Annotated in this window: 49 protein-coding genes (1 of these 49 running past the window's edge); 33 read left to right on the forward strand and 16 right to left on the reverse strand. The window is 52.8% G+C overall.

All coding sequences use genetic code 11. The features are described from left to right. Nucleotides 1–141: 141 nt before the first annotated feature. From ACMHXE_RS12850 to hutI, 3 genes are all read right to left on the reverse strand, one after another. Nucleotides 142–759: a hypothetical protein gene (locus tag ACMHXE_RS12850; RefSeq protein WP_413732431.1), complete on the reverse strand. Its 618-nt coding sequence runs from the start codon at nucleotides 757–759 to the stop codon at nucleotides 142–144. Continuing rightward, entirely contained in the window at nucleotides 759–2,156 is a 1,398-nt protein-coding gene (locus ACMHXE_RS12855; RefSeq protein WP_413732433.1) for an AAA family ATPase, read from the reverse strand. The genes ACMHXE_RS12850 and ACMHXE_RS12855 overlap by 1 nt, the downstream gene beginning before the upstream one ends. A gap of 342 nt (nucleotides 2,157–2,498) precedes the next feature. Then, entirely contained in the window at nucleotides 2,499–3,725 is a 1,227-nt protein-coding gene (hutI, locus tag ACMHXE_RS12860) for an imidazolonepropionase (protein WP_413732435.1), read from the reverse strand. Nucleotides 3,726–3,871: 146 nt separating this feature from the next. On the opposite strand from hutI, the gene hutC reads away from it, so the two are divergent. Genes hutC through hutH form a run of 3 tightly spaced genes read left to right on the forward strand, consistent with a single transcriptional unit; the run spans nucleotide 3,872 to nucleotide 7,853 of the window. Continuing rightward, nucleotides 3,872–4,594 (forward strand): histidine utilization repressor, encoded by a 723-nt coding sequence (hutC, locus tag ACMHXE_RS12865; RefSeq protein WP_413732437.1) that lies wholly within the window; start codon nucleotides 3,872–3,874, stop codon nucleotides 4,592–4,594. Between the two features lie 47 nt (nucleotides 4,595–4,641). Next, nucleotides 4,642–6,312 carry a urocanate hydratase gene (gene hutU / locus ACMHXE_RS12870; protein WP_144438547.1) on the forward strand — a complete coding sequence of 557 codons (1,671 nt, stop codon included), beginning with the start codon at nucleotides 4,642–4,644 and terminating at the stop codon, nucleotides 6,310–6,312. Then, nucleotides 6,312–7,853 (forward strand): histidine ammonia-lyase, encoded by a 1,542-nt coding sequence (hutH, locus tag ACMHXE_RS12875; protein WP_412501333.1) that lies wholly within the window; start codon nucleotides 6,312–6,314, stop codon nucleotides 7,851–7,853. The genes hutU and hutH overlap by 1 nt, the downstream gene beginning before the upstream one ends. Nucleotides 7,854–7,974: 121 nt before the next feature. Here hutH and ACMHXE_RS12880 read toward each other — a convergent pair whose 3' ends face one another. Continuing rightward, complete coding sequence (locus ACMHXE_RS12880; protein WP_165565903.1) at nucleotides 7,975–8,649, reverse strand: DUF3157 family protein; 675 nt, start codon at nucleotides 8,647–8,649, stop codon at nucleotides 7,975–7,977. Between the two features lie 387 nt (nucleotides 8,650–9,036). Here ACMHXE_RS12880 and ACMHXE_RS12885 point away from each other — a divergent pair, with 387 nt between their 5' ends. Both ACMHXE_RS12885 and ACMHXE_RS12890 read left to right on the forward strand, forming a co-directional pair. Further along, complete coding sequence (locus tag ACMHXE_RS12885) at nucleotides 9,037–9,471, forward strand: hypothetical protein (protein ID WP_413732439.1); 435 nt, start codon at nucleotides 9,037–9,039, stop codon at nucleotides 9,469–9,471. Nucleotides 9,472–9,600: 129 nt separating this feature from the next. After that, a complete protein-coding gene (locus ACMHXE_RS12890; RefSeq protein ID WP_224867258.1) occupies nucleotides 9,601–10,881 on the forward strand; it encodes a mechanosensitive ion channel family protein in 1,281 nt (426 codons plus the stop codon). Nucleotides 10,882–10,911: 30 nt separating this feature from the next. Here the strand turns inward: ACMHXE_RS12890 and ACMHXE_RS12895 are convergent, their stop codons facing one another. Both ACMHXE_RS12895 and ACMHXE_RS12900 read right to left on the reverse strand, forming a co-directional pair. After that, nucleotides 10,912–11,532 (reverse strand): LysE family translocator, encoded by a 621-nt coding sequence (locus ACMHXE_RS12895; RefSeq protein WP_101057359.1) that lies wholly within the window; start codon nucleotides 11,530–11,532, stop codon nucleotides 10,912–10,914. Nucleotides 11,533–11,596: 64 nt separating this feature from the next. Next, nucleotides 11,597–12,154 (reverse strand): lysophospholipid acyltransferase family protein, encoded by a 558-nt coding sequence (locus ACMHXE_RS12900; protein WP_287590677.1) that lies wholly within the window; start codon nucleotides 12,152–12,154, stop codon nucleotides 11,597–11,599. A gap of 384 nt (nucleotides 12,155–12,538) precedes the next feature. On the opposite strand from ACMHXE_RS12900, the gene ACMHXE_RS12905 reads away from it, so the two are divergent. Together ACMHXE_RS12905 and ACMHXE_RS12910 are read left to right on the forward strand one after the other, a co-directional pair. Continuing rightward, nucleotides 12,539–12,964, forward strand: coding sequence for a YybH family protein (locus ACMHXE_RS12905; RefSeq protein WP_101057357.1), 426 nt, complete (start codon nucleotides 12,539–12,541; stop codon nucleotides 12,962–12,964). A 62-nt stretch (nucleotides 12,965–13,026) separates the two neighbouring features. Next, nucleotides 13,027–13,596 carry a DUF3365 domain-containing protein gene (locus ACMHXE_RS12910; protein WP_287590674.1) on the forward strand — a complete coding sequence of 190 codons (570 nt, stop codon included), beginning with the start codon at nucleotides 13,027–13,029 and terminating at the stop codon, nucleotides 13,594–13,596. Here the strand turns inward: ACMHXE_RS12910 and ACMHXE_RS12915 are convergent. Then, the gene (locus ACMHXE_RS12915; RefSeq protein WP_413732442.1) at nucleotides 13,559–14,338 is read right to left on the reverse strand and encodes an NRDE family protein; all 780 of its coding nucleotides are present in this window, start codon (nucleotides 14,336–14,338) and stop codon (nucleotides 13,559–13,561) included. The two genes, ACMHXE_RS12910 and ACMHXE_RS12915, sit on opposite strands and share 38 nt — an antisense overlap. A 78-nt stretch (nucleotides 14,339–14,416) precedes the next feature. Beyond that, nucleotides 14,417–16,051, reverse strand: a complete 1,635-nt coding sequence (locus tag ACMHXE_RS12920) for a metal transporter (protein ID WP_412486390.1) — start codon at nucleotides 16,049–16,051, stop codon at nucleotides 14,417–14,419. Between the two features lie 187 nt (nucleotides 16,052–16,238). Here ACMHXE_RS12920 and ACMHXE_RS12925 point away from each other — a divergent pair, with 187 nt between their 5' ends. From ACMHXE_RS12925 to ACMHXE_RS12940, 4 genes are read left to right on the forward strand one after another with little or no spacing between them, the layout of a single operon-like run. Further along, nucleotides 16,239–16,826: a YhgN family NAAT transporter gene (locus ACMHXE_RS12925; protein ID WP_165565899.1), complete on the forward strand. Its 588-nt coding sequence runs from the start codon at nucleotides 16,239–16,241 to the stop codon at nucleotides 16,824–16,826. A 32-nt stretch (nucleotides 16,827–16,858) separates the two neighbouring features. Continuing rightward, on the forward strand, nucleotides 16,859–18,988 hold the full coding sequence (locus ACMHXE_RS12930) for an MGH1-like glycoside hydrolase domain-containing protein (protein WP_413732445.1): 2,130 nt from the start codon (nucleotides 16,859–16,861) through the stop codon (nucleotides 18,986–18,988). Between the two features lie 48 nt (nucleotides 18,989–19,036). Continuing rightward, on the forward strand, nucleotides 19,037–19,375 hold the full coding sequence (locus ACMHXE_RS12935) for a hypothetical protein (RefSeq protein WP_224867207.1): 339 nt from the start codon (nucleotides 19,037–19,039) through the stop codon (nucleotides 19,373–19,375). Beyond that, the gene (locus ACMHXE_RS12940; RefSeq protein ID WP_413732447.1) at nucleotides 19,372–22,185 is read left to right on the forward strand and encodes an immune inhibitor A domain-containing protein; all 2,814 of its coding nucleotides are present in this window, start codon (nucleotides 19,372–19,374) and stop codon (nucleotides 22,183–22,185) included. Before ACMHXE_RS12935 ends, ACMHXE_RS12940 begins: the two co-directional genes overlap by 4 nt. A 70-nt stretch (nucleotides 22,186–22,255) precedes the next feature. Here the strand turns inward: ACMHXE_RS12940 and ACMHXE_RS12945 are convergent, their stop codons facing one another. Further along, on the reverse strand, nucleotides 22,256–22,834 hold the full coding sequence (locus tag ACMHXE_RS12945) for a chorismate--pyruvate lyase family protein (protein ID WP_413732449.1): 579 nt from the start codon (nucleotides 22,832–22,834) through the stop codon (nucleotides 22,256–22,258). Nucleotides 22,835–22,939: 105 nt separating this feature from the next. Between ACMHXE_RS12945 and ACMHXE_RS12950 the strand changes: the two genes are divergently transcribed. After that, nucleotides 22,940–23,347: a flagellar basal body-associated protein FliL gene (locus ACMHXE_RS12950; protein ID WP_100143257.1), complete on the forward strand. Its 408-nt coding sequence runs from the start codon at nucleotides 22,940–22,942 to the stop codon at nucleotides 23,345–23,347. Next, on the forward strand, nucleotides 23,340–24,407 hold the full coding sequence (rlmF, locus tag ACMHXE_RS12955; RefSeq protein WP_165565895.1) for a 23S rRNA (adenine(1618)-N(6))-methyltransferase RlmF: 1,068 nt from the start codon (nucleotides 23,340–23,342) through the stop codon (nucleotides 24,405–24,407). Before ACMHXE_RS12950 ends, rlmF begins: the two co-directional genes overlap by 8 nt. Nucleotides 24,408–24,449: 42 nt before the next feature. Here the strand turns inward: rlmF and ACMHXE_RS12960 are convergent, their stop codons facing one another. Together ACMHXE_RS12960 and ACMHXE_RS12965 are read right to left on the reverse strand one after the other, a co-directional pair. Continuing rightward, nucleotides 24,450–25,355: a helix-turn-helix transcriptional regulator gene (locus ACMHXE_RS12960; RefSeq protein ID WP_039035141.1), complete on the reverse strand. Its 906-nt coding sequence runs from the start codon at nucleotides 25,353–25,355 to the stop codon at nucleotides 24,450–24,452. Nucleotides 25,356–25,379: 24 nt separating this feature from the next. Beyond that, complete coding sequence (locus ACMHXE_RS12965) at nucleotides 25,380–26,210, reverse strand: formate dehydrogenase accessory sulfurtransferase FdhD (RefSeq protein ID WP_224867213.1); 831 nt, start codon at nucleotides 26,208–26,210, stop codon at nucleotides 25,380–25,382. A 278-nt stretch (nucleotides 26,211–26,488) separates the two neighbouring features. Here ACMHXE_RS12965 and ACMHXE_RS12970 point away from each other — a divergent pair, with 278 nt between their 5' ends. The 14 genes from ACMHXE_RS12970 (at nucleotide 26,489) to ACMHXE_RS13035 (ending at nucleotide 43,549) form a co-directional block, all read left to right on the forward strand. Then, the gene (locus tag ACMHXE_RS12970) at nucleotides 26,489–26,947 is read left to right on the forward strand and encodes a DUF3305 domain-containing protein (RefSeq protein ID WP_101054266.1); all 459 of its coding nucleotides are present in this window, start codon (nucleotides 26,489–26,491) and stop codon (nucleotides 26,945–26,947) included. Continuing rightward, nucleotides 26,947–27,573, forward strand: a complete 627-nt coding sequence (locus ACMHXE_RS12975) for a DUF3306 domain-containing protein (protein WP_101054264.1) — start codon at nucleotides 26,947–26,949, stop codon at nucleotides 27,571–27,573. Before ACMHXE_RS12970 ends, ACMHXE_RS12975 begins: the two co-directional genes overlap by 1 nt. Before the next feature lie 150 nt (nucleotides 27,574–27,723). Beyond that, on the forward strand, nucleotides 27,724–29,388 hold the full coding sequence (locus ACMHXE_RS12980) for a 4Fe-4S binding protein (protein ID WP_165566094.1): 1,665 nt from the start codon (nucleotides 27,724–27,726) through the stop codon (nucleotides 29,386–29,388). 10 nt (nucleotides 29,389–29,398) lie between these two features. Continuing rightward, on the forward strand, nucleotides 29,399–30,055 hold the full coding sequence (locus ACMHXE_RS12985) for a molecular chaperone (protein ID WP_146508592.1): 657 nt from the start codon (nucleotides 29,399–29,401) through the stop codon (nucleotides 30,053–30,055). 75 nt (nucleotides 30,056–30,130) lie between these two features. Further along, on the forward strand, nucleotides 30,131–30,328 hold the full coding sequence (locus tag ACMHXE_RS12990) for a twin-arginine translocation signal domain-containing protein (RefSeq protein WP_025010612.1): 198 nt from the start codon (nucleotides 30,131–30,133) through the stop codon (nucleotides 30,326–30,328). 18 nt (nucleotides 30,329–30,346) lie between these two features. After that, on the forward strand, nucleotides 30,347–33,196 hold the full coding sequence (locus tag ACMHXE_RS12995) for a molybdopterin-dependent oxidoreductase (protein WP_101054261.1): 2,850 nt from the start codon (nucleotides 30,347–30,349) through the stop codon (nucleotides 33,194–33,196). Between the two features lie 27 nt (nucleotides 33,197–33,223). Further along, the gene (fdh3B, locus tag ACMHXE_RS13000; RefSeq protein WP_039035146.1) at nucleotides 33,224–33,820 is read left to right on the forward strand and encodes a formate dehydrogenase FDH3 subunit beta; all 597 of its coding nucleotides are present in this window, start codon (nucleotides 33,224–33,226) and stop codon (nucleotides 33,818–33,820) included. Nucleotides 33,821–33,865: 45 nt separating this feature from the next. Beyond that, on the forward strand, nucleotides 33,866–34,864 hold the full coding sequence (locus ACMHXE_RS13005; RefSeq protein WP_039035147.1) for a formate dehydrogenase subunit gamma: 999 nt from the start codon (nucleotides 33,866–33,868) through the stop codon (nucleotides 34,862–34,864). A 372-nt stretch (nucleotides 34,865–35,236) separates the two neighbouring features. Further along, on the forward strand, nucleotides 35,237–35,434 hold the full coding sequence (locus tag ACMHXE_RS13010; RefSeq protein WP_101054258.1) for a twin-arginine translocation signal domain-containing protein: 198 nt from the start codon (nucleotides 35,237–35,239) through the stop codon (nucleotides 35,432–35,434). An 18-nt stretch (nucleotides 35,435–35,452) separates the two neighbouring features. Then, a complete protein-coding gene (locus ACMHXE_RS13015) occupies nucleotides 35,453–38,305 on the forward strand; it encodes a molybdopterin-dependent oxidoreductase (RefSeq protein ID WP_101054255.1) in 2,853 nt (950 codons plus the stop codon). Between the two features lie 29 nt (nucleotides 38,306–38,334). Further along, nucleotides 38,335–38,904 (forward strand): formate dehydrogenase FDH3 subunit beta, encoded by a 570-nt coding sequence (fdh3B, locus tag ACMHXE_RS13020; protein WP_025010615.1) that lies wholly within the window; start codon nucleotides 38,335–38,337, stop codon nucleotides 38,902–38,904. Between the two features lie 53 nt (nucleotides 38,905–38,957). Beyond that, nucleotides 38,958–39,938 (forward strand): formate dehydrogenase subunit gamma, encoded by a 981-nt coding sequence (locus tag ACMHXE_RS13025; RefSeq protein ID WP_101054252.1) that lies wholly within the window; start codon nucleotides 38,958–38,960, stop codon nucleotides 39,936–39,938. Between the two features lie 429 nt (nucleotides 39,939–40,367). Next, nucleotides 40,368–41,954, forward strand: coding sequence for a methyl-accepting chemotaxis protein (locus tag ACMHXE_RS13030; protein ID WP_165565893.1), 1,587 nt, complete (start codon nucleotides 40,368–40,370; stop codon nucleotides 41,952–41,954). A gap of 257 nt (nucleotides 41,955–42,211) precedes the next feature. Then, the gene (locus ACMHXE_RS13035) at nucleotides 42,212–43,549 is read left to right on the forward strand and encodes a coproporphyrinogen III oxidase family protein (RefSeq protein ID WP_144362056.1); all 1,338 of its coding nucleotides are present in this window, start codon (nucleotides 42,212–42,214) and stop codon (nucleotides 43,547–43,549) included. Between the two features lie 75 nt (nucleotides 43,550–43,624). Here the strand turns inward: ACMHXE_RS13035 and ACMHXE_RS13040 are convergent, their stop codons facing one another. Both ACMHXE_RS13040 and ACMHXE_RS13045 read right to left on the reverse strand, forming a co-directional pair. Beyond that, nucleotides 43,625–44,041 (reverse strand): GFA family protein, encoded by a 417-nt coding sequence (locus tag ACMHXE_RS13040; RefSeq protein ID WP_101054244.1) that lies wholly within the window; start codon nucleotides 44,039–44,041, stop codon nucleotides 43,625–43,627. A gap of 32 nt (nucleotides 44,042–44,073) precedes the next feature. Further along, entirely contained in the window at nucleotides 44,074–45,894 is a 1,821-nt protein-coding gene (locus tag ACMHXE_RS13045) for a M14 family metallopeptidase (RefSeq protein WP_413732454.1), read from the reverse strand. Between the two features lie 443 nt (nucleotides 45,895–46,337). Between ACMHXE_RS13045 and ACMHXE_RS13050 the strand changes: the two genes are divergently transcribed. The 6 genes from ACMHXE_RS13050 to urdA all read left to right on the forward strand — a co-directional run bounded on the left by ACMHXE_RS13050 (nucleotide 46,338) and on the right by urdA (nucleotide 53,881). Next, entirely contained in the window at nucleotides 46,338–47,990 is a 1,653-nt protein-coding gene (locus tag ACMHXE_RS13050) for an HAL/PAL/TAL family ammonia-lyase (RefSeq protein WP_224867260.1), read from the forward strand. A gap of 432 nt (nucleotides 47,991–48,422) precedes the next feature. After that, nucleotides 48,423–49,163 carry a helix-turn-helix transcriptional regulator gene (locus ACMHXE_RS13055; protein ID WP_101054234.1) on the forward strand — a complete coding sequence of 247 codons (741 nt, stop codon included), beginning with the start codon at nucleotides 48,423–48,425 and terminating at the stop codon, nucleotides 49,161–49,163. Between the two features lies 1 nt (nucleotide 49,164). Then, nucleotides 49,165–49,827, forward strand: coding sequence for a response regulator transcription factor (locus ACMHXE_RS13060; protein ID WP_025010621.1), 663 nt, complete (start codon nucleotides 49,165–49,167; stop codon nucleotides 49,825–49,827). 2 nt (nucleotides 49,828–49,829) lie between these two features. Continuing rightward, on the forward strand, nucleotides 49,830–51,041 hold the full coding sequence (locus tag ACMHXE_RS13065; protein WP_101054231.1) for a sensor histidine kinase: 1,212 nt from the start codon (nucleotides 49,830–49,832) through the stop codon (nucleotides 51,039–51,041). A 278-nt stretch (nucleotides 51,042–51,319) separates the two neighbouring features. Next, the gene (locus ACMHXE_RS13070; RefSeq protein ID WP_039035159.1) at nucleotides 51,320–52,084 is read left to right on the forward strand and encodes an outer membrane protein OmpK; all 765 of its coding nucleotides are present in this window, start codon (nucleotides 51,320–51,322) and stop codon (nucleotides 52,082–52,084) included. Between the two features lie 42 nt (nucleotides 52,085–52,126). Next, on the forward strand, nucleotides 52,127–53,881 hold the full coding sequence (urdA, locus tag ACMHXE_RS13075; RefSeq protein WP_101054228.1) for a urocanate reductase: 1,755 nt from the start codon (nucleotides 52,127–52,129) through the stop codon (nucleotides 53,879–53,881). Nucleotides 53,882–54,000: 119 nt separating this feature from the next. Here urdA and ACMHXE_RS13080 read toward each other — a convergent pair whose 3' ends face one another. The 3 genes from ACMHXE_RS13080 to hslO all read right to left on the reverse strand — a co-directional run. After that, complete coding sequence (locus ACMHXE_RS13080) at nucleotides 54,001–55,740, reverse strand: hypothetical protein (RefSeq protein ID WP_165565891.1); 1,740 nt, start codon at nucleotides 55,738–55,740, stop codon at nucleotides 54,001–54,003. Nucleotides 55,741–55,927: 187 nt separating this feature from the next. After that, nucleotides 55,928–57,469: a phosphoenolpyruvate carboxykinase gene (locus ACMHXE_RS13085; protein WP_101054222.1), complete on the reverse strand. Its 1,542-nt coding sequence runs from the start codon at nucleotides 57,467–57,469 to the stop codon at nucleotides 55,928–55,930. Between the two features lie 164 nt (nucleotides 57,470–57,633). Then, a protein-coding gene (gene hslO / locus ACMHXE_RS13090; RefSeq protein ID WP_101054220.1) for an Hsp33 family molecular chaperone HslO crosses the window boundary here: on the reverse strand, nucleotides 57,634–57,671 show its 3' portion. The gene runs 826 nt beyond the window's last position; only the last 38 of its 864 coding nucleotides appear in the window; its start codon lies beyond the right edge, outside the window; its stop codon occupies nucleotides 57,634–57,636.

The raw sequence follows: 57,671 nt of genomic DNA on the forward strand, positions 1-57,671 counted from the left end.
GCGTCTCATCCAAAAATACGTCGTTATTTATCAGAGACTGCCCCCTGCAACGAGCTTCCTTGCAGCTCAGAAAGTGTTTAGGATGTCCTGTATGTTTATGGACAACAATAGTGATATATAGGGTTTTTAAACTTTCATTTACTATAAAAACAGTTTGTTTACAGAGTTTAGGAAATCTTTGTGTGAACCAAGATTTTTAATCTCGCCATTAAAGTCAATATTTTGAACTAGGTAATGCCGTGCTTTTTCAAAACTAAATTTTTTAAGTCTCTTTCCTGTTAATCCAGATGCTTCGGTTAAGACTTTTTTTAAATAACCTTTAGGATCTGAAAGTCTTTCAATATTACTAGGTTTTGGTAAGTTTAATTTCATATTTCCGTTTCTATTTTCTGCAGCTATTCGAATGCTTCTTTCACTAACTAACAACCAAGACTCTAACATTTTTATTGGAATGATAGGAACTACCTTGATATTTTTGTTAATATGCTTTGTTGCATTAAGTATTTCTTCTTTCCTAACATCAACACCAGCATTATCTGCATCCCTATGAATGAATATGCAATTTGCGCCAGGCCTGTATTTTAAAGCTGCATCGACTTTAATCTTGACATCTCTCCCAACAGGTTTTGGAAATATTGAGAAGTCGGGGCACTCTCCATCGGCCTCGTCAGCACCACATTCAATTAATGTACTTTTAATATGATCTATTAGTGATGAATCTGAAGAGCCTTCACATATGTATAGAAAGTTAATCTTCATTATTCTTCACCCCAGAATATATCCATACTAATCTGAGCACCTTCAGGAACCTTTAGATATGTCATTATGCTAGATATACTGACAGTGCTGCATCCAGCATCTAGCTTGTTAGATCTCCAGCTCTTGAATATTGGTTTACACCTTATTGTATTTGCAGGCCTGCCAAATGGACCTTTTACTTTTACTACATCAGCTAAAACTAAGTCATTTATGTCTTGGAGTTGTACCATTATTGGTGAATGTGTAGCTATTACCATTTGCCTTAATGGGTTTACTTCTGATACTTCATCATCGCTGTCAACAGAGATCTCTCTTAGTAATTCTAACATTGCGCTAAGTTTGGCTGGGTGAATACCATTTTCTGGTTCTTCAAAGCATAATAGTCCAGTAAATTCAGCATCCTCTGAAATAATACTTAAGGTAAGAAATCGTAATGTTCCATCAGATAACCCTCTTGCAGGGATAAATGCTCCTGATTGCTCTTTAACCTGTAGAGTAAATATATCCCTCTTTAAATCTTCATCAATTTTAATATCACTAACTTTTGTTATGTTATTCATCTTTCTGATGATTCGATCTAAAGCAGAACTATCTTTCTTGAAAATTTTGTGGAGTGTAGAAGCTAAATAGTCACCATTAGAACTGATCTTTCTAGGATCCCTGAATGAGTTGGATCGTCGCATGGATGAAGGTTCTAATGCAATAAACATCCAAGATTCCATTTCTCTCTTTGCAGCCAGAATGGTTGGTAACTCAATAGAGTTAGTATTGGCTATTACACTTCTTGGTGCTAGTCTAGCAGGAATTTTTTTCGTTTGACCACTAGATCCCCCATCCTGGTGGATATGAATTTCAACTATACCATCATCTGCAGTATTAGTACTTATAAATGCTGTTCCTTTTCGTCTATTAACCACCACCTTATCTCTGAATTTACTAGCAGATAGTGGGAACTTCAATTTTTCAGTAGCATCATTTTTTAGAATATGTTTTAAATATTCATGAATTATTTCAATTTTGTTGTTTCCATACTCGTCAATACCAAGCCTTAATTCTATTTCGTATCTTAAATATGTTGATTTAACACTTGCCTTTCTTCCAAAGTCATCAGTGACATCTTCAGGGACAATCATCTCTGCGGCAATTTTTATGCGGTCATGCCGATCTTCACCATCTGTAAAAAAAATATCATTAATATCTCCAAACTCTTGGTTTTCTCTAACTAAAGATGCAGCACTATGTATATCATTGTTAGTAAGTAGTGATAGGAGTTTAATTGCATCAAATATATTGGATTTACCTACACCATTCAGTCCGGCGATACAGGTAACCGGTCCAAAATCTAAAGTAAAGTTTAGTAAGTTCTTAAATCCATCGACTTCTAGTCTAGTTAACATGTTCTGCATCCAAGAGAAAGTAAGCGTTAAACACATAGTATCTACATTGTTGATACTATTCAAATTTTAAGTTGAAAATAAGTAATGATTTAGAAAAGAGTACTGCTAGTGAGAATGGCTGCATACTTAGACGAAAAGGATAGGCGCGATCACCACCTTTATCTAGTAAGTAACACTTAGCTATTCAAAATCAGTAGAATACAGTAGTGATATAATTTACAAGTAATAACTTGGATTTAGATAGACTATCTAACAGGAGTCATAGTTTATTCTGGGATTTTATTCGGGTGAGGATAAAATCCCAGAGTTTAGCTTGGCCCAAAAGCCAAGCATTGAAATTCTTTATTGATGAATAAGTTTGCCCCCCTTGATGACATCCACCAACGGATTCACGCCGTAGCTGTAGGCGAGTTCCGCTGGGGTTGAGATCCGCCACAGGCAGAAGTCGGCATCCATTCCCTGGCGCAGCATGCCTATGCGCTGTTCACGACCCAGAGCGCGGGCGGCGTTGCGGGTGACACCGGCCAAGGCCTCTTCCGGCGTCAGGCGGAATAGGGTGCAGCCCAGGTTGAGCATCAACAGGGTTGAGCAGATGGGGGAAGTCCCCGGGTTGAAGTCGCTGGCCAGCACCATGGGCACCTGATATTGACGCAGCAAGGCTATCGGTGGCATCCGGGTTTCCCGCAGGAAGTAAAAGGCGCCGGGCAACAGGGTGGCGCAGGTGCCGCTCTCGGCCAGGGCCTTGACCCCGGCTTCATCCAGATACTCGATATGATCCACAGACTTGGCCCCCAGACGGGCGGCCAGTATTGAGCCGCCCATGTTGGAGAGCTGCTCGGCATGCAGCTTGATATCCAGCCCTTTGGCCTTGGCGGCGCTGAGAATGGCTTCTGTCTGCTGCAGGTCGAAGGCGATATTTTCACAAAACACATCGACGGCATCGGCGAGATCTTCCGCCAATATCTGAGGCAGCATCTCCTCGATTACCAGTTGCACATATTCCTGCTCCCGGCCTTGATATTCGGCCGGGAAGGCGTGGGCGCCCAGGAAGGTGGTGATCACATCCACATGGTGGTGTTTGCCCAGCTCGCGGGCGACCCTGAGCAACTTGAGTTCGGTGGCGGTTTCCAGCCCGTAGCCCGACTTTATCTCCACCGTAGTAACCCCTTCTTTGGCCAGGGCGTTGAGGCGGCGACGAGCCTCGTCGAACAGTTCGGCCTCGCTGGCCTCACGGCAGGCCTTGACCGTGCTGATAATGCCGCCACCGGCACGGGCGATTTCTTCATAGCTGGCGCCCTTGAGACGCAGCTCGAACTCGTTGGCGCGGTTACCGGCAAACACCAGATGGGTATGGGCATCTATCAACCCGGGGGTCAGCCAGCCGCCTTTGCCTTTGTAAACCGGAGTTGCCAGCACGTCGAAGGCAGGCAGGTCGCTGCGCTTGCCAATCCAGGCTATTTTGCCATCTTTTACTGCCAGGGCTGCGTCGGTGATGGCGCCATAAGCCTCTGATAAAGAAGGGTCCATAGTGGCAATATTGATATCTATCCAAACCTGATCCCAGGACATGCTTGCTCCTTGTTGTTTGCCTTAAAGCTGGTCGCGGTGGCGGCAACCGCCGTGATTTTGTGAGCTAACTTGTATTTACTTGTATATACAAGCTAGGATTATAGCCGAGTTTTTCAGCAGATTGAAACCAACATAGAGTCGATTCGATGAGCACAGCCAAGTTCGCCCGCATTAAACAGTACATCTCAGACCGCATTGAGTCAGGCGAATGGGTGGAGCACTCCAGGGTGCCTTCCGAAAACCAACTGGCAGAGCTGTTTGAGTGCAGCCGGATGACGGCCAGAAGGGCCTTGACCGAGCTGGTGGACAACGGCGTGCTGGAGCGCAGTCAGGGGCTGGGTACCTTTGTGGCCGAATTCAAGTCGCAGTCATCCATGTTGTCTATCCGTAATATCGCCGATGAGATCAAGGCCCGCGGCCATGGTTACAGCGTGCAGGTGCTGGAGCTGACCGCCATAGAGGCCCTGGCGCCTATCGCCATCGCCCTGGGGCTGGAGACCGGCAGCCGGGTGTTTTACTCGGTGCTGGTGCACTGCGAAGAGGGGCTGCCGCTACAGTTCGAGGAGCGCTTCGTAAACCCTCAGTTAATCCCCGACTATCTGCAGCAGGATTTCAATTTGCAGACCCCTCATGAATATCTGTCGCAGGTGGCGCCTTTGACCGAGGCACGCCATACCATAGAGGCGATAGTCGCCAATGAACAGATACGCGCCCGCTTGGCGATTCCCGCCAGCGAGCCTTGTTTACAGATACTGCGCCGCACCTGGTCACGCCAGGGGGTGGTGAGTTTTGCCCGGCTGATCCATCCCGGCAGCCGCTTCCGTCTCGGAGGACATCTGACCTTCAGAGGCGAACATAAAGCTAAATAAAAACAACAAAATAAACCACAAGACAAGCAACAGAGGAATGGAAGTTTATGGATAAGAGACATGATCCGGCGCGCAAAATTATTGCGCCGACCGGCACCACTCTGAACTGCAAGAGCTGGCAGACCGAGGCGCCGCTCAGAATGCTGATGAACAACCTGCATCCGGATGTGGCCGAGCGCCCCGAGGATCTGGTGGTTTACGGCGGCATAGGCCGCGCCGCCCGCGATTGGCAGTGTTTCGACAAAATCGTCGAGGTGCTCAAGCGTCTGGAAGAGGATGAAACCTTGCTGGTGCAATCCGGCAAGCCGGTGGGAGTATTCAAGACCCACAGCGATGCCCCCAGGGTGCTGATCGCCAACTCCAACCTGGTACCCCACTGGGCCAATTGGGAACACTTCAACGAGTTGGACAAGCAAGGGTTGGCTATGTACGGCCAGATGACCGCCGGCTCCTGGATCTACATAGGCACCCAAGGCATAGTCCAGGGCACTTATGAAACCTTTGTGGCCGTGGCCAAGCAGCATTTCGACGGTGAAGCCAAGGGCCGCTGGATCCTGACCGGTGGCCTGGGCGGCATGGGCGGTGCCCAGCCTCTGGCCGGTACCATGGCCGGTTTCTCTGTGCTGGCCTGTGAAGTGGATGAGACCCGAATCGATTTTCGTCTGCGTACCCGTTATCTGGACAAGAAGGCCCATAGCCTGGACGAAGCTCTGGCGATGCTGGAAGCCGCCAAGGCCGAGGGCAAGCCGGTTTCCGTGGGTTTGCTGGGCAATGCCGCCGATATCTTCAGTGAGCTGGTTGAGCGCGGCATTACTCCGGATGTAGTGACAGACCAAACTTCGGCGCACGATCCGCTGAATGGCTATCTGCCTCAGGGCTGGACGCTGGAGCAGGCCAAGGAGATGCGCCTCAAAGACGAGGCCGCTGTGGTCAAGGCCGCCAAGGCTTCCATGGCGGTGCAGGTTCAGGCCATGTTGGCGCTGCAAAGCCGTGGCGCCGCGACCCTGGACTATGGCAATAACATCCGCCAGATGGCGTTTGACGAAGGCGTGGCCAACGCCTTCGATTTCCCCGGTTTTGTTCCCGCCTATATCAGGCCGCTGTTCTGTGAAGGCATTGGCCCGTTCCGCTGGGCGGCGCTCAGTGGTGACCCTGAGGATATCTACAAGACAGATCAGAAGGTGAAAGAGCTGATCCCGGACGACCCACACCTGCACAACTGGCTGGATATGGCCCGTGAACGTATCGCCTTCCAGGGGCTGCCGGCCCGTATTTGCTGGGTTGGCCTCAAAGACCGCGCCCGTCTGGCGCTGGCCTTCAACGAAATGGTGAAAAACGGCGAGCTGTCGGCGCCTGTGGTCATAGGCAGGGATCACCTGGATTCCGGCTCTGTGGCCAGTCCCAACCGGGAAACCGAATCCATGCTCGACGGCTCGGATGCCGTCTCCGACTGGCCACTGCTCAATGCGCTGCTCAATACTGCCGGTGGCGCCACCTGGGTGTCGCTGCACCATGGTGGGGGTGTCGGCATGGGCTTCAGTCAGCACTCTGGGGTGGTGATCCTCTGTGACGGCAGCGAAGCCGCCGCCAAGCGGGTATCCCGGGTATTGTGGAACGATCCGGCCACGGGCGTGATGCGTCACGCCGATGCCGGCTATGAGATTGCCAAGCGCTGCGCCAAAGAGCAGGGCCTGGATCTACCTATGTTGGAGGACTGATGATGACCACTCAAATCACTCTGACACCGGGAAGCCTGACCCTGTCTGAACTGCGCAGCATCAGCCGCGCGCCAACCCAGCTGCAATTGCACCCGGAATCGCTGGCGGCCATCAACAGCAGCGCCGCCGTGGTGCAAAAAGTATTGGATGAGGGCCGCACGGTTTACGGCATCAACACCGGCTTTGGCCTGTTGGCCAACACCAAGATTGCCCCGGCGGATCTGGAACTGTTGCAGCGCTCTATCGTGTTGTCCCACGCCGCCGGTACTGGCCAATTGATGCGCGATGAAACCGTGCGGCTGATGATGGTGTTGAAGATCAACTCACTGTCCCGCGGGTTTTCCGGGATCCGTCTCGAGGTGATCAACTTCCTGATCGCCCTGGTCAATGCCGGTGTCTACCCTTGCGTACCCGAGAAGGGCTCAGTGGGGGCCTCGGGCGACTTGGCGCCGCTGTCGCACATGTGTCTGCCGATCATCGGCGAGGGCGAAGTGCGTTATCAGGGGCGTATCATGCCCGCCATTGAGGGCTTGAGTATCGCCGGGCTGAAACCGATTGAATTGGCTGCCAAAGAGGGCCTGGCCCTGCTCAACGGCACCCAGGCATCGACGGCGCTGGCACTGGAGGGCTTGTTCCACGCCGAGGACCTGTTTGCCGCCGGCTCTGTGGTCGGCGCCATGAGTGTCGAGGCGGCCATGGGCAGTCGCAGCCCGTTCGACCCGAGAATTCATGCGGTGCGCGGCCAAAAGGGCCAAATAGACTCGGCGGCAGTATTTCGTCATCTGTTGGGGAGCGGCTCCGAGATTGCCGAGTCACACGCCAATTGTGAAAAGGTGCAGGATCCCTACTCCCTGCGCTGTCAGCCACAGGTGATGGGTGCTTGCCTGACACAGATCCGTCAAGCGGCCGAAGTGCTTGAAATTGAAGCCAACGGCGTGACAGATAACCCGCTGGTGTTTGAAGATACCGGCGAGATCATCTCAGGCGGTAACTTCCATGCCGAACCCGTGGCCATGGCGGCGGATAATCTGGCGCTGGCGATTGCCGAGCTGGGGGCCATCAGTGAGCGCCGCATTGCGTTGCTGATCGACTCCAACCTTTCCAAACTGCCGCCATTCTTGGTGGAAAACGGTGGGGTTAACTCGGGCTTTATGATTGCCCAGGTGACAGCCGCGGCACTGGCCAGTGAAAACAAGACCTTTGCTCATCCGGCCTCTGTCGACAGCTTGCCGACCTCGGCCAACCAGGAAGATCATGTTTCCATGGCGACCTTTGCTGCCCGCAGGCTCAAGGATATGGCGGAAAACACCCGTGGCGTGCTGGCTGTGGAACTGCTGGCTGCGGCTCAGGGGCTGGATTTCCGCGCGCCGCTGCAGCCAAGCCCGGCGGTAGCCAAGGCCAAGGCTGAACTGCGCGAGCGGGTTGCCTTCTATGACAAGGACAGGTACTTCGGTCCGGATATCGCCAAGGCCACCGAGCTGCTGGCGAGTGGGAGCTATAACGCCTATCTGCCAAAGGAGCTACTGCCAAGCAGTCTCTAAACCACAAAGCGCCTGCAGGCCCTTTGGCATCTGGACGGCAAAACAGTTCGCATATGAAATACAAAGAGCGCCAGTTGGCGCTCTTTGTTTATCAAATTAACACAATGCCTAGAGGCTGGTGTTACCAGGCATCCAGTTCTGTGATCTTTAGGTTCAGCAGCTGTTTCTGCCACTGGTTTTTATCGACTCCTTCAACCCAGATTACCGAAGATTGCCGCTGCTGGCCCTTGCGCAGATAGGTTTCCGGCATACGTTTGATGGCACGCCAGACCTGTAGCTCCTCTTCTTTCATCTTGCGACCCTGATCGTTATAAAAGCTGACGCTGATCAGAACTTCGACCATATCTTCACTGCTGTTGCTGCCGAGTTCGAAGATCAGGCCCAGTTTGTCACCTTGCCACTGCGTCTGCAGCAATGAAACACTGACCCCTTCCCTGGCTGTCTTGCCAAGCAGTCCGGGAGTGGTCATGGCGCTCTGAGTCAGTTGCTCAGCCGTGGCGGCTTGGTTTACCTCAGACTTGGGCGCCACTGCCACAGTGCGGGTGCCGGTATTGGCTGCGCTATTCGATAGCTCGGCCACCACATCTTCAGTCACAGTTTCGGGTTCGGCGGCGCTGATCACCGCCTCTGTGAGCACATATTCCCAGGTAAAATCATCTTTGAGTATGACTCTGGCGCCATTTTCCAGAGTGACTTCAGCCACCTGGGCCGGCTCGGCGATGGCAAAGCTTGAGCTCAGTATCAGTGCCAGGGCGCTGACGGCAAAGCCGGGTTTGAAAAGATTTTGTTTCGACATGAAAAAATTCGCTTGGCTGAATCCTGCGTCAACAATAACCGGGCTAACCTGGGCTGGCAATGACGAAAAACACAAACTTAGCCCGGCATGCAGCAAGCCGGTATATTCAGATGCCTTTACCTCAGATGAGGATGTTGCCCGGCATAGTGTAAGCCTTGGCGACAAAGAGGGTCAGAACCGGTCCGCGTTCAGTTGCAGCACAAAAGTAATGCTCTCTTATACTTTAACTACGGTAGAGCATTCTATGACACCGCCACCCAGCTTTTCGTCGAATTACACCATTCAATGAAACAATCACCGAGTTTGTAACTCATTGGTCAGCGTTTACTTACAACATACCCCACTATATGATCCCGCTCTTAGTCTATCTGATAGTTTGGAGAGGGTATGCCGTCGAATACCAAGGCCTGGTTGTCGAAGGCTCTGCAATTTGGCGGAGGATGCTTTTACCTGTTGCTGGCCTCATGGAGTCTATTCCATGTGGCAGGTTGGGTGGGCACACTACCTGATCATAGTGAGCACTGTCAGGAATCGATACTGCTCAGCAGCTGGTCGCCGAATAAAGATTGGCAGGCCGACGTCAGCTTTTCCAACTGCAGTCTGCATGGACGTAGGCACTGGCAGAGCCACTTAAGCTTGACCGATCTGGAATCGGGACGTCAATTCCCCGGTCTGCTGGTGGTATCCGGTCGCCACGATGAGTTGAAACTCGACTGGTACAATCACAGACAATTATCCATTTCCGGGCTTCCCATAGATCACCTTGAACACTTCCAACAGCCGCAGGGAACCGAAATAGTCCTCACCTTGAAAGGTGATTGAACGCACACTTTCCAACAAGGATGAGATCGACTGTTCAGCCAAAGTTAACACCTGTATGTTACTCTGCAACCTGGCCTGGGTTGTAGGTCGGGATGAGTGATTTTCTCTGAGAGGTTAATTTTGGATAACTTGGACAAAGACTTGAGATTCGAACTGTCACACTGGTTGTCACAGCTGGGGATCAACAGCCAACCAGCCGATGGTTTGTCCACTTCGCTCATGGTGCTCGCCTGCCTGCTGCTGGCAGGGCTGGCATATTTCATTGTTCGTCGCGGTGTGGTGCGGGCGATGAACCTGGTGATTCAACGTTCCAAAGTCACCTGGGACGATATCTTTATGCGCCACAAAGTGCTGGAAAAGCTGGCCATGCTGGTGCCGGCTCTGGTGCTCAACCTGCTTATCCCCATAGCACTGACAGAACATAAACTGTTGGCCGGTCTGGTCGATAGGCTACTCAGTATCTGGCTGGTCGTCTTGCTGATCCGCGCCGCCTATTCGGCATTGGATGCGGTCAACGAGGTAGCTGACGTTAAGCTGATTAGCCGTCGTCTACCGGTGAAGAGCTTTGTGCAGCTGATCAAGCTGTTCCTGTTCTTTGTTGCCATCATTATTTCCATTTCTGTGCTCGCCAACCAGTCTCCTGTCTACTTCCTCAGCGGCCTGGGTGTCGCCACAGGTTTGGTGATGTTGGTGTTCAAGGACACCATACTGGGGTTTGTCGCCGGTATTCAGCTAGCGGCTAACCGCATGGTCAGCACAGGTGACTGGATCCAGATGGATAAATACGGTGCCGATGGCGCGGTGGAAGAGGTATCTCTGACAACGGTCAAGGTTCGCAACTGGGACAAAACCATCACCATGATCCCGGCCTATGCGCTGGTATCAGATGCCTTCCGCAACTGGCGTGGTATGTCTGAGTCCGGCGGCCGCCGAATCAAGCGCTCGGTCAACATAGATATCAACAGCATACGTTTCCTGACCGAAGAGGACAGGAAGAAACTGGAAAAGATTAACCTGTTGAAAGAGTACCTGCCGAAGAAGATCCATGAGATTACCGAGTCCAATGCCAAGGTGTCGGATATCGAAATGCCGGTCAATGGCCGCAGGCTGACCAATGTGGGGACTTTCAGAGCCTATCTGCTGGAGTATCTCAAGCACCACGACAAGGTGCATAAGGAGATGACCCTGATGGTGCGGCAGTTGGCGCCCACTACCGAAGGGCTGCCGATAGAACTGTATATCTTCACCAATGATACCCGCTGGGCATATTATGAAGATATTCAGTCAGATATCTTCGATCATATCTTTGCCATCTTGCCACAATTCGATCTGCGTGCCTTCCAGGGCCCAACCGGCAATGATATTCGCAGCTTAAAAGATAATGGAGCCGGTGCAAATAAACCCACGTAGGCTTATTTGCACCTTCCTTAAAGCCCTTCCTTAATCTTTAACGGCCAATACAGTGGCGAGGGTGACAAACACCCCGCCACTGACACGGTCCAACCAATGTAGCCGTTGGCTGCGCTTAAGCCATGAGGCCAGCACACTGGCCATAGAGGCGTAAATCATCACAAAGCTGAAGTCTACCAAGGCCCAGGTGGAAGCCAATACCGCCAGTTGTGGCCCCTGCGGCGCAGTCACATCGATAAACTGCGGAAACAGAGCAGCGAAAAACAGCAGATCCTTGGGATTGCTGATCCCCACCAGAAACGCCTGCCTAAACAGACTGAGAGGATGGCCGTGTCCCTTGGGGCCGACACTCTGCTCAGGCGCATGGGGCTTGGTAAGCAGCAATTTAATCCCCAGATACATAAGGTAGGCGGCACCGCACCATTTGAGCAAGGTAAAGCCGTATTCGCTGGCATGCAGCAGGGCGCTCAGCCCGGCGATGGAAGCCAACATCAACAGCAGAGCCGCACTGACACTCCCCAAGGCCGTGGCCAGACTGCGGCGTTTACCAAAATGGATCCCGTGAGAGATAGACAACATGGCGATCGGGCCGGGGGAGATGGCTATCAGTAAGATCGCAAACAGGTACAGCAGGAAGGTCTGGTGATCCATAATTTTGTATACAAAGTTTCCGGGTAAGCGTCACTATAGTCCTGTGACACCTGCCGGACAAGACTCACTTGTCCGCTGAATAGTCCGGAATAGCCTTGGGGAAGCGACCACGAATGCCACGATAGAAGGCGATAAGCTGATCCATGTCTTGTTGCATGTCCGCACTCGGCATCAAGGGTTGATTGATCACCACCGCCTTCTGGCTGAAGTCCAACCCCACTGCCACAATCGGTACCCCTGCCTTGGAGGCGATATGGTAAAAGCCTGTCTTCCAGCGTTTTACCGGGCTGCGGGTGCCCTCAGGCGCCAGTGCCAACTTGAAGTTGGGATCCTGACGATACAACTCGCTTACCGCATCGACCAGATTATTGTTCTTGCGTCTGTCTACCGGCCTGCCGCCTATGGCCCTGAAAAACCAGCCCCAGGGTGGAATAAAGAGTTGATGCTTACCGAGAAAGTGGATCTTGACCACCAGAGCCCCACGGGCGAGCACGCCGATAATAAAGTCCCAGTTACTGGTATGGGGCGCCACTATCACCAGGTATTGCGGGGAATCGGGCAGTTGTCCGCGAATTTGCCAACCAAACAGAGCCAGCAGCCATTGGCAGATTTTTTTAAACATAGAGAGTTGCCAAACCTTGAGTTGATTAAAGGTATAGTTCAAAAGTGTTTGGGGTGGGCCGACAGTCCAACCTTGATTAGCTTAGGAGTCTGAACATAGGCAGCACTTCCTCAAGCAGAGGCCTTAAGGAAAATATAATTTCAGTAATATCTCGTTTGTGCAAGCCTGGGTTCTACATCTTGCCAAGGAGTCGTCATTAGCTATGAATCCCTGTAGCGTAAGTTTGTTCAAAACGCGCGGTGGATTTGCTTACAATCTACTAAGACAATGTTTACCCAGATCTTTCCTTATCTAGAGCCAAATAGGTTAGTATCAGTATAGAAGCTCAACGCCTGTGTCGGCACGGTTTCCTGGCCTGGTTCCGGGAGAGTGCAAGGAGGGAATATGAAAAAGTTAATCTTTGGACTCCTGTCTGTACTGCTACTTGCAATCGCTCCGGCTAAAGCGGTACCGACAGATGAAATCACCGAGCTGATCAATCGTCAGCAACAAGCCTGGAATCAGGGAAATATCGATGCCTATATGTTGGGTTACTGGCACGATCCCAAGCTGAGGTTTGTCTCCAAAGGCGAGTTCAAATATGGCTGGGACAAGATGCTGGCCGCCTATAAACGCAGCTATCCGGATCGCGCGGCAATGGGCCAGCTCAAGCTGGAGCTCAAGGATGTGCAGATGTTGAGTAACTATTCTGCCTTGGTGGCCGGTCGCTGGGTCTTGCTCAGGCAAAAGGATAGTCCATCCGGGGTCTTTACCCTATTGCTGGAGAAGAAAGACGACCACTGGGTAATCACTCACGATCACTCATCCTGACTTGCATAGGGAATTAGATTTATCTAATATCAATCCATTAAAAAAATCTAATGGAGCACCCTATGTTAAAACCCACACTGACCGCCTTGCTGGCTTTTGCGCTGGCGAATCAAGCCACGGCAGAGCCAACATCGGCAGAATTCAAAACCGAAGCGGCCACGCTGGCCAAGCGCTTTGCCCAAACACTCAAGCCGCAACTGCAGCAAGCCCTGGCCGAAGGTGGCCCTGTGGCAGCTATCGAGGTTTGTTCCCAGAAGGCGCCGGAAATCGCCCACCAACTCTCCGCCGAGAGTGGTTGGCAGGTAAAACGTGTCAGCTTGAAACCCCGTAATCCGGAGGCCGAGCCAGAAGTTTGGCAGCGACAGGTTTTGTTGTCATTCGATGAGCGGGCCGCAGCCGGTGAAGACCCGCAGAGTTTGAGTCATATTGATGAGACTGAGTCACAGCTGCGCTTTATGAAGGCCCAGGGTGTAGCGCCACTTTGCCTCACCTGCCACGGTAGCCAATTGGCGCCCGAGGTCAAAACCGCATTGGATGAGCACTACCCGGATGACAGCGCCAAAGGTTATCAGCCGGGGCAGATCCGCGGCGCTATCAGCATAGTGGCTCCGCGTTTGTCAGCGCAAAACTGAACTGCTCCAATCCCAGTTGCCGCCCCTTGCCATCATACCTGGCTTCGTAAAAGTTCAGCTGACCTTCGCGGGAGATGAATATCAGGCTGGTGGCCCGGGTGCCGTATTCCGGGTGGCGAATATAAATGGATGACAGGCGCCGCTCCCATTCCAGACTGACTCCTGTGGTTGGCAAGCTGGTGTCCGGCGCAGGAGTCTCATCACGCATTATTGCCAGCAGCTTATGTATATCCGGCTTGGCCGATTGACTAATCAATCGCTCCAACGCCTGCTCGCCGCGGGCCATCTTGGGCCAGATATCATCCAAGGCACCATTGCTGATGGCGTGAAAGCCTTTGTTCAAGCACCGCAATGACTTATCCGGACTGTGATAACACCAAAAGTGCTTGCCCTGGCCGAAAACCAGATTGAAAGGATTATAGTTGTCGCTGTTGTCACTGAGCCATTGCGGCTCTATTGGCGTTTGACTATCGAGCGCCTTGAGTACCAACTCTCCGCGGCTACGCATACCATCCGGCTGCGTGATTAGCTGGCGGATATTGGTGAGACCGGCCACCATTCCCAGGCGATTACAGCCAAGCCAGGTACCACCTGCCTGCAGATCCTTACCCGCCAGCAGTTGCTGCTGTGGTGGCCAAAAGTGTGCCGGAGCCGTGGGCCTGTGATGAAACTCATCGCGGTTGGCGCAAAGGATCAACGGATAATCCGGATGCTGATCCAGCGCCAGAAACAGAATGCACATGGGCTGTCCTTATGCCGGGTCTAAATTTAGGCTTATCCCACAAGTTAGCCAACAAAGGCACCCATTGACAGGGTTAAATCAGTGAGAGCCTTTGTCTTGATGCTCATGGCCATTATGGTGAGCATGGCCGTGTGAGTCATGGCTGCTCGAACCGTGACTATGTGAACCATGGTTGTGGCCTGAGTCATTGTGCTGCCCCGAGCCGTGGTCATGGCTATGGCCTTTGGCCAGCCACATCCCCCGTAAAAACTTGCGTGGCCCCTGACGCAGCAAGCTGCTGGAGTAGAGCAGACACAGCAGCGTCAGCGCCGGGTAGCTTATCTCTTTCGGTAGCTCTCCCAGCTCACGCCACTGTGGTTGCCACCAGGCAATGCCGCTAAGCAGAATGGATAGCAGCAGCAACATGCCGAGCCTTTGACTCCAGCTCATCAACTTGAGTTGTGACAGATTAAGCACAGGTGCGGCAATCAGGGTCAAGGCTACTGCCAAGGGGCTCCAGCCGCTGTAGGCCAGCGACATCGCCAACACGGCGGCGCCCAGATTGCAGAAACGCAGCGGCAGAAACAGTAAGGCCAGCACCAGCACTTGTGCCACCGGGTGCGACAGCGGCACTGACGGATGACCTATCAGATTGGCGAGGATCAAACTGAGCAAGATCCAGGGCGCGCTTCTATCCACCAGATGAGTGAAACCGAAATGCCAGGCGGACTGCGGCACCTTGGCGTGGGGATCGGTCAATTCGATGCGGGCATAACTCAAAAACAATCCCAGTGCGGCGAGTGCGAGGGTCTGCAGCAGAGCAAACTGCCAGCCCAGCAGCACCAAGGTCAGTAATAAGGCTTCAGGGCCGGCGAGACGTTGTAACCAACGTCCCGGCAGCGAGGCTTGAGTGGGAGACAAACCTGCGGCAAAACGTATGCTGGCCAGAGCGTAGGCCGCCAGCAATACCGGAGCCAGTAACAGCAACCAGTGCAGCAGTTGATCTGTGCTGTGGTCATGGTGAGCGTGTTGGTGGCCGCCGGAATCCATCATCAGCAGCAATGCCAGCAGGCCTATCCCCAGCAGGCTGCCTATGCCGGCCTGGTATTCATATTTGCTGCTTGGGGTCTGCTGCCCATGGCCGTGGGGCTGATGCAGCACCACATGCAAAATAGAGCCTGTGACAAAGGCTTGCAGGTACACGGTATTATCCAGGCTCAGATGGCTGAGCAGCTGCTCTCCGGCGAAGTAGCCCACAGATGTCAGCGCCATCATGGCCAGCAACACCAGACTGGCCCAACGGGTGCCGACCTGGGGTTTGAGTAACCACCAAATCGCCAGGCCCACGGGTAGCCTGTGCATGATCACCCCAAGCGCCAACAGGCTGGAGTTGCCTTCCTGTTGTGCCAGCACCATGGCGCCGCCATCTGTGATGGTGTGCAGCAACAAGCCGCCTATCCCCAGCGTGAGGGTCAGGTTATGGGTGATCTCTGAATAGCGATGAAACAGCTTTTCGCTGGCACTGGGTCCCCAAAGGCCGAGGATTACGAAGATGATCGCCAGTATGCCGCCGTGTTCCAGCAGTTCCGGCAGGATATGGATCAGTACCAGGCCGCCGAGGGAAACAAAAATAAAGCCGTCCAAGCCCTTCTGCAAACCGCTCCCTGATGAGAAATAGCGGTAAAACAGCGGGCCCAGGAGCAGGGCGATAAAACTGGCGACGAGATAGAGCATGTATTTCACGGCTGAAGTTTAGAGAACGCCATAGTATACCAGTAGCCGGGCAAATGAGCAGTGCCGTTACCTGGAATTTACCTTGAAGGATTTTCCCCTCCGAGACCACAGATAAAAGTCCACAGCCGGTGACTAAAAAGTTATACAATAGTCGACTCTATGTTGTTGTATTGGTGAATGGATATTTATGGATACTCTGTCGGCTGCCGTAATGCTGTTTCTTATTATGGATCCCTTGGGCAACTTGCCTATCTTTGCCTCTATATTGCGTCATATCGAGCCCAAGAAACGCCGTCGAGTATTGATCCGAGAGCTGATTTTTGCCTTGTTGATCATGCTGTTATTTCTATACGCCGGTGAAGCCATCCTGAGTTTCCTCAACCTCAAGTCAGAATCGGTCAGCATTGCCGGCGGCATTATTCTGTTCCTGATCGCCATCAGGATGATCTTCCCCCAACCCGGTGGGGTGGTGGGCCTGGCCGCCGGTGAAGAGCCCTTCATTGTGCCTATGGCGATTCCCTTGATGGCCGGCCCTTCAATTTTGGCGGCACTGATACTGCTGGCCCATACGGATAGCAGTCGTATGACGGACTGGACCATAGCCCTGGTGGCAGCCTGGGGCGCCAGCGTTGCTATACTAATGTTTTATAAGTTATTTACCAGAGTGCTGGGTGATAAAGGGCTCACCGCGGTCGAGCGTCTGATGGGCATGGTGCTGGTGATGATCTCGGTGCAGATGTTCCTCGATGGTGTCTCTCGATATTTGAATCCTTGAGTTGTTAATCGTTATGTTGAGTCGAGGTAAAAGTGCTTAGTTGTGCCCTGATCTGTGCTTTGAGTCTGACCGCCGGAGATTATGACAATCTCTTGCCCTATCAAGGCACGCCGCAGCAAGCGCAGGAGCGGGACGCCGCCGGGAATCAGAAGATCCCCGCGGTGTACATGGATATGGGCGCCTGGCATGGATATCACCTACCGGATGAGCCTGCATTTTATGGCAGCTTCACCGGTCCTATGATCATCGCCCAGGAATACAGCCTGCATCTGGCGCCCAGCTTGCAGCACCTCAGCGTATTGGATTTGAGCACAGGCCAGGCTAAGAATTTTGCCGAGGCGGAAAGACGCCTGTTCAGTCGCCCGGATGGCCTGTATCAGGAATATCGCTGGCAAGATCTCAGCCTCAGCACCAAACTCTATTTTGCCGATGAGCGCAGCTCACTGATTGAGACTGTGCTGGAAAATACCGGCTCCCAAGCCGGCCAGTGGCAGTTGCAATGGCAAGGAGAACCCTTCGATAAGGCGGTAGGCAAACCCTGGATTGCCGGCAGACAGTTTGCGACCAATCAACTGGAGTGGCAGTTTCGGCCACTGAGAAAAACTTGGTCGCTAATGCTCGATGATGCCAAATTCCGCATAAGCTTCCGTGAACCCACCTTCCTGGAAGAACGGGGCGCTCGGGGCTACCGAGCCAGTTCTGAAGTGCTGAACCTGGCTCCCTCTGAGCGGCGCAGTTTTCTCAGTGCTCAGCAATATTTTCACACCGCAGCAGAGGTAAAGCCGCTGCAGTGGCCTAAGTTGTTGCAGAGCGCCGAGCGCAACCATAGTCGCTGGGGTTGGCGTCTGGCCAAGTTGGCCGATGGCGACTTGGGGCAAAAGCGTATGGCTGCCCGGGCCATCAGCACCCTGACACACAACTGGCGCAGCCCGGCCGGGGCATTGCGTCACCACGGGGTAACACCTTCGGTCACCTATCAATGGTTCAATGGCATCTGGGCCTGGGATAGCTGGAAACAGGCGGTGGCCCTGGCGCGTGTCGAGCCTTGGCTTGCCAAGTCCAATGTACGGGCGATGTTTGACTATCAATTTGATGCGCAGGATCCCGTCAGACCCCAGGATGCCGGCAGCATGCCGGATGCGGTGTTTTACAACCAAGATGCGGCCCGCGGCGGTGACGGCGGCAACTGGAATGAGCGGAATGGCAAACCGCCGCTGGCGGCCTGGGCCGTATGGGAGATCTACCTTCAAGACGCTGACAAGGCATTTGTCGCCGAGCTCTATCCACGATTGATGGCCCTGCATGCCTGGTGGTATCGCAACCGGGATCATGACGGCAATGGTTTGGCGGAATATGGCGCCAATCTGCATCCGCTGCACGGTGAGCCTGGGGCACTTAATCGTGATGCCATCATTCAGGCGGCGGCCTGGGAGTCCGGCATGGACAATGCACCCAGATTCGATGCCGATAACAGCCTGCAGGTACTGGAAAATCGTGACGCCAAGGGGCGTTTGCTCGGCTACTCACTCAATCAGGAGAGTGTCGATCTCAATGCATTTCTCTATGCCGATAAACAGTATCTGGCGCAAATGGCCAGTCTGCTGGGACGGGAAGCCGAGGCAATGCAACTGCGGCAACAGGCCCAGCGGTTGGGACAAGCGATTCGGCAGGCCTTTTACGACCCTGCCAGCGATTTCTTCTACGATGTACGTTTCGATGCCGAGGGCAAGCGGCGATTGCTCAGCGACAATAAGGGCACTGAAGGTTGGATCCCGCTGTGGGCCAGTGTCGCTTCGCCTGAACAGGCCGAAGCGTTGGTAACACAACAACTTAAACCAGAAAGCTTCGGTACCCAGGTGCCATTTCCGAGCGTGAGCGGCGACAGCCCAGCGTTTGCCCCCGACAGATACTGGCGCGGGCCGGTATGGTTGGATCAGGCTTTCTTCGCCATTAAGGGATTGCAGCATTACGGTTACCGGCAACAGGCAAGTGCAATGTCGCGGCGCTTGCTGACGGCCATCGCCGCCGATAGCCGGGATCTGCCGATACGGGAAAACTACCATCCACTCAGCGGTGAAGGACAGCATGGCACCAACTTCAGCTGGTCGGCCTCGGTCTTATTGTTACTTTATAGTGAAGGTTTGTTGTCTGAGGCTGAATAATCGCTGAATGAGGCGAATTGGCCGCGATTTTCTGCTGTGCAATCTCATGTGCTGCTGTTAATCTTCTGTACCATCTCTGTTAAAAACAAGGCGCTGCCGGTGCGACTGCCCTCAACTCTTGCTATCTGCTTGCTTCTTGGTGCCTGTCAGGCAGGGAGCGATGGCGGAGTCGATACCATTACGGATAAAAACCGCGCGGTTAAACCCTTATTGCCCTGTGGTAATGGGGCACCTGTGGTAAATCGAGCTAAAATTAAAACCAGTCTTATCGAGCGCAACATCATCACTCCGCAAATGAGCGAACAAGAGGCCGAAGCCAAGGTCTCTGAGTATATTCAGCAACGCAATCAGAAGTTTGAAAAGTGTATCAAGGAGCCCAAGTCATGAGTTTAAAGCCGGTATTTGCCCTGGGGGCGGCTTGTCTCTTTGGCATATCCAATGCTCTGGCCGCCACGGCTCCGGCGGATCCCGGGGTGATCAACAAAGAGCAGATCCTCTACTGGCTGGAGAAACGCGGTGAACTTGATGCCGACGCCTCAGAAGAGGAGCGGCAGCAAGCGCTGGCGGCTTATACGGCCAAAGCTACTGGTGCAGACAGCAAGGCCGCACAAGTGCTCAAGGCCAGAGAACAGCAACTGCTGCAACAGGCACGAAGTAATAGCCTGCGTCAAAGCAAGTTAATGCGGGCACAGTCGCGGGTAGCCGATACCGATGTGACCAAGCGGGTCAAGGTGTTGGCCGTGCTGGTGGATTTTCCCGACTTGCCCTATAACAACAATCGCCTGAGTCCCGGCGATACCGAAATGTATTACGCCAACTACTCGGTAGCCCATTACCGTGATCTGCTGTTTTCCGATGCAGGTTTCCCTGGGCCCCAGGGGCAAGTACTGCCCTCAGCCTATCAGTACTATCAAGCAGTTTCCGGTCAGAGCTTTTTCTTCAATGGTGATGTGAAAGGCTGGTTCAGAGCCAGCCAAAATGCTGCCTACTATGGTGCCAACGACCCGAATAACAACAATGACGACACAGCCGCCACCGAATTGGTAGAAGAAGCGGTGGCAGCTGCAGTAGCCAGCATGAGTACCGCTGAGCTGGCACTGTATGATATTGAAGATCCTTATGATATCGACGCTGACGGCAACCTGAATGAAGCCGATGGGATTTTGGATCATGTGATGATCTTCCATTCCAGCATAGGCGAAGAGGCCGGTGGCGGCGTGCTCGGTGATGATGCCATCTGGTCACACAGATTCTTTGTTCCCTCGGCGCCAGGTCAATACGGCCAGGCTATCCCTGGCAGTAATATGCGTCTGTTCGGTTATACCATTCAGCCGCTGGATGCCGGAACCGGTGTCTGTACCCATGAGTTTGGTCACGATCTCGGTTTACCGGATGAGTATGACACCAGTGCCGAAGCCAGCGATGGCTCGCCTGTAGGTCTCTGGTCTCTGATGTCCGGCGGCAGCTGGGCAGGTTCTCCGAGAGGCTCGCAGCCCAGTGGTTTCAGCCCCTATGCCCGCTCGTTTCTGCAGGACAGATACAAGGGCCGCTGGGTCAACGAACAATCCCTGGATTATCAGGCGCTGGATAGCAACGGCACTCAGGTGTCGCTTACGCATGCCAATAGCAGTGGCGTAAACCAGTTGGCCATCAAGCTGCCGTCCGACTCCATCGCCTTTACTCAGGCTTACCAGGGGCAATACCAGTACTATTCGAATCAGGGCGATCAGCTCAACAACGCCATGTCGTTCGAACTGCAGCTACCCATGAGTACCAGTCTGACGCTGAAAATGAAGGCCCATTGGCAGATAGAACAGGACTACGACTATGTGCAGCTGCTGGTGGATGGGGTGCCATTGGCGGGAAGCCATACCAAGAGCAGCAACAGTATCAACAATGCCGCCAATATTATCAGTGGTGACTCGGCGGCCTTATCCGGCGGTGAGGGAGAGCAAGGCTGGCAAGAATTGAGCTTCGACCTTAGCGCCTACGCCGGAATGAACAAGCAGATAAGCCTGGTGTATCGTACCGATGAAGCTGTCGGTGGCTATGGCTTTGTGGTGGATGACATACGTATAGAGAGTGACGGCAACCTAGTCTACAGCGACAATGCCGAGACGGCTCTCGAGGCGGTAAATCTTTCGGGTTTTGTTCGCACCGATGATTCTCGCCCAGGCGCGCCGCGGCGTTATCTGCTGCAACTGCGCAACTATCAGGGCGTGGATAGCGGACTGCAACAAGACAGTTATGAGCCGGGACTCTTGGTGTGGTTTGAAAACTTAGCCTACAGCGACAACAAGGTGGCAGAGCATCCGGGATACGGGCTCATTGGGGTGGTGGATGCGGATCAAAACCTGATCGGCAACCGTGATACCGATGTACAGGTTCGTGATGCCAGCTTCAGCCTCTATCCGCAGTCGGCGTTTTTCGGTGACCCCCATCTTGGCAACAATAGCCTGTTTGATGACAGCGACGACTACAGTGCGCCGCTCAAGCCTCAGGCCGGTCTGGTGCTGCCCCAACTGGGTCTTATGGTGCAGCTTTTGACCCAGGAGCAAGACAGCAGCCAGGCGCAGCTGCTGGTGAGTAAACGCAGCGACAGCAACGGCACAGAACTCAGCGCCAGCATTTCAGCGCAGCAGGAAGGTGGCAATGTCAGTTTCAGCGCCAATCTCAGTGGCGGTACTGCACCTTACACTTACCAGTGGGACTTTGGTGTCGGCGGCGTTGGCAGCACTCAAGCGACGCCTCAGTACAGCTACAGTGAGTCCGGCACCTACACAGTCACACTGACGGTGACAGACGCCAATAACCGGCAGACCGTGACCAGCTTGCAACTGACTGTCAGCATTCCTCTGTCGGCGCTGTTCGATATCAGTGGTACAGGTTTAACCGTGCAGTTCAATAATCTCAGCCGCGGTGGCAGCGGAGAACTCAGTTATCAGTGGGACTTTGGTGATGGCCAGAGCAGCACAGTTGCTTCTCCCTCGCATACCTACAGTGCGGCGGGCAGCTACAGTGTGCGCCTGACAGTGACTGACTCACAGAATAATCAGAGCAGTAATAGTCGCACCTTGGTGGTCTCCAACCCGGTTGTACCCAATACGACTGAAAGCAGTTCCGGCGGCGGTGGCGGTAGTCTCGGCAGCCTGAGCCTATTGGGGCTGGCGCTGATCGCCTGGCGGCGCAGGCGTTGACAGAATAAGGGACGCTTTGGCGTCCCTTGTATGTTTTGGGGAATTCAAGAGAGGGATTACAAGCCCTTGTTCAAGACGTAAGTTGGCCTTGATGGATGGCGGCAACCGCCGCCGGCAGGAAGATTTCACCGACAATCAGTTGCTGCTCCTGAAAGTGAAAATAACGTCTTCTGCCCCAGATAGCCTCTGTGGTAGGTTGCGACAGTGAATCTGCGAGGGAAGCGACCCGTGAATGGTTATCGAAGCAGGCAACCTCTATAGCGCCGGGTTCAAAGCCGATATCACCAAATAACAATTCTCCCAAGGGGCGAGTACCCAACTTACCCAGTCTCTGCTGTTGCTCCAGCAGCTTTGCCGGGATCAGGGTGCGGCCAAAGACCCAGGGAGTCCCGTCCAGGCAGAGCAGCACTTCTCTGATCCAGATGGCTTTGTGCTCCTTACCCTGCCATTCCTGAGCTGCGGTGGGCAGCATGGCTTCGCCGAGCAGTTTGACCTCAAAGTGATTGCAGCAACTTTTGAGTCTCTTGGTGAGACTGCCGGTCGCCAGTAGCCAATCATGCAATGGCGCTGCGGGGAGTTGTTGTAATTGCTCTGGCGAAAACCACTGAATTGATTCACCATAAGGAAAGCTTAAACTGGTCACACTCATCGGATACCCGGTACAATATTACAACTCGGGAGTCTATCACGCTTGCCCACAAGCAGATAGATCGCAAGGGGCGTCTGCACAAGTCACGGGAGCTGGAAACTCAATATGAAACGCATTTTGACACTGTTGTTTTTTATGCTGGCCGGCATGTTGCAGCCTGTGATGGCGGCCGATGAAAAGCCTGCCGAAGATACCTATGCCTATTATGGCTTTGAACCTGAAATAGTGACCAACTATATCTCCAACCGCAAGAAGTTGGGGTTTGTACGCATCAGTGTTGAGCTGATGGTGAAAGATCCCCAGGACTTGGTAGCCTTGCAACACCATGATCCCCTGCTGCGAGCCGCGATAGTGGAGATTCTCGGTAATCAACCCGAGGACAGGGTCAAGTCGCTTACCGGCAGAGAAGAGATCCGCCGTGAATGTTACGACACAGTCAATCGTTTGCTGGAGCAGGAAACCGGTCGGGCACTGGTGGTGAATCTGCTGTTTACCAAGTACCTGTATGACTGAGGTAACAAAGCGTCGGCTCAACGCTTCGAAAGGCAAGGCCTGGGCCGAGGTAAAGAAAAAGCCGCAAAAGACGACTCAAAAAGCCGGCAAAACCTTGGTTAAAACGGGCGGAAAAGCCAAGAACAAGGGCTTGCACCCGCGCAACCTGCACCGCCAGGGCTATGACTTTGCTGCTCTGGCCGCCAGTTACCCTGCGCTCGCGCCTCACCTTATCACCACAGACTATGGCCAGGTTTCGATTCCCTTTGCCGAACCGCAAGCTGTCTTGGCCCTCAATGCCGCCCTATTGCAGCACCATTACCATATCCAGGACTGGCAGTTGCCTGAGGGCTATCTGTGCCCGCCAATTCCCGGACGAGTAGACTATTTGCACCATATCGCCGATCTGCTGGCCGAAGGCGGTAAAATCCCCCAAGGCCGGCGTATTCGCGGCCTGGATATAGGCACGGGAGCCAATGGCATCTACCCCTTGCTTGGCTCAAGTGTCTACGGCTGGCAGTTTGTCGGCGCCGATATCAACCCTGTGGCGCTGGACAATGTCGCCGGCGTTTTGCAGCACAATCCCAAGCTGACTGGTGCCATTGAACTGCGACTGCAACCCGAACCGGAACAGATATTTCATGGTCTTTTGCAGGCGGGGGAGTGTTTTGACTTCAGCCTCTGTAATCCGCCGTTTCATGCCTCGGCCGCCGATGCCCGCAGTGGCAGCGAACGCAAGCAGCGCAATCTGGCGGCAAGTCGCGGCGAGCAACATCAGCGTCAGGAGCATAAACTGAACTTTGGCGGCTGTCAGGCCGAGCTTTGGTGCGATGGCGGCGAGTTGGGCTTCTTACTGAGGATGATTCACGAAAGTCGCGAATATGGTGGACAAGTGCTGTGGTTTTCTTCCTTGGTGTCCAAGAGTGACAACCTCAAACCCTGTCAACAGGCGTTAACGCGGCTTGGCGCCAAAGAGGTCAAGATATTGGAGATGCAACAGGGCAATAAGCAAACCCGGGTGTTAGCCTGGAGTTTCTTCGATGCAGCCGCCAGACTTCAGTGGTGGAAGTTCAAGGCTTGAGGCCCGCCAAAGGCAGACCTCAAATTGGATTGAAAATCCGATCTACTCCGGACTCCACAGCAACCGGCCGCAATCGGTGAGATCGTAACCACCGAGCAGAGCGGCCATCTGCCGGGTGTGGCTACCGCCGAGCATCTTGAACAGCTGCTGTAATTGACGGCGGAAATAGATCCCCTGCGGCATGACAAAGTCGAAGGACTCTGTCACCAAGGGCACAAAGCTCAAGCCACTTTCCATGGCGACCGCCTGACAACCAAAGCCGATATCGGCATCACCCCGGGCAATATACCCGGCCAACTCCCTTTCACTGAAGGCGGTGAGTACTGAGTTGAGCTGCTCAAGCTTGGCACCCTGCTTCAACAGCCAATGTTCCAGATGTTGCTGGCTGCCGGCACCGCCCTGGCGGGTGACCCAGCGCCAGGAGAGTTGCAACACCTTGCTCTCTTCCTGACACCTGTGGTGCATATCCGGCCGCACTATCAACCCCTGCTGGCGGTTATAGCCGTGAACCATGATCCATTGCTGGTGGTTGGGATACCCCTTCAGCAACGCCGTATGACGAATATTACGCTCTTCCAAACTGCCCCAATGTAAGGTACAGACATCGGCATAGCCCTTGGACAAGAGCTCCAGCCCCAGGCGGGAACCTGTAGCGCTGTAGCTAATAAGTTCTCGACTGCCTACCTGGGCCATCAGCCTGGCCACCTGCATCGATAACAAGGGGTCATCACTGCCGGTGATCAGCAAGCGATCTGTCAACATGCCACTGTGGCAGGAGTCCATGATCCAACGGTCGATTAGTATCTTTGGAAACAGCCACTTACCTGTGATTTTGGTCGCCGGTAGCATACGCTCATTGGCCATGGCATAGACCTTTTTTTCATTGAGGTCCAGATACTCGGCCACCTGCTTGGCGCTCATATAGACAAGTTCACTGGGCTCCGTCATCACTTCTCCTTGGTATCTTGGGTATCAGCGTGGATTGCTGGCATCAAACTCAATATTATCGGCGCCATTGTACACCAGGAAATGGCGTCCCTTGGCACGGGCGACCATGGTGATCCCCAACTTCTGCGCCAATTCCAGGCCCATCTGAGTAACACCGCTGCGGGACAAAAGCACAGGGATCCCCATCTTGGCAACCTTGATAACCATCTCGGAAGTAAGCCGTCCCGTGGTGTAGAAAATCTTGTTGTCGCCTCTGTCCTGCTCCAGCCACATCTCCCCGGCCAGAGTATCCACCGCATTGTGGCGGCCAACATCTTCGACAAAGGACTTTATCTTATCCGCTTCACACAGACCACAGCCGTGAACAGCACCGGCATTCTTGTAAGTCTGATTGTATTCACTGATGTTTTTCAACAGGGAGTAGAGCATGCTCTGCTTCAGTTTCGGCTGCGGCAGGACTATGTCGTCCAACCCTTCCATAAAGCCGCCGAATACCGTGCCCTGGCCGCAGCCTGTGGTGACCGTCTTGTCGGCCAGTTTGGCATCCAGATCCTCAGTCTGCTCCCGGGTGATCACGGCCGCGGAAGCCACATCCCAGTCAACAATCACAGATTCCAGTTGCGAAACATCATTAATAAAACCTTGATTCTTAAGGTAACCCAGTGCCAGAGCCTCGGCTCTTGCGCCCAAGGTCATCAGGGTGACTATTGGTCGCCAGTTGAGGTAAACCGTCAGCGGCCTTTCACAGGCGACATACTTCTCCTGCAGTTGGCCATTTTCATCGACCGCAGTTACGGCAATGGTCAAAGGTACCTGGGTATTGGTCTTGATCAATTGGGGTTTGGCACGGGTCATTATTAAACCTTCATAGAGAGCATGGGCCACAGCATAGCAATATTTATACCGTCACAGGGTTCAGGCTGCAAAATGCGTGATCCGCAGCAAGCGTCGACAATACCCAGGTCATGAATGTCCCAAACCAGATTACATATTGGACAAAATGTCCTACTTTTAGCCTTAAATAGATGATCAAGTTCAAACTTATTTCTCATATGGCAACTGGCACTAAAATTGCAATGTCATAGAGGTCTTACTTATGCCCGAAAATAATCCCATCGGGAGGGAGAGTCAGTATGCAACATTCCGAAAGCGTATGGCCCATGTACGTTTCACTGAAAAAAGTGGAGAAACAGGTCGGTCGTTGGACATCCATCAGCTGGGAGCTGGACCAAATCGTGCCCGCCACTCATGAGGCGCCGCCCGGATCCAAGCTGGTTCTACTGGAGTTATTTCGTGATGAGCGTGCCAGTTACCGCCTTAATCTGGATATGGACAATCCCATGCTTTACATCGTCTGTGACGAAGATGTCGAGGGCAACTGGATCCCGGCCGCCATCTCCGCCGACCAAAATGTCGCAGCCGGCTGTCTCGAAGGGGATACCCCAGTGCTGAACATGCCGATGCCGGAGGCGATTGCCTGCTGGATTGAAGCCTTTATAACCCGTCACGGTGAAGTGGAAATCACCGCCCACAGACGCAAACATGTTAACCGCCGCAAGGAATTGGCCGAAGACAACATTCGGAGGCACTAATGGCCGAAAAGAGTGGATTCCTGAGCCGTTGGGCACTGCGCAAACAACAGGTACTGGACGGTGAAACTCCTGTCGATGAACCGCTGCAAGAAACACCTCCCCAAGCGGAAATTGTGGCAGAGGCAGAGCCGGAAACTCAGGCTGCGCTCGAAACTCTGTCAGAGCCTGAGTCGCAGGAAGAAAAACTGCTGACCGCCGAAGACTTGCCCGACCCCAACGGTATCGAGGTTGGCGGCAGTTTCGCCAGCTTTATGGCCAAAAATGTCGACCCGGCTGTCAAGACCGCTGCACTGCGCACCCTGTGGAAGCAACCTCACTTCAATGAAATCGACGGCTTACTCGAGTACGCACTCGATTACAGCAACCAGCCCAAGCTAACCGCTGAAGCCTCTGCAGAATTGGCCAAGAAAGTTTTCCGTCACGTACTGGAAAAAGAGGAGCCGGAAGAAGCAGAAGAAGCCTTAGCCGAAGCCGATGCTTCCCTAGAAGATGCCGAGGTCGACACGCCACAGTTAGCCGAGCAATCTGCGCCACAGTCGCCGGCGGACAATTTGGACGGGGAAATGACGGCAGAAGCCCAAAATGCCTCAGATACAGTGGCAGAAACTCATAAGCCGGTTGTTTGACGTCAGTTTAACAGCCTTTAATGCCCATAAATTTGGTATGTGAATTGCTGTATTCAGGCTATAGCAAGCTGTAAATCAATAATAAAAGCAGCAAGATAAAGAATACGGCCACCGCCATAAACTGTTCAGGAACGCAAAGTGAACAATAGTGTGAGCAATAATCCCGCCCAGCAAGCGCTGCGGCAGGTGCGTCGTGAGGTCAGCCAGCAGACTCAGATTCTGCAAAACCTGATCCCACCGACCGTAAGTTACACCACAGAGGGGAATGTCCTGGTGATAGGCCCTGAAGATCTGGCCCGGCTGGCGGCAGACAAACTGTCTGCCATGGCCGGCAGAGTGATCTTGGCCAATGAGCCGATCACCAGCCAGGAAGAGGCCCATCTCGAAGCCGTAATGGCTGCCGCCGAAGAGGTTGAGAGCTACTACAACAAGCTGATTGGCATCAAAGGCTTCCTCGGTCAATTCCAGGTGAGTGTCGAACATGACAACGGCGCCGCCGAGCTCAGTGTGGTTGCTCTGCGCAAGCCGCATTTTGACCTGATCCTCGACCTGAGCCGCGAGCCGCAAATTCAGTTGGAAATGCTGCCACCCGGCTATTTCTATGTGGGTCAGGACCCGCAGAAACTGGCCGAAGCCTTGCAAGAGTTGCCCCAGATGATCGGCCAGTTTGACAAGCCGCGCTATGTCAAGGTCAACGCCGATCTCTGTGCCCACAATCGCAACGGCAATAATGGTTGTAACCGCTGCCTCAACTTCTGTCCGGCCGATGCTATCAAGAGCGTGGCCAAGCAGATTGAGATAGACCCTTATCTGTGCCACGGCGCCGGCAGTTGCACCAATGCCTGTCCAACCGGGGCCATTGCCTACGACCAGCCAACCCCTCAGGCGCTGCATTCATACCTGAATAAGTTGATTTCCCGCTTCCGCGAGCAAGCCCAAACCGCGCCTGTAGTTCTGTTCCACGACATGGGACAGGGCGGCGCCTTGATCAATGACGAGTTGCCGGGCGAGGTTCTTCCTGTGGCACTGGAAGAAGTCACTGTGGCCAGCATGGATCACTGGATGGCTTCTCTGGCTTGGGGCGCACGCCAGGTGTTGATCCTCAACACCAGCGCTACGGCCCCTACCCTGACCCAAATGCTCAAGGGCGAACTGGGATTGGCCAACGCCATTTTGGATGAGATGGGACAGCCTCAAAGGATTCGGGTTATCGACGAAGCCGAGCTTGCCAATCTCTGGCCTATACTGGATGTAAGTCTGGACTGGCCCGTGATAGTACCTGCTGTGCTCTCTGAGGGTAACAAGCGCACCCAGCTGTATGCCGCTATCGATCATCTCAATGAGCAAGCAGCCAATGTCGATACTCAACTGGCCATGGGTAATATCCCCTATGGCCTGGTGAATATCAATGCCGACAAGTGCACCTTGTGTATGTCCTGTGTCGCGACCTGCCCTACCCAGGCATTGACCGACGGTGGCGACACCCCGGCACTTTATTTTGTCGAGCAGGATTGTGTGCAGTGTGGCCTGTGTGAAGCTGCCTGCCCGGAGAAAGTGATCAGCCTGACTCCTCAGGTCAATCTGGATAAGGCTGCACGGCAGCAGCGCCGGATCCTGAAAGAAGAAGCTCCGTTCGAATGTATTCGTTGTGGAGCGCCGTTCGCGACCCAGTCTATGGTGCACCGGATGCTGGATATGGTCGGAAGCCACAGCGCCTTCAGCGCCAACATAGAGCGCTTGAAGATGTGTGGTGATTGCCGGGTGAAGGATATGTTTGAAGACATACTCCAGGATCCGGAAAAGCAACTGAGATAAGAGATCCGCTATGACCGAAACAGTAAGAGAAGTATCAGAAAACGATCAGCTTAGAGCAGATATCTATCAGCTGCTGGCGGCACTGCTAAGGCGCCACCCCAGCCCGGAATTGCTGAGTTTTCTTGGCGACCTCGAAGTCGACGCCAATGACGACAGTGAGATGACCAAGGCCTGGTTGGCGCTTAAGTTGGCGGCCGTCCAGTTCGACAGTAATCAGTTGGAAGATGAGTATTTCAACATCTTCCTCGGTGTGGGCTCGGGGGAAATCCTGCCCTATGGCAGCTGGTTTATGACAGGTTCGCTGATGGACAAGCCCTTGGCTCTGCTGCGTCAGGACCTGATGCAACTGGGCTTCGAGCGCGAAGAAAATGTCAAGGAACCGGAAGATCATGTCGCCGCTCTGTGCGAGGTAATGGGCGTATTGCTGCTGGAGGCGCCGGCTCACCAGCAACTGGCCTTCTACCGCCGCCATATCGGCAGCTGGATAATACGTTTCTTCGATACCCTGTCCCGTTGTCCCTCCGCTGCGTTTTACGCCGTGGTGGCACAACTCGGCCGGGCCTTCTTTGAAACCGAAATCAATGAGTTTGAACAGCTGGTGCTGAGCACGCCTGTGGTGGAAACCCCGGCGGTACAGATCCAGCCCAAAGCCAGCGAGCTGGCCTGAGAATTTGTCCGTGGCAACACGGGCTAAAGCATGCGGGGGAGTTTCCCCCGTCTACCTTCAACACGAGGAGACACTATGAAGAAGCAAGCTTCCGACATGGGTCGTCGTCAACTGCTCAAGGCATTGGCGATCGGCAGTGCGGCAGGCGCGGTTGCGACTGTCAGTGGTCAAGCCTTGGCGGCCAAGCCTGAAGCACCAGAAGTGCCAAAGGGTGAGGGCTACCGTGAGACTGACCATGTGCGCAATTATTACGCCTCACTGCGTAACAAATAACGATAAGGAGAGTATGTGATGCGATTAACCCGCAAAACAGACCAGGCCGCGGTGGCTGCAAAGCCCGCTCTGGGTCTGAATCGTCGTCAGTTCCTTAAGTCTGCCGGTTTGGCTACCGGTGGGATTGCCGCAGCATCTATGCTGGGCGCAGGAATGATGCGTAAAGCCGAAGCCAAAGATATTCCTCACGATGCCCCAACCGAAGTGAAGCGTACTATCTGCTCTCACTGTTCAGTAGGTTGTGGTATTTACGCGGAAGTGCAAAACGGTGTTTGGACCGGGCAGGAACCTGCCGTGGACCATCCATTCAACCGCGGTGGTCACTGTGCCAAGGGCGCGTCACTGCGTGAGCACGGCCATGGTGAGAAACGTCTCAAGTATCCAATGAAACTCGAAGGCGGTAAGTGGAAACGTCTCAGCTGGGAGCAGGCTATCAATGAAGTCGGCGACAAGATGCTGAAGATCCGCGAAGAATCCGGCCCTGACTCTGTGTACTTCATGGGTAGTGCCAAGTTCTCCAACGAACAGTCTTACCTGTACCGCAAACTCGCAGCCATGTGGGGCACCAACAACGTCGACCACTCGGCGCGTATTTGTCACTCTACCACTGTAGCCGGTGTGGCCAACACCTGGGGCTATGGTGCGCAAACCAACTCCTTCAACGATATGCACAATGCCAAGTGCATGCTGTTTATCGGCTCCAACCCCAGTGAAGCTCACCCTGTGGCGATGCAACACATTCTGGTAGGTAAAGAGCGCGGTGCCAAAGTCATAGTGGTTGATCCACGTTTCACCCGTACTGCAGCTAAGTCTGACGAGTACGTGCATATCCGTCCCGGTACCGACATTCCTTTCATCTACGGTCTGCTGTGGCATATCTTCGAAAACGGCTGGGAAGATCAGAGCTTTATCGATCAGCGTGTGTACGGCATGGAACGTATCCGCGAAGAGGTGAAGAAGTACAACCCTGCCGAGGTTGAGCATGTTGCCGGTGTCGGTGAAGCTCAAATGCGTCGCGTCGCCAAGATGATGGCCGAGCACAAGCCCGGCACTATCGTTTGGTGTATGGGTGGTACTCAGCACCACGTGGGTAACGCCAATACCCGTGCTTACTGTATCCTGCAGTTGGCCCTGGGTAACATGGGTGTTTCCGGTGGTGGTACCAACATCTTCCGTGGTCACGACAACGTACAGGGCGCCACTGACTTTGGTCTGCTGTTCGATAACCTGCCTGGCTACTATGGTCTGACTTCCGGCGCCTGGGCGCATTGGTGCAATGTGTGGGATCTGGATCCTGCCTGGGTCAACAGCCGTTTCGATCAGGGCGAGTATCTGGGCCAGAAGCCACAGACTTCAGCCGGTATCCCTTGTTCCCGCTGGCACGACGGTGTGCTGGAAGACAAGAACAAGATTGCCCAGAAAGACAATATCCGTCTGGCCTTCTTCTGGGGTCAGTCAGTCAACACCGAAACCCGTGGCCGTGAGGTGCGTGAAGCACTGAACAAGATGGACACTGTGGTAGTCGTTGACCCATTCCCAACCATGGCCGGTGTTATGCACCAGCGTAAAGATGGCGTCTACCTGCTGCCGGCAGCGACTCAGTTCGAAACCTATGGTTCTGTGTCAGCTTCCAACCGTTCACTGCAGTGGCGTTCTCAGGTCATCGACCCTCTGTTCGAGTCGCTGCCTGACCATGTGATCATGTACAAGTTGGCCAAAAAGTGGGGCGTTGAGAAAGAGTTCTGTAAGCACATCAAGGTCAACGGTGAAGAGCCGTTGGTTGAAGATGTCACCCGCGAGTTCAACCGCGGTATGTGGACCATAGGTTACACAGGTCAGAGCCCTGAGCGTCTGAAGATGCACCAAGAAAACTGGGGTACCTTCGACTTCGATACCCTCGAAGCACCCGGCGGCCCGGCCAAGGGCGAAACTTATGGTCTGCCATGGCCATGTTGGGGCACACCTGAGATGAAGCATCCAGGTACTCAAATCCTCTATCGTACCGACCGTGAAGTCCGCAACGGCGGTGGTAACTTCCGTGCCCGTTACGGTGTTGAGCACAATGGCAACAACATACTTGCCGAAGGTTCCTTCTCCAAAGGCAGTGAGATTCAGGACGGTTACCCTGAGTTCACCGACAAGATGCTCAAGCAGCTGGGTTGGTGGGATGACCTGACCGAAGAAGAGAAGAAACACGCCGAAGGCAAAAACTGGAAAACCGATATTTCCGGTGGTATTCAGCGTGTGGCCATAGCTCACGGCTGTATCCCTTATGGTAACGCCAAGGCTCGTTGTATCGTATGGAACTTCCCGGACGACATTCCGTTGCACCGTGAACCTCTATACACGCCTCGTCGTGACCTGGTCGCCAAGTACCCCACCTACGAAGACCGTATGGTGGCGCGTCTGCCGACCCTGTACAAGTCAATTCAGGACAAGGACTTCTCCAAAGACTTCCCGCTGGCACTGACCTCTGGTCGTCTGGTGGAATATGAAGGCGGTGGTGAAGAAACCCGTTCCAACCCTTGGTTGGCCGAGTTGCAGCAGGAGATGTTTATCGAGATCAGCCCAGGAGATGCTGCCGACCGCGGTCTACGCGATGGCGACGATGTTTGGGTACACAGCCCAGAAGGCGCCAAGATCAAGGTCAAGGCCATGGTAACGCCACGGGTGATCAACGGTGAATGTTTCATGCCGTACCACTTCGCCGGTATCTTCGAAGGCGAGAGCCTGGTGAAGAATTATCCGGAAGGTACAGTTCCTTACGTTCAGGGTGAATCGGCCAACACGGTTCTGACTTATGGCTATGATGTGGTGACACAGATGCAGGAAACCAAATCCAGCCTGTGCCAGATCACCAAAGCCTAACCGTACTTGATGAGGAGATAAGCCATTATGGCAGTCATGAAATTCTTATGTGACACCAAGCGCTGCATCGAGTGTAACGGTTGCGTCACAGCCTGTAAAAACGAAAACGACTCCGCGCTCGAGTGGGGTATCCAGCGTCGCCGCGTGGTAACCATCAATGATGGCCAGCCCGGTGAAGCGTCCATTTCAGTTGCCTGTATGCATTGTACCGACGCGCCTTGTATGGCCGTGTGTCCTGCAGACTGCTTCTACCGCACTGACGATGGCATAGTGCTGCACAACAAAGATACCTGTATCGGTTGTGGTTACTGCTTCTATGCCTGTCCTTTCGGGGCGCCTCAGTTCCCGAAAAAGACCGCCTTCGGCAGTCGCGGCAAGATGGATAAATGTACATTCTGTGCCGGTGGTCCAGAGGAAAACTTCTCTGAAGCCGAGCGCAAGAAGTACGGTGCCAACCGTATCGCCGAAGGTAAGCTGCCTATGTGTGCCGAGCTTTGCTCCACCAAGGCGCTGCTGGCCGGTGACGCGGAAGTGGTATCCAACATCTATCGTGAGCGGATGGCCGCCCGGGGTAACCCTGATGTAATTTGGGGCTACAATCCCAAGACCGGTGAGATCAACTGAGACAGAGCGAGGGTGGGCTAAGGCCCACCCTGACGAGGAGTGACTATGTTAATCAAATCACTGCGCAGTCTGTTCGCTCTGCTGGTATTGGTTGCCGGGCTGGGGTTTGCTTCCACAGCCATGGCCGCCGATGAACAGTCGAGCCAGCAACAGGCGCAAACCAGTGAGGCCGATCTTTGGCGCGCGGTAAAATCCGGTGAATCCGGCTATACCACAGCTAAAGGCGTTGAAACCGGCGTGCTGATCAACGTGGCCGGCAATCAGGGCAAGGAGCTGCGCAATCAGTACCTGACACCCGTTATGGCAATAGCCGTAGTCGGCGTGTTTGGGGCGTTCGTGCTCTTTTACCTGGTGAATGGCCCATCCAAGCTGCATCACGGCTTTTCCGGTAAGTTGGTGTTCCGCTGGAGTAAGGCAGACCTGATTATCCACTGGGTAGTGGCGATCAGCTGTCTTATCCTGATCTTCACCGGGCTCAACATCATGTTGGGCAAGCATGTGCTGCAACCCTATGTCAGTGGCGATATTTGGGCAGCACTGATCTATGGCTCCAAGACGATCCACGACTGGGTCGGGCCACTGTTTATCGTCTCCTGGGCGGTACTGGTGGTGAAATGGATGCCGGATCAGCTGTTCAAGAGCTATGACCTCAAGTGGTTCATGCTGGTGGGAGGCTACATCAACTTCGGCCCCTTCAAGGGTAAGCACCCGGATTCGGGTTTTGCCAACGCCGGTGAGAAGATGTGGTTCTGGACCCTGGCCATTTTCGGTCTGTTTATCAGCATTTCCGGCATCATGATGGTGTTGCCCAACCTGGATTTGCCCCGCGAAGCCTCGATGGCGGCGCTGTTGGTGCATGGTATCAGTGCAATTCTGATCATCGCCTTCACCATAGTGCATATCTGGATGGCGACCGTACTGTCCGAGGGCGGTATGGAGTGTATGAAGTCCGGTTACTGTGATGAAAACTGGGCGATGCAGCACCACAATGTCTGGTACGACGAAATCAAGGCCAACGGTACGCTCAAATATCGAGAGAATTGAGCCCCTGAGCTGATTTAAGACTGCAAACACCCCGGCCTGCCGGGGTGTTTTTTTATGATCTGTTTTTTAACATTATTTACTTCAGAATCCACACTCTCCTGATACTTTCGCTATTTTCCTTTTATTGAAAGTTTGAAGCAGTTAACGCTTTGAACAGCCGCTCCCATGGGGCTTACATTCAAACTGTCCCAGATCAAAACCCATACTCTTGCAAAGCCTTATATTGCCCATGCTTAAAGAAGGACTCCATTCATATATAACGGATTTTTTACCTTTTTTGTACATAAGCGCAGCTTGAGTTGTTAATAGGCTGGAGTGCACAAAAAAGAGTCGAGTCACCCGCAGTGCGGGGGAAAATTATCAGGAGCGAAGATGAAAGACCAGAAGCCAGATCTGAACCGCAGATCCCTGCTGAAGGCTATCACCATAGGCAGTGCCGCGGGTGCCGCGATTGCTGCAACAGGGGTGAGCGCCGCTCAGGCCAATGAGCCTGTTGAAGCGAAGTCCGCGACAAAGGGCTATCACGAAACAGCGCATATCCGCAGCTATTACAACAGCCTGCGTAGCTAATCCAGGAGATCTCAAGCGATGAAGTTAACTCGCACATCCAATGTCGCCCCTAAGGCCGACAAACCCAAACTGGGGATCAGCCGTCGTCAGTTTATGAAAAATGCCGGTATTACTGCCGGCGGTATTGCTGCCGCCTCTATGTTGGGTACCGGCATGATACGTCGTGCCGAAGCCAAAGATGTACCTCATGATGCGCCTATCGAAGTCAAACGCACTATTTGTAGTGCCTGTGCCGTAGGTTGTGGTTTGTATGCCGAAGTACAAAACGGTGTTTGGACTGGTCAGGAGCCTGCCTTCGATCACCCGTTCAACGCCGGTGGTCACTGTGCCAAAGGTGCTGCACTGCGCGAGCACGGCCATGGTGAGAAGCGTCTCAAGTATCCAATGAAGCTTGAAGGCGGTAAGTGGAAGCGTATCAGCTGGGATCAGGCCATCAACGAAGTTGGTGACAAGATGCTGAAGATCCGCCAGGAATCGGGTCCGGATTCTGTTTACTTTATGGGTAGTGCAAAGTTCTCCAACGAAGGCTGCTACATGTATCGTAAGCTGGCCGCCATGTGGGGTACCAACAACGTCGACCACTCTGCCCGTATTTGTCACTCTACCACTGTAGCCGGTGTGGCCAACACCTGGGGCTATGGTGCGCAAACCAACTCTTTCAACGACATTCAGAATGCCCGCGCCATCTTCTTCATTGGTGCCAACCCTGCAGAAGCACACCCTGTTTCCATGCAGCACATTCTGATCGCCAAAGAGAAGAACAATGCCAAGCTGATCGTGGTTGATCCACGCTTCTCCCGCACCGCGGCTCATGCCGATCTGCATTGCTCTATCCGTCCGGGTACCGACATTCCATTTATCTACGGTATGTTGTGGCATATCTTCGAAAACGGCTGGGAAGACAAGACCTTCATCAAAGAACGTGTGTTCGAGATGGAAACCATCCGTGCAGAAGCCAAGAAGTTCCCACCTAAAGAAGTGGCCAACATCACTGGCTGTAGCGAAGAATACCTGTACCAGGCCGCCAAGATGATGGCCGATAACCGTCCAGGCACTGTAGTTTGGTGTATGGGTGGTACCCAGCACCACGTAGGTAATGCCAACACCCGTGCTTACTGTATCCTGCAGCTGGCTCTGGGTAACATGGGTGTTTCCGGTGGTGGTACCAACATTTTCCGTGGTCACGATAACGTACAGGGCGCTACCGACCTGGGTCTGCTGTTCGATAACCTGCCAGGTTACTACGGCCTGACTACTGCGGCATGGCAACACTGGACCCACGTATGGGATCTGGATATGGAGTGGATGAAGAGCCGCTTCGACCAGGGTACTTACCTGGGCCGCGAACCTATGACGACTCCGGGTATTCCTTGTTCCCGTTGGCACGACGGTGTGTTGGAAGACAAGCAGAAGCTGGCACAGAAAGACAACGTGCGTTTGGCCTTCTTCTGGGGTCAGTCTGTCAACACTGAAACCCGTCAGCGCGACGTACGTGATGCACTGGACAAGATGGATACAGTCGTTGTTGTTGACCCATTCCCAACTATGGCCGGTGTTATGCACCGTCGTAAAGATGGCGTCTACCTGCTGCCTGCCGCGACTCAGTTTGAAACCCGTGGTTCCATCTCCAACTCAGGCCGTTCTATCCAATGGCGTGAGCAGGTTATTGAGCCGTTGTTTGAGTCCAAGACAGATATTGAAATCATGTATCGTCTGGCACAGAAACTGGGCTTCGCCGAGCAGTACACCAAGCGTATCAAGAAAGAAAATGGTCTGCCTCTGATTGAAGACATCACCCGCGAAATCAACCGCGGTATGTGGACTATCGGTATGTCCGGCCAGAGCCCTGAGCGTATTAAGGCTCACACCATGAACTGGGGCACTTTCTCCAACAAAACTTTGGAAGCCGAAGGTGGCCCATGCAAGGGCGAAACCTATGGTCTGCCTTGGCCATGTTGGGGTACACCTGAGATGAAGCACCCAGGTACCCAGATCCTCTATAACACAAGCAAGCACGTCAAAGACGGTGGCGGTAACTTCCGTGCCCGTTACGGTGTGGAATATCAAGGCAAGAACCTGCTGGCCGAAGGCTCCTTCTCCAAAGGTGCTGAAATCCAGGACGGTTATCCTGAGTTCTCCGACAAGCTGCTCAAGCAATTGGGCTGGTGGGACGAGCTGACTGCTGAAGAGAAAGCCGAAGCCGAAGGCAAGAACTGGAAGACCGACCTTTCCGGCGGTATTGTCCGGGTTGCCGTCAAGCACGGTTGTATCCCATTCGGTAACGCCAAGGCCCGTTGTATCGTGTGGACCTTCCCTGATCAGGTGCCAGTACACCGCGAGCCGCTGTACACAGCCCGTCGCGATCTGGTAGCCAAGTATCCAACCTACGATGATATGCAAGTACATCGTCTACCGACTCTGTACAAGTCTATCCAGGAGAAAGATGTCAGTGGCAAGTACCCACTGGTACTGACTTCCGGTCGTCTGGTGGAATACGAGGGTGGTGGTGAAGAATCACGTGCCAACCCATGGCTGGCAGAGCTGCAGCAGGAGATGTTCGTTGAGATCAACCCTGGTGACGCTGCCGACCGCGGTATCCGTGACGGTGAGAAGGTATGGCTGGAAGGCGCCGAAGGCGGCCGCATTCTGGTTCAAGCCATGGTGACCCCAAGGGTTAAACCTGGTGTGACCTGGATGCCTTACCACTTTGCCGGGATCATGCACGGCGAGAGCCTGGAGCCCAACTATCCGGAAGGCACAGTGCCTTACGTATTGGGCGAATCCTGTAACACTGCGCTGACCTATGGTTATGACCCAGTGACTCAGATGCAGGAAACCAAGGCGTCGCTTTGTCAGATCGTCAAAGCATAAGTGCAGCTTAAGCGAGGAGAATTGCCACTATGGCTACAATGAAATTTCTGTGTGATACCAAGCGCTGCATTGAATGTAATGGCTGTGTCACCGCTTGTAAAAACGAAAACGACTCCGCTCTCGAGTGGGGTATCCAACGTCGCCGCGTGGTGACCATCAAGGATGGTCAGCCCGGCGAGGCCTCTATCTCTGTGGCTTGTATGCATTGCAGCGACGCGCCTTGTATGGCCGTATGTCCTGCCAACTGCTTCTACCGCACCGAAGACGGCATAGTGCTGCACAACAAAGATACTTGTATCGGTTGTGGTTACTGTCTCTATGCTTGTCCATTCGGCGCACCTCAGTTCCCGAAATCAGGTGCCTTCGGCTCCCGCGGCAAGATGGACAAATGTACCTTCTGTGCCGGTGGTCCAGAAGAAAACCATTCGGACGCCGAGCGTCAGAAATACGGTGCCAACCGTATTGCGGAAGGCAAGTTGCCTATGTGCGCCGAGCTCTGTGCAACCAAGGCCCTGCTGGCCGGTGATGCGGAAGTGGTTTCCGGCATCTACCGTGAGCGTGTGGCTTATCGCGGTGCCGAAAACGGCGCCTGGAAGTAACAGACGGCACGAATATCCGGCCCGGCTTAGCTGGGCCGGTGAGAGAGGTTAATATGAACAAATGGTTCAAACACATAGGCTTGGCTATTGCGCTCATGTTCAGCGCCATATGCTTCGCCAATGGTGCTGATGCACCAGTGGAACCACAAGCGAGCGATGCCCAGATCTGGGCTCAGCTCAAGGATGGGGCAACGGGTTATACGACATCCGACAGTCAGTTCCACAACCAGCCGATCAACACCTATGATCTGCGGGTACTGGAACTGCGCAGCGACTGGCTGGCTCCCGGGTTGATGCTGGCCCTGTTCGGTATGATCATCATCTTTGCCCTGTTTATCATGGTTAACGGTATTTCCAAACTGCACCATGGTTTCTCCGGCAAGATGGTACATCGCTGGTCCAAGTTTGATGTGAGCATTCACTGGCTGGGGGCGATTCCCTGCTTACTGCTGATCCTCACCGGCTTGGTGCTGCTGGCAGGGCGTTTCTTCTTCCAGCCGTATCTGGGTGAAGGCTTCTGGGCTTCTCTGGTGAATGGCGCCAAGCAAGTGCACGACGTGATGGCGATTCCCTTCATGTTCGGTTGGGCGCTGATGACGCTGTTGTGGGCCAAGAACCAGTTGCCCAAGATGTATGACGTCAAGTGGTTCATGGTAGTGGGTGGTTACATCAACTTCGGGCCTTTCAAGGGTAAACACCCTGATGCCGGCTTTGCCAACGCCGGTGAGAAGATGTGGTTCTGGGCCTTTGCTTTCTTTGGGCTGATCATCTCTGCTTCAGGCATGCTGCTGTTGTTCCCCAACCTGTTTGAACCCAGCCGTACCCTGAGCCTGATAGCTCTGATATTGCACTCAATCAGTGCCATCATCATCTGTGCCTTCTCCATAGTGCATATCTTCATGGCGACTGTTATGTCTGAAGGAGGTATGGAGTGTATGATTTCCGGTTACTGTGATGAAAACTGGGCAACTCAACACCACAACCTGTGGTATGACGAGATCAAGGCCAACGGTACTCTGAAATACAGAGACTAAGGTCAGCACTCACTCTACTGAAAAGCCGTGTCAACAGACACGGCTTTTTTATCAATAATGAAAAATATCAAGGTGATTTTTTTATATTCTGTACTTATGCCAGCTAAAGAGAAATATAAAGTTACTTTGTTGGCTTAAATCTTTAATTAACTGTTTTTTAAGATTAATTTATTTTAATCCAGCGCTTATTTTCCCAGCGGCAAACAGCGAAAAGTAACATAATTACACAACAATACAAAAAAGTGATTAACCGATATCCCCTTCAGACGCAAAAAATACACCCAAAACAAAACAAAAAGCTTTAAAGATAATTGCTTGAAAGCAATTTCGCTGTTTGTGGAAAATTGATTATTTAATCACCCACATGTAAAATACTTCTACAAACGTAACAAACTTACACAAACTCCCTTCACTCAATCAGATACCATCATGATCAATAATACTCGAACCAGCATGCTATCCATGCTGCCGTCTTTGCTGTCCAGTGTGCTACTGATAGTGATCGGCATCTTTGCTTATCGTGCATTTTTTCAACTCAATGACGTCAGTGAACGTCTGGTGAACAACAACAATCTGACTGAAACTTTCGCCGGGATCCGCGAAGAGTTCTATCAACTGCGACTGGCTTCCCTGGTGCACAACACTCAAGGGGTACGCATGCATCAGGATAAGGTGCATGACCTGATAGCCCGACTGAGCCAATTTGACACTGCCTTTATGAACGATGCCGGCGCGCGAATTGCCATCCTCAAACCAGGGATCGACAGATACACCCGCCTCTACTTCGATGAGTTGGCATTGGCCGAGCGAACCGACACAGAGCCGGTCCTGACGCCGATAAGGCGAGATCTGGGCCCTGAAGTAAGTGCCGAGATCAATCAACTGGTGGCGCAGATAACCAAGCGTAACCAGGAATTAGGTGAAATGACGGTTTCCGAGGTAGATAATGCCGAAGCCATTTTGCTCGGACTTATCCTGTTTGCCATAGTGACCTCCCTGCTGATGGCACTCTTAATGAGCCGCCATCTGGTGGCTATTGTCAGCCGGATCCAGCAATCTGTCGCCAGACTGGCGGTAGGGGATCTGACCCATAAGATAGGGATCCAGGGCAAGAATGAACTCTGCACTCTGGCGGCCGATCTGGATCAGCTCAGTGACAGATTACAAGCCATGATCCGCGAAATTGCCCAAGCTTCTGAACATATGGCGCAACAGGTCGGTGAGCTCAATGTGCAGTCTGAGTCCAACTCGGCCGCGTTGCAGGCCCACGCCTTGGAAACTGACCAGGTCGTCACTGCAGTTGAAGAAATGAGCGCTACCGCCCAAGGGGTTGCCAACGATGCTGCTTCAGCAGCGCAGTTGACCGATAAGGCCAGAGCTCAAGGAGATGAATCTCGTCAGGCGGTCGAACAGGCTTCCAACAATGTGATGGCGCTGGTCAGCGAGGTCGACTGTGCCTCCCAGACCATAGCCGAGATGGATGAGAGCACCCGCAGAATAGCCGGCGTACTGGACGTAATAGGTGAGATTGCCGAGCAAACCAACCTGTTGGCACTGAATGCGGCCATTGAAGCGGCCCGTGCTGGTGAACAAGGGCGCGGCTTTGCCGTAGTGGCCGATGAAGTCAGGGCATTGGCAGCACGCACCCAGGCCAGTACTTCAGAGATCAACAATATGTTGGAGCAGCTGCGTCAAGGCGCCGATTCTGCAGTCAATGCCATGAATCGTACCCGCCAAAGCTGTCAGGCAACGGCCGATACCACGACACTGGTGGCCGAAAGTCTGCAGGGGCTGACCGAGCATGTGTTTGATATCAATGGCCTCAGCACTCAGATAGCTACGGCCGCCGAAGAGCAGAGTTCAGTTTCTGAAGAGATTACCCGCAACCTCAGCGTTATTCGCGAAATGGTTGAGGAGCTGAATCAGAGCGGTAAAGCGACACTCGGCAGCACAGCGGCGCTGGCAGCCGCCAAAGATCAGCTCACCAGCGTGGTCAGACAGTTTAAGCTCAACTGAATATAAGGGGTCTAAGGACCCCTTTTTGTTGCCTGATGTAAAGACACCCCTCGAAAGGTTGATTTTTCATACGTTAATGCTAAAACATGATCTGCTTAACAAAACATCACTTCCGATACTGATAGGTATTGTTATCTTCTAGCCAGTTCACGTTTTGACTACTCCACAGGAGGTAGTCTACAAACAGCTGGCAGTACCTTGGAAATAATCTAACTGATTGTGGTATCTAAGGATTAGCAAAACTAACAGGAAGCCTTATGTCGTCAATTATCCAAACTCTCGATCGCCAACTGGTCACCCCATACCAAGCCAATATCACAGTACCCAACTGGATGCTGGGGGCTATGGAGCGGGTGATGCAGTACTATGTTGATAAGAACCTGAGGCTGGACACTATTTCTGCGGATGTGATGCCGGCACCGGTAGAGGGCAAGAAATACATGCTCTATGCCCATATCCCTTTCTGTCACACGCTTTGCTCTTACTGTACCTTCCATCGTTTCCTGTTCAAGGAAGACAAGGCCCGCGCTTATTTTGTGGCGCTACGTAAAGAGATGGATATGGTCAAGCAGTTGGGCTATGACTTCGAGTCCATGTACATAGGCGGCGGCACTACGACTGTGCTGGAAGATGAACTGGCGCGCACTATCGAGTATGCCAAGACCCTGTTCCCTTCCATCAAGGAAGTCTCCTGTGAATCGGACCCTCAGCACCTGGACAGCCCTGGTTTTAAACAACTCAAGGGCTTGGTTGACCGCATGTCCATCGGGGTGCAGAGCTTTAATGATGACATCCTCAAGATGACAGACAGGTTGGAAAAGTTCGGTACCGGCCAGCAGACATTCGACAAGATCATGGCCGCCAAAGAGCTGTTTCCTATTATCAATGTCGATCTGATCTTCGGTTTCCGCGGTCAGACAGACGAAGTGATCCAGCATGACTTGGATATGGCTTCCAGACTGGATCCACGCCAGATCACCACTTATCCCCTGATGATCACCCACCAGACCCGCAAGAGCGTCAAAGGGAAACTGGCTGCGCCGCAGGCCGATATGGCAAACCAGTACCGGATGATCCTCAATACCCTCAATGGCCAGTACAACCAGTTGTCGGCCTGGGCCTTTGGTAAGGCCAACGATGAGGGCTTTGACGAGTACGTTATCGACTACGACGAATATCTGGGTGTGGGTTCAGGCTCATTCAGTTTCCTCAACGATACCCTGCATGTGAATACTTTCTCGCTGCGCAAGTATCAGGAGCGGATCGCCAGCGGCAAAATGGGTGTTGAGCAGCAAAAGCAGTACAGCAAGAAAGATGTGATGCAGTATCGTTTCCTGCTGGGGATGTTCTCTGGCCGTCTATCACGCAAGTATTTCCGCGATACCTTTGGCGTTAATCTGGACACGGCGCTGTTCAAAGAGATGAGCTCGATGAAGCTGATTGGCGCCATCAAGAATGACCCTAAAAATCCGGATGAGCTGATCATTACCGATAACGGCAAGATGATGGGTCTGCTGATGATGAAAGAGTTTTACTCCGGTATGGATAATGTCCGGGCGCAGCTGCGTAAACCGCTGAAGCCTTGTGATATGTAAGCTTTGACTCAATCAATGATAAAAAATCCGCCACAGAGCGGATTTTTTATTGCGCCATTACGCTTCTGCCGACGGCTAGCCGCCTTGACTGCGATTGCCGGGATAACGGGGGCAGTCGTCAGTAATCTGCAGCCAGGCGGGTTTGTCGGCGCAGTAGATATGATATCTGGGTGCCACCCTATCTGGGTCATCCAAAGAAGCAATACTCAAGCTGATAAATTCGGGATGGTCGAGACTGCGATAACTCAGGCTGGTGCCACAATTCGGACAAAAGCCGCGGCAGATCTTGGCCGAAGAGGCATATTCCCGCACGGCTTCCCCCTGCCAAGTGAGTTGCTCCAGCCTGAAGTCCATCCAACTGCCCACCACAGCCCCTGTGCTCTTACGGCATTGACTGCAGTAACAGTGGTCGGCATCGAACGGTTCACCCTCGAGCCGATAACGTATGGCGCCGCACAGGCAGCCTCCCTGTAACTCATTCTGCTGCTTCATCGCTCGACTCCTGGATAGCTTATTGTCAGGGCCTATCTGGCGCGATAGACGGGATAAGCCTGGTAAGCCTTGTCATAGTAAGGGCTGCGCTCGTAGAACCAACGCAGTCTGGCCTTGGCATCGGCGGCAAAAGCCGGGTCTTTGAGCGCCTGGTCAAATTCAGCCTGGAGCGCTTTGGAGTTGGCCAGCATCTGTTGTGCCAAAGGTTCAACCGCGTAGTCCTCAATATATTCGGTGCGGGTGAATATGGTGTTGAACAGACCCCACTGCAGCAGTGAGTCGGGCGATTGCGGCTCCAGCAGTATCATCGCCAGATCGCCAAGCGGCTGCTCAGTGCTTATTTTGACGGTACCGACGGGTAAGGTGAGTTCAACCTTTTCCAGTTTGGCTTTGGCACTGACTCTTTGGCGGCCTTCATAGTCACTGGCGGCGAACTGGGGTTCGCTGAGGCGATACTGTTGCAGCTTCAGTGTTTGAGGTTGTTCCTGGCGGCTCATACGAATGCCGTGCAGCGATAGCTTGGCAATCGCCTCTTGCCACTGAGGCGGAATATAGTAAGCGGCCGGGCGACTGACCCTAATATCTGCCTCTGTGTTGCCTATTACCGGCAGGTTGGGATAAAGCTTAGGCTCGCCAGTCCAGCGCACCACTTGTTTGCCCGAAACAGAGCTCTGTTCCAGTTGATAGTCTATGCCTTTGAAATCCCAGCCCTGCGGCTGCTTTTGTGACTTCCAGGTCAGGGTCACCAGTCGTGGATAGCGGTACTTATCTTTCTCTATCGCCGCGCGCAACTTGGTCGCTTTGGCGCCCACCGTCTTGAGGGTTTGCTCCAGCATCACATAAGTGCCCAGTACCCGTTGCCGGAACGGTTTGAGGCTGTGATTTTCAATCAATATTGTCGGCAGGTGTCTGGCATCGCCATAGCCGTTGGAGTAGCGGGCCGAAGCATTCCACAGTGACATGCCCTTGCTCAAATCGGTATTGTCCAAGGCGAAGACCAAGGGCCCCGGGATATGACCTGCCTGGGTCAGAGCCTGTTCTATCGCCGGGCGATATTCCTGTTGTAGCCAGTTGTAGCCGGCGGGACTCAGCCCCTGAGACAGGTTGTAACCAAAGGTCACATCATATTGGTAGTCGATACCGTCGGTGACATGCACATCGATATACAGCTGCGGCTGCCAGTCGTTGATGGCGGTCAGCATGTGTTGCATCTCTATGCTATCGGCCTTGGCGTAGTCACGATTGAGGTTGATGTTTTGGCTGGTGGTTCGCCAGCCCATGTTCAGCGGGCCGCGTTGGTTAACCCGGTTGCTTTGGCTGGAGCGCTCATGCGCATCGACACTGAAAATCGGCACAAACAGCAGGTTGACCTGTTCCAACAGCTCGGCCTTGTCGCCGACTATGATATCCCGCAATAACATCATGCCGGCATCTTTGCCATCAATTTCACCCGAGTGGATCCCGGCTTGCACCAGAACATTGGGCTTGTGGTTGCGTCTCAGCTGTGCCGGGGTGGCGGCACCTTCGGCGCTGGCCACTATCATCCAGATATCCCGGCCTTGGGGGCTCTTGCCCAGGCTCACCTTGTTAAGCTTGTTGCTCTGGGTCATCAGCCTATCCAGCCAGGCAAAGGTTTGCTGATAACTTGGGCTTTCAATACCGCCGGATTGCTCAAACGGCGTGGCCCAGCTGTCGTCGGCTGGGCGCATTAAGGCCTCGCTGGCACCACTCCAGGGTTTGAGCGGCGGCAAAATGGCATCATTGATGTAGGTGTTGGCTTGGGTGGCTGGTTCGGCAAGTGCGGCGCCGGGTAACGTCGCGACAGCGAGCCAGAGCAGGGACAGCATGCGCATGAAAGGCTCCGGGTACAGGATAATTGTTATTGTTGAAGCGCTCTATCTTTCACCAATTTACTCAGCCCTGCAAGTCACCCGGAGTGACTCTCCCTTTCTGTTGTGGTTATAACAATGAAAGCAAACTGCACCTCCCTAAATTTTGTTTCGTCAAAGTAATGTCAAAAAATGGCATGCAATGGCAGTAATTTACATATTTGCAGTCCAGTCTGAATAAATATCCAATCTCGCTTCTTTAGTTATTTCCTGTGTTGTAATTTCTTAACTGAGAAAATTAAAAAAGAATCTTATATTTATACCAGTATTTATTAGCGGCTGGATAAATAACTTATATAAGTAAAGTAGTGATTTAATGTGGCAGCCATTTAAATTATCAATAGCGTTTTTGGCGTTCACATTAATAAGTTCTGATAAAGTCATTTAATTCTTGGAGAACAGTATTGATGAGAGGCTTATCCAATATATTGATAGTTTCGGCAGTGGCTTTACCCCTGGGGTGCGCTTCTGCGGCAGAGGTGATTACCCTGGATGGTCAGTCACTCAAAATAGAGCAGCTACTGCAGCTGAAAGATAAACAAGTACAGGTGGCTCTGAGCAAAGAAGCACAAAAGACAATTCATGCCAGTCATGAACTCCTGATAGATTCTGCCCGTCAAGGCACGCCGGTCTACGGACTCACCGTTGGGGTAGGCAAGAACAAGGATACCCCGGTATTCGGCAAAGACGGTTCTTTGAGTGCCGAAGCCCGCAAACTATCGGAAGATTTTAACCGTAACATGCTGTTTACCCACTCGGCGGCCAGCGGCCAACCCATAGCGCCGGAAACCGTGAAAATGGCGATGACGATTCGTTTGAATCAGATAGCCACGGGACATGTTGGTGTACAGCCGGACGTGGCCCGCATCTACCAGGAGTTTATCAACGAAGACATTATTCCCGTTGTGCCGGAAGATGGCTCTGTGGGACTGAGTGATATTCTGCTGGCCTCACACATAGGTGCCGCCATGATGGGCGAGTGGGATGTGTTCTACAAAGGTCAGCGGATGTCTGCCGCCAAAGCGATGAAACAAGCCGGCATCAAGCCGTTGGTACCTTTCGGTAAGGATTCACTCTCGATTCTGTCCAATAATGCTCTGGCAACGGCACAGGTAGTCAATGCTATTGGTGATGCCCGCCAGATCATCCAATTCTCTCCGAGACTCATTGCTGCAGCCCTTGAAGGGATCAACGGCAATATCAGCCCTCTGTTGCCTCATACCCTGGCGGCCAGACCTATGCCTAATGTCGAGAAAGTAGGTCAAGAGATTTTGGCCAATCTGGAGGGTGGATATCTATTCCAGCGCGACGAAAAGCGGCCGTTGCAGGATGCGCTATCCTATCGCGGTGCTCACTGGCCTGTGGCCCATGCCATGTCGCAGCTGCAACAGTTGGAAACCTTGGTGAATATTCAGATCAACAGCTCTGATGATAATCCTACGGTTTACATCAATGCCAAACCCGGACGTTACGCCGATGCCCCACAAGTGGCACAGTATTTTACCCAAGGGCCGGTATCAGGAGCAGTTAACTCCTCTGCCAACTTCGATACTATCCAATTGGCGTCCCAGACCGAGGCCTTTATCAATGCCATGGCGCAGTTGGGCAAATACTCCAGCAACCGCCAGATCAAGTTGATTGACCCTTACTTCACAGGTTTACCAAGAGCCCTAGTCGACCCTGATGATGCCAATGGGCAAGCTTTCTATACTTTACAAAATGGTTTCACCGCCCTGTTTGTCGAAATAGCCCATGCGGCCAACCCCGTGTCCTTCTATGGTATAGCCAACCAAGGCGGCATTGAGGATAACTTCAGCAACTACTTCCAGGCCGGCAAGAATCTCAGCAAGGTGGTGGATGGTGTGGCACGCATCTATGGCTTTGAGCTGATGCAGGTGGCCCAGGCGATGGACCTGCAGAAGAAAGTTAACCACAGGCAGTTGTCACCCCAGAATGAGCAACTGTTAAAGGCGCTGCGCAAACAGGTGGATTACTACGACAAGGACAGGTTGTTTACCCCAGATGTCGAGGCCTCGACGCAATTCCTGATGAAGTTCTAAGAAAACCAAGCCCCGGTAGGATTGACCTCCGGGGCTCGTATATTGAGAGAACCGGAAATAGCCTTTGCTCAATGGGTTTTTGAGCACTGAATTTCAGATGTCTTGGATTCAGACATAATGAGCCACCTTGGTGGTGGAATACTCATGGGGACCTGATGCGGACTGCTGCTAGGCAGTTTAACCAATACGAGAAGATGTTTAGCGTTCTTGAGGCCATAGCAGTCGCCTTAGAGTCAAGCGTACGCTATATCCAACTTGCTGCTTGTTTTGGCACCATAGAACAATCGATGTCAAAATAACGTCAAAATAACCGACGAATTTACATAGAGTTACATTTTTGTAGCCTAGCCTATATATCTGTTTCAACTATCTTTGTTCACTTCATAGCCTAGGTTATTTTAGCTTTGATTCTTGTTCTTGAGGAGTAATCGCATGAGTACAGTATTGAACAAGACTGCACTCACAGAAGCAGAGAGCAGTTTAAAGCAAGTGCTGCAAACCGTCGGTCCTTTGATTGCCGCGCAGGGATTCCAGGGATTTTGGTTTCAAGGGCTACCAAGCAACGCCAGGGAGTATTTGGAACACCCGGGAAATCAAGGCCTATTCGCCCCCGTGTGGCTACGCCGGCCAATCGCGTCATTGGCGTCCTCCTGTCGGATAGCAACCCTGCAACAGTACTATCTGGAACACTATGCCCGCAGCGACAATAATTTCGCCGAGTCTTTAAGCGCCGATAAAGCCTGGTGTTACCGCTGGCAAGAGGATGACCCGGTAAAAATCCTGTTCGCCAAACATGGTTATGACACTGTTCTGAGCTTCCCCGTGCCCAGCTATGCCAACCCGACTTGGTTTGGTCGTTTCACACTACTGGCGTCGGGCCATCCCAAACCGGCCACGGAACGCTTACAGCAAACCTTGATCTTGGCCCAAAGCCTGCTGTTTGAACATGACAGACAGAGATTCAACCCGTTTCTGCAAAGCAGGATCTTCAAGGCCAATGCCAGAAAAGTGCTGCGAATGGCGGCAACCGGACTGCAAAATCATGAGATCTCTGATCGACTGCACATTAGTGTCCGTGGGGTTGAATACCATATGGAGTCAATGCGTAAAAAACTGGGTGCCAGCAACAGGGCAAATCTGATCCATCTGGCCCATCAATTTGAGTTGATCTGACATGTTAATACTGCTGGTCGAAGATAATCGTCTGTTGGCAAACAATATCATTCAGTACCTGGCGATAAAGGGCATTGAATGTGACTATGCCGAAACCCTGGCTCAAGCCAATGAACTGCTGAGACAGCAGCATTTCGATGTGGTGGTGCTGGATCTCAACTTGCCCGACGGGGACGGTGTGCGAGCATGTCAGGGCTGGAAGGCCCAGTGTATGACTACTCCGGTGATCATGCTCACCGCCCGCAGTGGTCTGGATGACAGGTTGAGCGGCTTTGATGCCGGCGCCGATGATTATCTGATCAAACCCTTCGCCATGGAGGAGCTGGTGGCCCGCCTAAGAGTCGTGGCTCAGCGCCGTCCGGCACCTCCAAGATTACAACTGGGTGAGCTGGAGATGGACTTTGGCAAACACGAGGCCTATCGCCAAGGGCAGTTGTTGTCCCTGAGCCGCACCGGCTGGCAGATACTGGCCTTGCTGGCTCGCCGCAGCCCGGAAACCGTGGAGCGGGAAGAGATAGAGCGTATGCTCTGGCCCGATTGCCCTCCTGACAGCGACAGCTTGCGCAGCCATTTGCATCTGCTGCGGCGGGTGGTGGATAAACCGTTCGACAGCCAGTTAATCCACACTATTCGCGGGGTAGGACTCTGCCTGAGGAGTGACTGAAGATGATGCCCAAGTTCAGCCTCAAGCGCAGCTATCAAATTTATGGGCTTATTTTTCTGGCGGTCACTCTGGCCATCAATAGCATCATTCCCCTTTGCATGATGTGCACCGGCATGTTTTCCATGCATGAAATCACCTTGCATAACGCAGGCCAGGCAGCCGAGGCGGTATTTACCCAAGGCAGTACCGAGCTGGATACCGACAACATCAGTGTGTTTGCCGACTGGCAGCGGGTACCGGATAAGATAAAAGCTATCAATGACTTTCAGCCTCCCACTGCAGAAACGGGTATCCGCTACCAGCATCTTGATGGCCCCTATATCGATGCCTTGAGTGTCCACTACACGGCTTCAGGCCAGCCGCTGTATCTATGGCTGCATTATGATGCCACCCATGATCTTGTTTTTGCGCCCAAGAACATGACCGCCATTTTATTGCTGATAGTGATGACCTTCGGGGTGGTGGCCAGCTTGGCGTTTCATATGCAAAAACAGGTAATCACCCCGGTGCACAAAATCAGTCAGGCGATCAAGCAACACGACTGGCAAAGCATGAATGGCTTCAGTTTTCCCAAACAAGGCTATGCCGAGCTGCAATCGATAGTGGATGCTCTCAATACTTCGTTGCAGCAATTACAAAAAGCGCAACAGAGGGAGCTCAACTTCCTGCGCTTTGCCAGCCACGAACTGCGTACTCCTGTGGCTATCTGCCAGTCATCCTTTGAGCTGCTCACCCTGCAGTGGGGCAAGCTGACCGGGCCTGTATTGGCCGCCAGCCAGGCGACTGCGCAGATGAAATCCATCATAGAAACTCTGCTTTGGCTCACCAACAAGAGCAGCACTCAGCTGGAGAAACAATCTTTGATGCCGGCTGAATTGCTGCAACAGTTGGCCACCGAGCAGGAACATGCTCAGGGCAAGCAGGGCGTGATTCAGTTGGACTGCGACGATACCCAACTTCAGGCGTTAAAAGAGCCTCTGTCCATCATGCTCAATAATCTGCTGCGTAACGCACTCGAACATGGCACAGGTGAGGTAAAGGTGGAGCAGAGAGGTAAACGTATCAGGGTCAGTAACTCGACCTTACAAGATGGTCTTAGGGGCTTTGGTCTGGGACTTATGTTGGTCAAACGGCTGGCTAAACAGCTGGGCTGGCAATTCAAGGAATATAGATCTCCACAAATGTTTATTGCCGAGATAGAAATTACAGACTAAAGGAAAGTGTGAACTAAGCCCTACATTTATAGATTGGCTATTATTATTTTAAAAAGAGATGGCTTTGGCTGTCTCTTTTTAATTTATTTGACGGAATTTTCACTTAATTTATGTTCTCTTATCACCTACTTCCTTAAACCACATAGTTTATTTCTTTAAGGATTGTAATCGACCAAGATCACAGCAGTTATTGGTAACAATTAATTATTATTTTCTCGTCTAATTCATGTGTTTAAATTTTTCAATTGCTTGGCATTGTATTTGTCTGAGGAAATATTATGAACTCAAAATGGTTGTTGAGTGGAGTGGCACTGGCTATGGCATTTTCTGCCAATGTGCAGGCCGATGTGACCAAAACCAGCCTGGATCTTGGTTATAAATTTTATACCAGTGATACCGAAGATGATAACCCTGGCGTCTTTAACCAGCCCTTTCTCAAGCTGAATCATTTGGGTTTGGCCGATTGGGGTAGTTATTTCGCTAATATCAAGCTGGAGAATCCGGGGGAAGTCGCAGAAAACCAGAAGAATGAAGATGGTAAAACCACTCTAAAGGCATTGGCAATCATAGAGCACAAACTGGGTGAAAGCGGCTTTAACTTTTGGGCCCAGAACTTTATCTCTGCCAGTGAGACTCTGGTCGAAGACAACCTTTATCTGGGGGTTACGCACAACAGTAAGTTTGGCAATTTGGCACTGAACTATGGGGTTGGCTTCAACTATACCTTTGGTCATTTCTCACCAACAGATGAGAACTTCAATGACATTTCAGGTTACGCCCTGGTGCTCAACGCCAAATACCCGCTGAGTTTTGCCGGATTGAAGCATAACTTATCCGTCAACTACGAAGCGCAGATAGACAGGGACGAAGAGCACCAAAAGCTGTTTAGTTACGACAGCTATGGGCACCAGATCATTCTGGGATGGCAGACCCACTTTACCGATGCCTTCTACGGCAAATTGCACCTGACTCAGTACGATAGCTGGGGCGCACAGTACAACGACGGTATCGAGTATGGGTTGGCTTTCGGATACCAGTTTTAACAATGGAGCCAGGCTCCCTTTTTTAATCGACAGGAACTGAATATGCAGTTGAACAAATCCGTTTTGGGCGTGGCCGTATCCACTGCCGTGGTGATTACCGGCTGTCAGGTGACCCATGAGATCATCAAGAGTCAGGGGACTGCCCAGGGCAAGCATGGTGAGATCCAGGTTGAAACCAGCATTCAGGATGGCCGTATTGTGGCTATCGACGTGCTGAAGCAAAAAGAAAACCCTGTGTTGGCCGCAGCCGCGTTCAAGGATGTGAAGCAAGCCATCATAGATAACAACTCTGTAGATGTTGACGGGGTTACCGGTGCAACCGTGACCTCGGATGCTCTCAAGAAAGCCGTAGCCGCCAGTATTGAAGCTGCCGGGGTGACCCTGGTAGCTGCAAGTGCCACTGCCAAGCATAATGAAGCTTTGACACCAGCCGAATACACCTATGACGTGGTCGTGATAGGTTCAGGCGGTGCCGGTTTCAGTGCTGGTCTGGAGGCCATGGAAGCCGGTGCTTCTGCCGTTATCATTGAAAAAATGCCCATCATAGGTGGTAACTCGCTGATCTCCGGCGCCGAAATGAACGTAGCCGGTAGCTGGGTACAGAAAAACATGGAGATTACCGACTCCAAAGAGCTATTTATCCAGGACACACTCAAAGGGGGCGACTTCAAGGGTGACCCCGAGATGGTCAAGGTGATGGTGGACAATGCTGTCGATGCCGCCGAGTGGCTGCGTGACTATGTTAAGGTTGAGTTCTATCCCAACCAGTTGTTCCAGTTTGGTGGTCACAGCGTCAAGCGTGCCCTGATCCCCAAAGGCCACACAGGCGCCGAAGTGATCGGCAAATTTGCCAAGAAAGCCGAAGAAGTCGGTCTGCCTATTCACACCAACACTACCGCCGACCGTCTGCTGATGGACAACAACGGCCGTGTGGTCGGTGTTGAGGCGACCAAAAACGGCAAGAAGATCACTTATCATGCCAAGCGCGGTGTTGTCGTCGCTACCGGTGGTTTCTCTGCCAACGTAGCCATGCGCAAGCAATACAACCCAGAGCTGGATGAGCGTTACGGTACAACAGGTATTTCAGGTGGTACAGGTGACGGTATTGTCATGGGTGAAAAGATCCATGCCGATACCCGCAACCTGGGCTATATCCAAACCTACCCTATCTGTAACCCAGAGACTGGCGCCATTGCCCTGATCGCCGACTCTCGCTTCTTCGGCGCGATTCTGGTCAACCAAAACGGTGAGCGCTTTGTGGAAGAGCTGGAACGTCGTGACGTGATCTCCCATGCGATTCTGGAACAGCCTGGTCGTTACACCTATGTACTGTGGAACAAAGACATCGACGATGTGGCCGGTACCATTGGTATGCACCAGGGTGAATACAAAGACTTCACCAGCCGTGGTCTGATGTATGAAGTGGACAGCATCGAGGAAGCCGCCAAGGTATTCAACATTCCGCTGGAAAACCTCAAGAAGACCATCAAGGATGTGAACCACTATGCGAAAACCGGTAAGGATGAAGCCTTCAACCACAGAGCCGGGTTGGTGGACTTGAGCAAGGGCCCATACTGGATCCTGAAAGCCACGCCATCAGTACACCACACCATGGGTGGTCTGGTAACAGATACCAAGACCCACGTGCTGAATGAACAAGGCAAGGTAATCCCAGGTCTGTTTGCCGCCGGTGAAGTAACAGGTTTGACTCACGGTACCAACCGCCTGGGTGGCAACGCCTATACAGACATCATTGTCTTTGGCCGTATCGCCGGTCAGCAGGCTGCCGCCAACTAAGCCGCCAAACAACTCATCTATCTCCCCAGAACTCAAAACGGCCCGTAAGGGCCGTTTTTTTATCGCGATTCCTTCATTGAAGGCGATAGCAACAAACATTCACTTCCATCACACCGTATTCAATTGGCCTGCGCCAATTGCTTCAAATGTTGATACAAGGGCTCGCTGAAGCTTTGCTCGTAGGTGAGTCGTAACTGCTGCCTGCCGGCATCGAAATCAAAGGCGCGGTAGATATCCACTTCAATGAGTTGGCCACCTTGGATCAAATATGCACTGGGCAAAACCTTGTCGGCCAGCTCTGGATTGTCCAGTAGCTCAGTGAGCTGCAACAAAGGTGCGCCGCTTGGGCTTTGGAGCAGCTGCCACTCATAGCTTTCAGGACCATAGCCAAAGTTCAGCGTAAAACGCTGCTCACCATCCAGGGTAATCTCATCCTCTGTTGCTATAGGCCAGAAGAGGGCTATCAGCGCCCTGGAGTCGAGAGCTTCGGCGTTGGCAACCGGCATCTCCCAAGCAACAAACTCCTCATTGCGACACATCACATCGGCTTGCTGCGCTGTCCAGATGCGGTAAACCTGTCCAGGCCACTCGAGCTTGGCCAACTGCAGGGCAGCCGGGGTAGCTGCCAGCAAGCTTTGCCAGTCTTCATCGCTGGTCTGGTACTTGTCCACCTGCATAGTGATTGGCACCTGAGTACCATCATAAAAAGTATGCAGTTGATTGCCTTCGATAACCGGCGCACTTGGGCGATAGCCTTGATCCTTGCGTTCGGCATTTATCCAGCGCTCCATTTGGGTATTCCAGCACTCGTTGGCGACCTCATCTCCCGGAGTGATATCCTGAGCCAAGACCTTGCCTTGGTTGACACTACCGATCAAAAATTTTGAAAGGTCACCATATTGCAGGGAGAAAAACTCCGGCGCGCCAGTCAGCCCCAGATCCAACAGATGAACTTGCTCATCATCTTCCATCAAGCCATTAAGCACTATCACCCAGTCATTGTCGTTCATGGTTTTATCATCAAGAGGTTCCAGATAACCCAGGGCCACCATGGCGTTGTTTACCTTGTTACGCACCTCTTGAGGATCTGTGGCCAGGAATGTCGCCGCTGTCTGACCACTGGCGGCAATCAAGTGTCGCAACTCATTCAGGGTCATAGCCAGAGTCTGTTCGGCCGCCAGAATTGCCTCTTGATTGCCTTCACCGAGAAGCTTTTCTATCTGAGCTGCAGTCAAAGCGTGAATATGTTGCAGTAGCCAAAATGCCTCGGCAAAGGTCGGCGTAGCTGTGACCTCGGCTGGGAGCTGGTAGGGGTTCTCGCCTTCAGAGGCAAACAACAGAGAATATAACTGCCTGAGTTCCTGAAGCAGGGAATCGCGCCGGGCATCACTAATGCCCACCTGCAGCATCTGCTGGAAACGACTGAATTCCAAATGGGTCACCAGGTTGATGGCGCCTGTATGCTGGTTCTGGGCAAAAAGCACCAGACTGCCATCATCTGCGGTCCGGGCAGCGACACTCTGCTTATTGTGCTGCCGTTTGACTGAGGAATTGTCACTAACCTGCGCTATCCAGCTGGCCAGCAGATAATAGTTGGCCGTAGGATCATCGCTGCGCCAATCAAGCTGATACTTGCCGTCGCTGTCGGTTGTTGTTGTGGGCTCATCGGCATCACAAGACAAGTTACGATTGAGATCGGCGCAGACATCGGCACCAGGTACAGCCCCCAAATAACTGACCTGCCCCAGAACACTGATATCCTTGGTCACAGGTGGTTGGTTGTCATCTGAGTCGGAATTACCGCAGGCGGAGAGCAGCGTGGCGCTAAGGAGTACTGCGAGATACTTTGGTTTAACCATTTGATCGTCCGTGATTAATTAAATTTGAAGATGCATTTTCCTTAGCCTTTGGGGTGATCACAACCCCCCGAAAGCACTAAGTCTTTGCGAGTCCATTGAATAGACTAAATCCCTTTTATGACAAGAGCAGGAATTGGCCAATAAAAACGGCTCCATTGAGGAGCCGCTTAAGTGACATCTGTTGTTATCAGGCTTTGGGGCCTGCGGCCTTGATGGCATCGGAGACCTGATACTTGGCGAAGTTGCTCTGGAAGGATTCGGCCAGCTGTTTGGCATACTTGGCGTATTCTTCCTTGTCAGCCCAAGTGTTGACCGGATTGAGCAGCGCGCTGTCGACGCCGGGAATAGCAACCGGGACATCCAGGTTCAATTGCTCGATATGTTCGGTCGGCACTTCTTTGAGTTCACCACTGACGATGGCATCCACTATGGCGCGGGTGACAGGAATATCGAAACGTTTGCCCACGCCGTAAGGGCCACCAGTCCAACCTGTATTCACCAGGTAAACCTGGCTGCCGAAGGCTTGAATACGCTTCATCAGCAGCTCGGCGTAAACCCCGGCAGGACGAGGGAAGAAGGGAGCACCGAAACAGGTGGAGAAGGTTGACTGAATCGCGGCGGTTGAACCCACTTCGGTGGAACCCACCTTGGCGGTATAACCTGAGAGGAAGTGATAAGCCGCCTGTTCCTTACTGAGTTTGGCTACCGGGGGCAGGACGCCGGAAACGTCACAGGTGAGGAACACAACGGCGTGTGGCTCGTTGCCACGGTTGTCTTCCTTGCGCTGAGCTATGTGCTCCAGCGGGTAAGCGGCGCGGGTGTTCTCGGTCAGGCTGGCATCCTTATAGTCGGGCACGCGCTGCGCGTCCAGTACCACGTTTTCCAGCACAGTGCCGAAGCGAATCGCATCCCAGATCACCGGCTCATTTTTCTGGCTGAGGTCGATACACTTGGCATAGCAGCCACCTTCAATATTGAAGACGCCACCTTCGGCCCAGCCGTGCTCGTCATCACCGATAAGGAAACGCTTGGGATCGGCAGACAGTGTGGTCTTGCCTGTACCTGAAAGACCAAAGAAGAGAGTTGTGTCACCGTCTTTGCCGACGTTGGCCGAGCAGTGCATCGGCAGTACATCTTTAGCCGGCAGCAGGAAGTTTTGTACCGAAAACATGGATTTTTTCATTTCACCGGCATAGCGCATACCGGCCAGCAATACCTTACGTTCGGCGAAGTTGATGATCACTGTACCGTCCGAGTTAGTGCCATCGCGCTCGGGTGAGCAAACAAAGCCTGGCGCGTTGATGATCTGCCACTCGGGTTTGTGGCTCTGGTTATAGTGCTCAGGTACGATAAACAGATTACGGGCAAACAATTGGTGCCAGGCGTATTCAGTTGTAACTCTGATAGGCAAATAGTGATCAGCATCGGCGCCGACTTCCAGTTCAGAGACAAATACTTGCTTGTCGGCCAGATAGGCTTCGACTTGCTCCCACAGTGCGGCAAACTTCTGAGGTTCAAACGCCTGGTTGACCGCGCCCCACTCGATATCTGCCTCGGTACCCGGCTCCTTGACAATAAAACGATCCGCGGGTGAACGGCCTGTGCGCTCGCCGGTCTGGGCCACCAGGGCGCCGTTGGCTGTCAGAGTGCCCTCGCCGCGCAGAATAGCCTGCTCGACCAGTTGGGCACTGTTGAGGTTGAGTTGAATGCGGTTTGCTTCTGCCGCCATAAGTAAGGTCTCCATCTATTATGAGGTCTGGTATAGTCCCGGTCTGCTGTCGGGTTGGCGCGATTGTAACTTAAGCCGCGGCTAAAGTGTGAGCATGTTCTGAAAAATGGCAAAAAAAAGAGAGCGATCACTCGCTCTCTTAAAAACAACTGAATATCGCCCCATTATTGGGGAGTATTCGGTGTCTGACTGTTGGCAAAAA

It is taken from the genome of Shewanella sp. BJSY2023SW007 (assembly GCF_047314525.1).
GTDB lineage: Bacteria > Pseudomonadota > Gammaproteobacteria > Enterobacterales > Shewanellaceae > Shewanella > Shewanella chilikensis.

Coding starts and splice junctions, on each gene's coding strand:
- ACMHXE_RS12850 (WP_413732431.1), bottom strand. CDS start 759: ATGAAGATTAACTTTCTATACATATGTGAAGGCTCTTCAGATTCATCA.
- ACMHXE_RS12855 (WP_413732433.1), bottom strand. CDS start 2,156: ATGTTAACTAGACTAGAAGTCGATGGATTTAAGAACTTACTAAACTTT.
- hutI (WP_413732435.1), bottom strand. CDS start 3,725: ATGTCCTGGGATCAGGTTTGGATAGATATCAATATTGCCACTATGGAC.
- hutC (WP_413732437.1), top strand. CDS start 3,872: ATGAGCACAGCCAAGTTCGCCCGCATTAAACAGTACATCTCAGACCGC.
- hutU (WP_144438547.1), top strand. CDS start 4,642: ATGGATAAGAGACATGATCCGGCGCGCAAAATTATTGCGCCGACCGGC.
- hutH (WP_412501333.1), top strand. CDS start 6,312: ATGATGACCACTCAAATCACTCTGACACCGGGAAGCCTGACCCTGTCT.
- ACMHXE_RS12880 (WP_165565903.1), bottom strand. CDS start 8,649: ATGTCGAAACAAAATCTTTTCAAACCCGGCTTTGCCGTCAGCGCCCTG.
- ACMHXE_RS12885 (WP_413732439.1), top strand. CDS start 9,037: ATGCCGTCGAATACCAAGGCCTGGTTGTCGAAGGCTCTGCAATTTGGC.
- ACMHXE_RS12895 (WP_101057359.1), bottom strand. CDS start 11,532: ATGGATCACCAGACCTTCCTGCTGTACCTGTTTGCGATCTTACTGATA.
- ACMHXE_RS12900 (WP_287590677.1), bottom strand. CDS start 12,154: ATGTTTAAAAAAATCTGCCAATGGCTGCTGGCTCTGTTTGGTTGGCAA.
- ACMHXE_RS12905 (WP_101057357.1), top strand. CDS start 12,539: ATGAAAAAGTTAATCTTTGGACTCCTGTCTGTACTGCTACTTGCAATC.
- ACMHXE_RS12910 (WP_287590674.1), top strand. CDS start 13,027: ATGTTAAAACCCACACTGACCGCCTTGCTGGCTTTTGCGCTGGCGAAT.
- ACMHXE_RS12915 (WP_413732442.1), bottom strand. CDS start 14,338: ATGTGCATTCTGTTTCTGGCGCTGGATCAGCATCCGGATTATCCGTTG.
- ACMHXE_RS12920 (WP_412486390.1), bottom strand. CDS start 16,051: ATGCTCTATCTCGTCGCCAGTTTTATCGCCCTGCTCCTGGGCCCGCTG.
- ACMHXE_RS12925 (WP_165565899.1), top strand. CDS start 16,239: ATGGATACTCTGTCGGCTGCCGTAATGCTGTTTCTTATTATGGATCCC.
- ACMHXE_RS12940 (WP_413732447.1), top strand. CDS start 19,372: ATGAGTTTAAAGCCGGTATTTGCCCTGGGGGCGGCTTGTCTCTTTGGC.
- ACMHXE_RS12945 (WP_413732449.1), bottom strand. CDS start 22,834: ATGAGTGTGACCAGTTTAAGCTTTCCTTATGGTGAATCAATTCAGTGG.
- ACMHXE_RS12950 (WP_100143257.1), top strand. CDS start 22,940: ATGAAACGCATTTTGACACTGTTGTTTTTTATGCTGGCCGGCATGTTG.
- rlmF (WP_165565895.1), top strand. CDS start 23,340: ATGACTGAGGTAACAAAGCGTCGGCTCAACGCTTCGAAAGGCAAGGCC.
- ACMHXE_RS12960 (WP_039035141.1), bottom strand. CDS start 25,355: ATGACGGAGCCCAGTGAACTTGTCTATATGAGCGCCAAGCAGGTGGCC.
- ACMHXE_RS12965 (WP_224867213.1), bottom strand. CDS start 26,210: ATGACCCGTGCCAAACCCCAATTGATCAAGACCAATACCCAGGTACCT.
- ACMHXE_RS12970 (WP_101054266.1), top strand. CDS start 26,489: ATGCAACATTCCGAAAGCGTATGGCCCATGTACGTTTCACTGAAAAAA.
- ACMHXE_RS12975 (WP_101054264.1), top strand. CDS start 26,947: ATGGCCGAAAAGAGTGGATTCCTGAGCCGTTGGGCACTGCGCAAACAA.
- ACMHXE_RS12985 (WP_146508592.1), top strand. CDS start 29,399: ATGACCGAAACAGTAAGAGAAGTATCAGAAAACGATCAGCTTAGAGCA.
- ACMHXE_RS12990 (WP_025010612.1), top strand. CDS start 30,131: ATGAAGAAGCAAGCTTCCGACATGGGTCGTCGTCAACTGCTCAAGGCA.
- ACMHXE_RS12995 (WP_101054261.1), top strand. CDS start 30,347: ATGCGATTAACCCGCAAAACAGACCAGGCCGCGGTGGCTGCAAAGCCC.
- fdh3B (WP_039035146.1), top strand. CDS start 33,224: ATGGCAGTCATGAAATTCTTATGTGACACCAAGCGCTGCATCGAGTGT.
- ACMHXE_RS13005 (WP_039035147.1), top strand. CDS start 33,866: ATGTTAATCAAATCACTGCGCAGTCTGTTCGCTCTGCTGGTATTGGTT.
- ACMHXE_RS13010 (WP_101054258.1), top strand. CDS start 35,237: ATGAAAGACCAGAAGCCAGATCTGAACCGCAGATCCCTGCTGAAGGCT.
- ACMHXE_RS13015 (WP_101054255.1), top strand. CDS start 35,453: ATGAAGTTAACTCGCACATCCAATGTCGCCCCTAAGGCCGACAAACCC.
- fdh3B (WP_025010615.1), top strand. CDS start 38,335: ATGGCTACAATGAAATTTCTGTGTGATACCAAGCGCTGCATTGAATGT.
- ACMHXE_RS13025 (WP_101054252.1), top strand. CDS start 38,958: ATGAACAAATGGTTCAAACACATAGGCTTGGCTATTGCGCTCATGTTC.
- ACMHXE_RS13030 (WP_165565893.1), top strand. CDS start 40,368: ATGATCAATAATACTCGAACCAGCATGCTATCCATGCTGCCGTCTTTG.
- ACMHXE_RS13035 (WP_144362056.1), top strand. CDS start 42,212: ATGTCGTCAATTATCCAAACTCTCGATCGCCAACTGGTCACCCCATAC.
- ACMHXE_RS13040 (WP_101054244.1), bottom strand. CDS start 44,041: ATGAAGCAGCAGAATGAGTTACAGGGAGGCTGCCTGTGCGGCGCCATA.
- ACMHXE_RS13045 (WP_413732454.1), bottom strand. CDS start 45,894: ATGCGCATGCTGTCCCTGCTCTGGCTCGCTGTCGCGACGTTACCCGGC.
- ACMHXE_RS13050 (WP_224867260.1), top strand. CDS start 46,338: ATGAGAGGCTTATCCAATATATTGATAGTTTCGGCAGTGGCTTTACCC.
- ACMHXE_RS13055 (WP_101054234.1), top strand. CDS start 48,423: ATGAGTACAGTATTGAACAAGACTGCACTCACAGAAGCAGAGAGCAGT.
- ACMHXE_RS13060 (WP_025010621.1), top strand. CDS start 49,165: ATGTTAATACTGCTGGTCGAAGATAATCGTCTGTTGGCAAACAATATC.
- ACMHXE_RS13065 (WP_101054231.1), top strand. CDS start 49,830: ATGATGCCCAAGTTCAGCCTCAAGCGCAGCTATCAAATTTATGGGCTT.
- ACMHXE_RS13070 (WP_039035159.1), top strand. CDS start 51,320: ATGAACTCAAAATGGTTGTTGAGTGGAGTGGCACTGGCTATGGCATTT.
- urdA (WP_101054228.1), top strand. CDS start 52,127: ATGCAGTTGAACAAATCCGTTTTGGGCGTGGCCGTATCCACTGCCGTG.
- ACMHXE_RS13080 (WP_165565891.1), bottom strand. CDS start 55,740: ATGGTTAAACCAAAGTATCTCGCAGTACTCCTTAGCGCCACGCTGCTC.
- ACMHXE_RS13085 (WP_101054222.1), bottom strand. CDS start 57,469: ATGGCGGCAGAAGCAAACCGCATTCAACTCAACCTCAACAGTGCCCAA.